This window comes from uncultured Mailhella sp. (assembly GCF_947631555.1).
Lineage (GTDB): Bacteria > Desulfobacterota > Desulfovibrionia > Desulfovibrionales > Desulfovibrionaceae > Mailhella.
Map to the genome: position 1 here is coordinate 1 of NZ_CANRLT010000005.1, position 54,535 is coordinate 54,535.

The 54,535-nt window shown below is 60.3% G+C and carries 46 protein-coding genes, 1 tRNA gene, 2 pseudogenes and 1 riboswitch; of the genes and pseudogenes, 23 read left to right on the top strand and 26 right to left on the bottom strand.

All coding sequences use genetic code 11. The annotated features are described in order from the left end of the window. The 7 genes from rseP to Q0Z94_RS01405 form a co-directional block, all read left to right on the top strand. The coding region (rseP, locus tag Q0Z94_RS01375; protein WP_298066693.1) for an RIP metalloprotease RseP at window positions 1–1,056 on the top strand (1,056 nt) is incomplete at its 5' end. Between the two features lie 5 nt (window positions 1,057–1,061). Continuing rightward, window positions 1,062–1,832, top strand: coding sequence for a tRNA (adenosine(37)-N6)-threonylcarbamoyltransferase complex dimerization subunit type 1 TsaB (gene tsaB / locus Q0Z94_RS01380; RefSeq protein WP_298066707.1), 771 nt, complete (start codon window positions 1,062–1,064; stop codon window positions 1,830–1,832). 153 nt (window positions 1,833–1,985) lie between these two features. Continuing rightward, complete coding sequence (locus tag Q0Z94_RS01385; RefSeq protein WP_298066712.1) at window positions 1,986–3,194, top strand: efflux RND transporter periplasmic adaptor subunit; 1,209 nt, start codon at window positions 1,986–1,988, stop codon at window positions 3,192–3,194. 52 nt (window positions 3,195–3,246) lie between these two features. Further along, window positions 3,247–5,190, top strand: coding sequence for a MacB family efflux pump subunit (locus tag Q0Z94_RS01390; RefSeq protein WP_298066719.1), 1,944 nt, complete (start codon window positions 3,247–3,249; stop codon window positions 5,188–5,190). Window positions 5,191–5,196: 6 nt separating this feature from the next. Next, window positions 5,197–6,549, top strand: a complete 1,353-nt coding sequence (locus Q0Z94_RS01395; protein WP_298066724.1) for a TolC family protein — start codon at window positions 5,197–5,199, stop codon at window positions 6,547–6,549. Window positions 6,550–6,646: 97 nt separating this feature from the next. Further along, the gene (locus Q0Z94_RS01400; RefSeq protein WP_298066734.1) at window positions 6,647–7,417 is read left to right on the top strand and encodes a hypothetical protein; all 771 of its coding nucleotides are present in this window, start codon (window positions 6,647–6,649) and stop codon (window positions 7,415–7,417) included. A gap of 144 nt (window positions 7,418–7,561) precedes the next feature. Next, window positions 7,562–8,005 (top strand): hypothetical protein, encoded by a 444-nt coding sequence (locus tag Q0Z94_RS01405; RefSeq protein WP_298066740.1) that lies wholly within the window; start codon window positions 7,562–7,564, stop codon window positions 8,003–8,005. Window positions 8,006–8,157: 152 nt separating this feature from the next. On the opposite strand, the gene Q0Z94_RS01410 is transcribed toward Q0Z94_RS01405, so the two are convergent. Together Q0Z94_RS01410 and Q0Z94_RS01415 are read right to left on the bottom strand one after the other, a co-directional pair. Further along, on the bottom strand, window positions 8,158–8,394 hold the full coding sequence (locus Q0Z94_RS01410) for a hypothetical protein (RefSeq protein ID WP_298066744.1): 237 nt from the start codon (window positions 8,392–8,394) through the stop codon (window positions 8,158–8,160). A 429-nt stretch (window positions 8,395–8,823) separates the two neighbouring features. Continuing rightward, window positions 8,824–9,114 carry a hypothetical protein gene (locus tag Q0Z94_RS01415; RefSeq protein WP_298066748.1) on the bottom strand — a complete coding sequence of 97 codons (291 nt, stop codon included), beginning with the start codon at window positions 9,112–9,114 and terminating at the stop codon, window positions 8,824–8,826. Window positions 9,115–9,446: 332 nt separating this feature from the next. Beyond that, a riboswitch (FMN riboswitch) is annotated at window positions 9,447–9,593 on the top strand. Between the two features lie 72 nt (window positions 9,594–9,665). Between Q0Z94_RS01415 and ribA the strand changes: the two genes are divergently transcribed. Continuing rightward, complete coding sequence (gene ribA / locus Q0Z94_RS01420; protein ID WP_298066756.1) at window positions 9,666–10,892, top strand: GTP cyclohydrolase II; 1,227 nt, start codon at window positions 9,666–9,668, stop codon at window positions 10,890–10,892. A 186-nt stretch (window positions 10,893–11,078) separates the two neighbouring features. On the opposite strand, the gene bamA is transcribed toward ribA, so the two are convergent. From bamA to lysS, 4 genes are read right to left on the bottom strand one after another with little or no spacing between them, the layout of a single operon-like run. Next, window positions 11,079–13,784, bottom strand: a complete 2,706-nt coding sequence (gene bamA, locus Q0Z94_RS01425) for an outer membrane protein assembly factor BamA (RefSeq protein WP_298066763.1) — start codon at window positions 13,782–13,784, stop codon at window positions 11,079–11,081. Beyond that, window positions 13,765–14,475 (bottom strand): ABC transporter ATP-binding protein, encoded by a 711-nt coding sequence (locus Q0Z94_RS01430; protein ID WP_298066774.1) that lies wholly within the window; start codon window positions 14,473–14,475, stop codon window positions 13,765–13,767. Before Q0Z94_RS01430 ends, bamA begins: the two co-directional genes overlap by 20 nt. 4 nt (window positions 14,476–14,479) lie before the next feature. Then, window positions 14,480–15,724: a lipoprotein-releasing ABC transporter permease subunit gene (locus Q0Z94_RS01435; RefSeq protein ID WP_298066789.1), complete on the bottom strand. Its 1,245-nt coding sequence runs from the start codon at window positions 15,722–15,724 to the stop codon at window positions 14,480–14,482. A 22-nt stretch (window positions 15,725–15,746) separates the two neighbouring features. After that, window positions 15,747–17,252, bottom strand: coding sequence for a lysine--tRNA ligase (gene lysS, locus Q0Z94_RS01440; protein WP_298066995.1), 1,506 nt, complete (start codon window positions 17,250–17,252; stop codon window positions 15,747–15,749). A 279-nt stretch (window positions 17,253–17,531) separates the two neighbouring features. Between lysS and Q0Z94_RS01445 the strand changes: the two genes are divergently transcribed. Together Q0Z94_RS01445 and Q0Z94_RS01450 are read left to right on the top strand one after the other, a co-directional pair. Then, window positions 17,532–18,398 carry a phosphodiester glycosidase family protein gene (locus Q0Z94_RS01445; protein ID WP_298066791.1) on the top strand — a complete coding sequence of 289 codons (867 nt, stop codon included), beginning with the start codon at window positions 17,532–17,534 and terminating at the stop codon, window positions 18,396–18,398. 221 nt (window positions 18,399–18,619) lie between these two features. Continuing rightward, a complete protein-coding gene (locus Q0Z94_RS01450) occupies window positions 18,620–19,597 on the top strand; it encodes a DMT family transporter (protein WP_298066794.1) in 978 nt (325 codons plus the stop codon). A gap of 60 nt (window positions 19,598–19,657) precedes the next feature. Here Q0Z94_RS01450 and Q0Z94_RS01455 read toward each other — a convergent pair whose 3' ends face one another. Together Q0Z94_RS01455 and Q0Z94_RS01460 are read right to left on the bottom strand one after the other, a co-directional pair. After that, the gene (locus Q0Z94_RS01455; protein ID WP_298066800.1) at window positions 19,658–20,944 is read right to left on the bottom strand and encodes an outer membrane homotrimeric porin; all 1,287 of its coding nucleotides are present in this window, start codon (window positions 20,942–20,944) and stop codon (window positions 19,658–19,660) included. A gap of 826 nt (window positions 20,945–21,770) precedes the next feature. Then, a complete protein-coding gene (locus Q0Z94_RS01460; protein WP_298066807.1) occupies window positions 21,771–23,102 on the bottom strand; it encodes an outer membrane homotrimeric porin in 1,332 nt (443 codons plus the stop codon). A gap of 12 nt (window positions 23,103–23,114) precedes the next feature. Here Q0Z94_RS01460 and Q0Z94_RS01465 point away from each other — a divergent pair, with 12 nt between their 5' ends. From Q0Z94_RS01465 to Q0Z94_RS01475, 3 genes are all read left to right on the top strand, one after another. After that, the gene (locus Q0Z94_RS01465) at window positions 23,115–23,327 is read left to right on the top strand and encodes a hypothetical protein (protein WP_298066810.1); all 213 of its coding nucleotides are present in this window, start codon (window positions 23,115–23,117) and stop codon (window positions 23,325–23,327) included. Window positions 23,328–24,332: 1,005 nt separating this feature from the next. Next, window positions 24,333–25,739: a Na+/H+ antiporter NhaC family protein gene (locus Q0Z94_RS01470; protein WP_298066840.1), complete on the top strand. Its 1,407-nt coding sequence runs from the start codon at window positions 24,333–24,335 to the stop codon at window positions 25,737–25,739. A 285-nt stretch (window positions 25,740–26,024) separates the two neighbouring features. Next, complete coding sequence (locus Q0Z94_RS01475) at window positions 26,025–26,651, top strand: hypothetical protein (RefSeq protein ID WP_298066848.1); 627 nt, start codon at window positions 26,025–26,027, stop codon at window positions 26,649–26,651. 325 nt (window positions 26,652–26,976) lie between these two features. Here the strand turns inward: Q0Z94_RS01475 and Q0Z94_RS01480 are convergent. From Q0Z94_RS01480 to Q0Z94_RS01510, 7 genes are all read right to left on the bottom strand, one after another. Next, window positions 26,977–27,052: transfer RNA gene (locus Q0Z94_RS01480), tRNA-Lys, on the bottom strand. Between the two features lie 57 nt (window positions 27,053–27,109). Next, complete coding sequence (locus Q0Z94_RS01485; RefSeq protein WP_298066852.1) at window positions 27,110–27,499, bottom strand: pancreas/duodenum homeobox protein 1; 390 nt, start codon at window positions 27,497–27,499, stop codon at window positions 27,110–27,112. Window positions 27,500–27,740: 241 nt separating this feature from the next. After that, on the bottom strand, window positions 27,741–28,250 hold the full coding sequence (locus tag Q0Z94_RS01490; protein ID WP_298066862.1) for an ATPase P: 510 nt from the start codon (window positions 28,248–28,250) through the stop codon (window positions 27,741–27,743). Further along, window positions 28,235–29,032 carry a phosphate ABC transporter ATP-binding protein gene (locus tag Q0Z94_RS01495; RefSeq protein WP_298066868.1) on the bottom strand — a complete coding sequence of 266 codons (798 nt, stop codon included), beginning with the start codon at window positions 29,030–29,032 and terminating at the stop codon, window positions 28,235–28,237. The genes Q0Z94_RS01490 and Q0Z94_RS01495 overlap by 16 nt, the downstream gene beginning before the upstream one ends. Before the next feature lie 3 nt (window positions 29,033–29,035). Next, window positions 29,036–29,917 carry an ABC transporter permease subunit gene (locus Q0Z94_RS01500; protein WP_298066876.1) on the bottom strand — a complete coding sequence of 294 codons (882 nt, stop codon included), beginning with the start codon at window positions 29,915–29,917 and terminating at the stop codon, window positions 29,036–29,038. Beyond that, the gene (locus Q0Z94_RS01505; RefSeq protein ID WP_298066890.1) at window positions 29,914–30,786 is read right to left on the bottom strand and encodes an ABC transporter permease subunit; all 873 of its coding nucleotides are present in this window, start codon (window positions 30,784–30,786) and stop codon (window positions 29,914–29,916) included. The genes Q0Z94_RS01500 and Q0Z94_RS01505 overlap by 4 nt, the downstream gene beginning before the upstream one ends. A gap of 15 nt (window positions 30,787–30,801) precedes the next feature. Beyond that, window positions 30,802–31,626, bottom strand: coding sequence for a phosphate ABC transporter substrate-binding protein (locus Q0Z94_RS01510; protein WP_298066898.1), 825 nt, complete (start codon window positions 31,624–31,626; stop codon window positions 30,802–30,804). Window positions 31,627–31,867: 241 nt separating this feature from the next. Between Q0Z94_RS01510 and hemW the strand changes: the two genes are divergently transcribed. The 3 genes and pseudogenes from hemW to Q0Z94_RS11815 form a co-directional block, all read left to right on the top strand. Beyond that, window positions 31,868–33,184: a radical SAM family heme chaperone HemW gene (hemW, locus tag Q0Z94_RS01515; RefSeq protein WP_298066904.1), complete on the top strand. Its 1,317-nt coding sequence runs from the start codon at window positions 31,868–31,870 to the stop codon at window positions 33,182–33,184. Continuing rightward, complete coding sequence (locus Q0Z94_RS11810) at window positions 33,172–33,621, top strand: glutamate--tRNA ligase family protein (RefSeq protein WP_366517553.1); 450 nt, start codon at window positions 33,172–33,174, stop codon at window positions 33,619–33,621. Before hemW ends, Q0Z94_RS11810 begins: the two co-directional genes overlap by 13 nt. 22 nt (window positions 33,622–33,643) lie before the next feature. Continuing rightward, a pseudogene (locus Q0Z94_RS11815) lies at window positions 33,644–34,195 on the top strand (glutamate--tRNA ligase family protein); the annotation flags it as partial. 155 nt (window positions 34,196–34,350) lie between these two features. On the opposite strand, the gene nadD reads toward Q0Z94_RS11815, so the two are convergent. Both nadD and Q0Z94_RS01530 read right to left on the bottom strand, forming a co-directional pair. Continuing rightward, window positions 34,351–35,031 carry a nicotinate (nicotinamide) nucleotide adenylyltransferase gene (gene nadD, locus Q0Z94_RS01525; protein WP_298066911.1) on the bottom strand — a complete coding sequence of 227 codons (681 nt, stop codon included), beginning with the start codon at window positions 35,029–35,031 and terminating at the stop codon, window positions 34,351–34,353. Between the two features lie 7 nt (window positions 35,032–35,038). Next, the gene (locus Q0Z94_RS01530) at window positions 35,039–36,304 is read right to left on the bottom strand and encodes a glutamate-5-semialdehyde dehydrogenase (protein ID WP_298066915.1); all 1,266 of its coding nucleotides are present in this window, start codon (window positions 36,302–36,304) and stop codon (window positions 35,039–35,041) included. A gap of 296 nt (window positions 36,305–36,600) precedes the next feature. Between Q0Z94_RS01530 and Q0Z94_RS01535 the strand changes: the two genes are divergently transcribed. The 3 genes from Q0Z94_RS01535 to Q0Z94_RS01545 all read left to right on the top strand — a co-directional run bounded on the left by Q0Z94_RS01535 (window position 36,601) and on the right by Q0Z94_RS01545 (window position 40,886). Next, window positions 36,601–37,338, top strand: coding sequence for a tetratricopeptide repeat protein (locus Q0Z94_RS01535; RefSeq protein WP_298066921.1), 738 nt, complete (start codon window positions 36,601–36,603; stop codon window positions 37,336–37,338). Between the two features lie 25 nt (window positions 37,339–37,363). Further along, window positions 37,364–38,944 (top strand): sigma-54-dependent Fis family transcriptional regulator, encoded by a 1,581-nt coding sequence (locus tag Q0Z94_RS01540; RefSeq protein WP_298066926.1) that lies wholly within the window; start codon window positions 37,364–37,366, stop codon window positions 38,942–38,944. 1,081 nt (window positions 38,945–40,025) lie between these two features. Further along, window positions 40,026–40,886 carry a hypothetical protein gene (locus tag Q0Z94_RS01545; RefSeq protein WP_298066931.1) on the top strand — a complete coding sequence of 287 codons (861 nt, stop codon included), beginning with the start codon at window positions 40,026–40,028 and terminating at the stop codon, window positions 40,884–40,886. 193 nt (window positions 40,887–41,079) lie between these two features. Here Q0Z94_RS01545 and miaB read toward each other — a convergent pair whose 3' ends face one another. The 5 genes from miaB to hypD form a co-directional block, all read right to left on the bottom strand. Continuing rightward, window positions 41,080–42,423 carry a tRNA (N6-isopentenyl adenosine(37)-C2)-methylthiotransferase MiaB gene (gene miaB / locus Q0Z94_RS01550; RefSeq protein ID WP_298066932.1) on the bottom strand — a complete coding sequence of 448 codons (1,344 nt, stop codon included), beginning with the start codon at window positions 42,421–42,423 and terminating at the stop codon, window positions 41,080–41,082. 27 nt (window positions 42,424–42,450) lie between these two features. Continuing rightward, the gene (locus tag Q0Z94_RS01555) at window positions 42,451–43,296 is read right to left on the bottom strand and encodes a TatD family hydrolase (protein WP_298066934.1); all 846 of its coding nucleotides are present in this window, start codon (window positions 43,294–43,296) and stop codon (window positions 42,451–42,453) included. A 1-nt stretch (window position 43,297) separates the two neighbouring features. Beyond that, entirely contained in the window at window positions 43,298–44,350 is a 1,053-nt protein-coding gene (locus Q0Z94_RS01560; RefSeq protein ID WP_298066937.1) for a glycosyltransferase family 9 protein, read from the bottom strand. 9 nt (window positions 44,351–44,359) lie between these two features. Then, window positions 44,360–45,358, bottom strand: coding sequence for a hydrogenase expression/formation protein HypE (gene hypE, locus Q0Z94_RS01565; protein WP_298066944.1), 999 nt, complete (start codon window positions 45,356–45,358; stop codon window positions 44,360–44,362). A 135-nt stretch (window positions 45,359–45,493) separates the two neighbouring features. After that, window positions 45,494–46,612, bottom strand: a complete 1,119-nt coding sequence (gene hypD, locus Q0Z94_RS01570; RefSeq protein ID WP_298066950.1) for a hydrogenase formation protein HypD — start codon at window positions 46,610–46,612, stop codon at window positions 45,494–45,496. Window positions 46,613–47,349: 737 nt separating this feature from the next. Here hypD and rpsL point away from each other — a divergent pair. The 4 genes from rpsL (at window position 47,350) to Q0Z94_RS01590 (ending at window position 51,129) form a co-directional block, all read left to right on the top strand. Next, complete coding sequence (gene rpsL, locus Q0Z94_RS01575; protein WP_077073592.1) at window positions 47,350–47,724, top strand: 30S ribosomal protein S12; 375 nt, start codon at window positions 47,350–47,352, stop codon at window positions 47,722–47,724. 74 nt (window positions 47,725–47,798) lie between these two features. Beyond that, window positions 47,799–48,269: a 30S ribosomal protein S7 gene (rpsG, locus tag Q0Z94_RS01580; protein ID WP_298066955.1), complete on the top strand. Its 471-nt coding sequence runs from the start codon at window positions 47,799–47,801 to the stop codon at window positions 48,267–48,269. A gap of 6 nt (window positions 48,270–48,275) precedes the next feature. After that, window positions 48,276–50,354 (top strand): elongation factor G, encoded by a 2,079-nt coding sequence (gene fusA, locus Q0Z94_RS01585; protein ID WP_298066970.1) that lies wholly within the window; start codon window positions 48,276–48,278, stop codon window positions 50,352–50,354. Between the two features lie 214 nt (window positions 50,355–50,568). Next, window positions 50,569–51,129 carry a sugar O-acetyltransferase gene (locus Q0Z94_RS01590; protein ID WP_298066976.1) on the top strand — a complete coding sequence of 187 codons (561 nt, stop codon included), beginning with the start codon at window positions 50,569–50,571 and terminating at the stop codon, window positions 51,127–51,129. Between the two features lie 204 nt (window positions 51,130–51,333). Here the strand turns inward: Q0Z94_RS01590 and Q0Z94_RS01595 are convergent, their stop codons facing one another. The 4 genes and pseudogenes from Q0Z94_RS01595 to Q0Z94_RS01610 form a co-directional block, all read right to left on the bottom strand. Further along, a complete protein-coding gene (locus Q0Z94_RS01595) occupies window positions 51,334–52,092 on the bottom strand; it encodes an SDR family oxidoreductase (RefSeq protein WP_298066980.1) in 759 nt (252 codons plus the stop codon). 166 nt (window positions 52,093–52,258) lie between these two features. Beyond that, on the bottom strand, window positions 52,259–52,804 hold the full coding sequence (locus Q0Z94_RS01600; RefSeq protein ID WP_298066984.1) for a hypothetical protein: 546 nt from the start codon (window positions 52,802–52,804) through the stop codon (window positions 52,259–52,261). A 156-nt stretch (window positions 52,805–52,960) separates the two neighbouring features. Then, window positions 52,961–54,133 (bottom strand): peptidoglycan DD-metalloendopeptidase family protein, encoded by a 1,173-nt coding sequence (locus Q0Z94_RS01605; protein ID WP_298066989.1) that lies wholly within the window; start codon window positions 54,131–54,133, stop codon window positions 52,961–52,963. A 69-nt stretch (window positions 54,134–54,202) separates the two neighbouring features. Continuing rightward, window positions 54,203–54,535: pseudogene (locus Q0Z94_RS01610) on the bottom strand (ribonuclease II); the annotation flags it as partial.

Below are 54,535 nucleotides of genomic sequence, written 5' to 3' on the forward strand. Positions count from 1 at the left end.
GCGCTCGCCGTGGTGCTGGTCTTCGGCGGCCTGATTTTCTTTCATGAACTCGGACACTTCCTTGCCTTCCGCTGCTTCGGGGTGGGCGTCATCACCTTTTCCATCGGCATGGGGCCCAAACTCTGGGGCATCAAGCGCGGCAAGACCGAGTACCGCATCGCCTGGCTGCCCTTCGGCGGCTACGTTTCAGGCGTCGGTGAATACAGCGATGAGGTGGAAACTCTGGGCTTCACCCAGGAAGAGGCCGTGAACAACCGCCCGGCGTGGCAGCGCCTGCTTATCGCCTTCGCCGGGCCTTTCATGAACCTACTCATCGCCTGGCTCATCTACTGGGGGCTGACCGCCGTCATGGGCATGGCCGTGCCCCTGCCGCAGGTGGGCGCGGTGCTTCAGGACAGCGCCGCCATGCAGACGGGCATACGCCCGGGCGACCTCATCACCGCCATCGACGGAATTGCCGTCAACCGCTGGGCACAGGTTCCGGAAATCGTGGGCGCGTCCGGCGGCAGAACGCTCGCCGTGGAGGTGGAGCGCAACGGAGAGGTCATGAGTTTTTCCATAACGCCCATACGCAGTGAACGGACAAACCTTTTCGGCGAGACGGAGACTGCGTGGCTCCTCGGCGTACAGGCCTCCGGTGCGGTTCGGTATGAAAAGACGGGCTTTTTCGAGTCCGCCCGCCTGGGTCTCGTCCAGACCTGGAACATCATTGACCTCACCTGCACCGGCCTGAAAAAGATGATTACCGGCGCCGTGGCCGCCGATACCGTGGGCGGGCCCATCCTCATCGCCGAAATGATCGGCAGGCAGGCGCAGGCCGGTGTTGTGCCCCTGCTGCTCCTCGCTGCGCTCATCAGCGTGAACCTGGGGCTGCTCAATCTCCTGCCCATCCCCGTTCTGGACGGCGGGGCCATCCTCTTCTGCCTCGTGGAGACCGTCATCCGCCGGCCCGTACCGGAAAAGGTCCAGGAATGGGCCATGCGCGGCGGTGCCGCCCTGCTCATCGCACTCATGGTTTTCGCCACCTTCAACGACATTCTGCGCTGGTTCAGGTAAGGCTTATGGACGAACTCACACTCATCCTGAATACTGCGGAAAAACGCATCCAGTTTCTGCTCTGCCAGGGGGGAATCCCGCTCTGTGCTGAAGACTGGCTGGCCCGGCGCGGCGGAACAGAACTTCTAACAGCCGCTCTCGGCGATGCCTGCGCACGGCTCGGTCTGCGCCCCTGCGGCATCCGCCGCATTGCCTGCGCTGCCGGCCCGGGCAATTTCACGGGTCTGCGCATCGGGCTGGCCACAACTTCAGGGCTGGCGCGCGCCAACAAAGGAAAACAGGCTGGATTCGATTACCTGCACTGCCTTGCCCGGAACGCCCAGCCTCGTCCCGGCGAAGAAGTGCTGGTCATGACCAACGCCCGCCGCGACCTGGCCTACTGCGCTCGTTTTCTGACGGAAGACAACGGCGCGCTCCGCCCGCTCTGCAAGACCTTTGTCACGCCTCTGCCCGCCCTGAGCGGCAAGGAGGCCCTTGGTCAGCCGCAGCTCATGCTGGGTAGTGCCGTGACCAGCAACCGTGCCCTGCTCAGCAAAGCCTTCCCTTCCGCGCTGCTGCTTCCGCCGGACTTCGACCATCCTGCCCCCGCGGCGCTCCTGGCCATGGAACGGCTCATCAACTGGGAGACGGCAGACGGGACGGACATCGCGCCTCTCTATCTCCGCGACTGCGATGCCGTGGAGAACTTTACAGCCATCGCCATAGCCCAGGGCCGGACGCCGGAACTGGCCCGTGAGGAACTTGAACGGCTGACGCACTCGGGACTCGGAAGCTGAATCCGGAAGCTGAATGCTGCCGCCGCTTCGTTCCGAACCTTCCGAGTCTTTAAGGGGAAGCAAGACTTTGCAAGAAAGAAACACTTCCCTCCGGCGTAACCTGGTGTATAAAAAAGGAAAGTGCACGGAACGAAACGCATCCGAGGGAGCATCATGAACAGAAAGATACTGCTTTCCCTTTGCGCCGCAGCCGTGGGCGTGGCTGCGTATCTGTGGTACGCCCATGTGCAGTCGGGAAACGAAATCCACTACCTGACCGAAACCGTCACGCGGGGCGACATCTACAAGACCGTCAACGCCACAGGCAAAATCGATGCCGTGGGACTGGTCACGGTAGGCTCGCAGGCTTCCGGAAAAATTCTGACCCTGAACGCCGTCATCGGCCAGAAGGTGAAAAAGGGCGACCTCATCGCCCAGATCGACCCCACCACACGGCAGAACGACTTAGATATTGCCCGTGCTCTGCTCGACACCTACAGGACGCAGCTTGAATCCCGCCAGGTGGCGCTCAAGATAGCCCAAACCAAATACGACCGGGAACGTCAGCTCCAGAAGACGGACGCAACCTCCCGCGCGGCTCTGGAAGACGCCGAAAATGCCCTCGCCGCGGCAAAGGCCAGCGTCAAGGAGATGGAGTCCCAGATCGTCCAGCAGCAGATTGCGGTAAACACCGCGGAGACCAATCTTGGCTACACCCGCATCGCTGCGCCTCTGGACGGCACCGTCATTTCCGTGCCCGTCAAGGAAGGCCAGACGGTGAACGCCAACCAGACCACACCCACTATCGCGCAGATCGCCGATCTTGGCACGGTGGAAATCAAGATCGAAATCTCGGAAGGCGACATCCCCTTTGTCAAAGAAGGCATGAACGTCCGCTATTCCCTGCTCTCTGCTCCGGATACGGTATACCGCGCCCGGATTTCCTCCATTGATCCGGGGGACACCACGCTGAGCGATGCCACCTCGAACGGGCTGTCGTCCTCGTCCGGCGCACAGTCCTCATCGTCCCTGTCCTCCGCCAGTGCCGTGTACTACTATGCCAAGGCCCGCGTGGACAATCCCGATTCCCTGCTGCTCCTGAACATGACCACGCAGAACGTCATCGAGATCGCCCACGCTTCGGGCGTACTCATGCTTCCCTCGCTGGTCATCCAGAACGCAGGCAAGGGCAGGCATATCGTGCGGGTACTCAGGGACAACGGCCGCATTGAAGAACGCGACGTGGAAACGGGACTCACCAACAACGTCATGACCGAGATACGCTCGGGCGTTAACGAGGGCGAAAAAGTCATTGCCGCGCAGATGTCGGCCTCCGAGCTTGCGGAAAGCATCGCCGCCCGCGGCCGCGGCAGGCTCCGCTGAGATTCCCCCTGACCTTTGCGCGGAGGCGCGGCCTGCGCCCCGGAACACAGCCATGATCACCCTCGAAGTCAAAAATATCCAGAAATATTACGGCGAAGGCGAAAGCCGTGTGCAGGTGCTCAAAAACGTCACTCTGAGCATCGAAAAGGGCGATTTCGTCGCCATCATCGGCCAATCCGGTTCAGGCAAGTCCACACTGATGAACATTCTGGGCTGCCTGGACACGCCCTCGGACGGTTCCTACCTTGTGGACGGCATACCCGCCGGCGGCATGGACAGCGACGCTCTTGCCCGCCTGCGCGGAGAGAAGTTCGGCTTCATCTTTCAGCGCTACAACCTGCTGGCCAGCCTCAGCGCACTGGAAAACGTGGCCCTGCCTGCCGTCTACGCAGGCACGGCGAAGCGTGACCGGGATGCACGGGCGCGGGAGCTGCTCACGGAACTTGGCCTGGGAGCCAAGACGCAGAACACACCCAGCGAACTTTCCGGCGGCCAGCAGCAGCGCGTGTCCATAGCCCGCGCCATGATGAACGGCGGAGAAATCATTCTGGCCGACGAACCCACGGGCGCGCTGGACTCCCATAGCGGTGAAAACGTCATGAAGCTGCTCATGCAGCTCAACGCCGAAGGCCACACGCTCATCGTCGTCACCCACGACCGGCACATCGCCGGATACGCCTCCCGCATCATTGAAATCAAGGACGGCGAAGTCATCAGCGACCAGCGCAAAGCTCCGCTGCGGGAACGGCAGGAAAACACAACGTCTCCGCTCTTCCGCAGTTCCTGGCGCTACATGCGCGACCAGTTCGGCGAAGCCTTCCACATGTCCGTTCAGGCCATCCTCGCCCACAAAATGCGCTCGCTGCTCACCATGCTGGGCATCATCATCGGCATCGCCTCGGTGGTGTCCGTGGTGGCTCTGGGGCTGGGTTCTCAGGAAAAGATTCTGGCCAACATCAACGCCATGGGCACAAACACCATCGACATTATGCCCGGCAAAAGCTTCGGCGACCGCAACTCGGCCCGCTACAAGACGCTCACGGTCTACGATTCCGATGCTCTCGCCGAACAGAGCTATATCGACAGCGCCACGCCCTCGGCCAGTGCCAGCGGCAGCTTCGTCTACCGCAGCGTTTCCGCCACAGGCTCGCTCACGGGCGTGGGTGAACAGTATTTCACCGTGCGCGGACTGGAACTCGCCAAAGGCCGCCTGCTCACACCAGAAGACGTGGCCCAGGCCAGAGCCGTGGCCGTACTCGACGACAACACTGCACGGGAGCTTTTCCCCAACGGTGAAAACCCCGTGGGCGCGGTTATCCTGTTCAACCGCCATCCCCTTGAGGTGGTCGGCGTGACCAAAGCGCCCAACGCCTCCTTCGGGCCTCGCAGTACGCTTACCGTCTGGATGCCCTACACGGCGCACATGGCGCGTATCACGGGCAGCCAGACCATTTCCTCCATCACTGTAAAAATTGCGGACGGCGTAAGCGCCCAGATCGCGGAAAAGGAACTCACCCGCCTGCTCACCTCGCGGCACCGCGGCGTGACGGATTTCTTCACCATGAACACGGACAGCATACGCCAGACCATCGAAAGCACCACGAATACCATGCGTCTGCTCATCTCGTGCATCGCCTTCATCTCACTCCTCGTGGGCGGCATCGGCGTCATGAACATCATGCTTGTGTCCGTCACCGAACGCACCCGTGAAATCGGCGTACGCATGGCCATCGGAGCGCGGCAGTTCAACGTACTCCAACAGTTCCTCATTGAGGCCGTGCTTATCTGCCTCATCGGAGGCGTTGTGGGCGTGCTGGCCTCCGCCCTTATCGGCGCACTGTTCAACCGCTTTGTCAGCGACTTCCCCATGTCCTTCTCCACGGCCTCCATTGTCCTTGCATTGGCCTGCTCCACGGTGATCGGCGTCATCTTCGGCTATATGCCCGCGCGCAGGGCTTCACAACTCAACCCCGTCGAGGCTCTGGCCCAGGAGTGAACCCTCATGAAGATCTTCCTTCTCCTCCTCTGCCTGCTTCCGCTCTCCGCCTGCTCCACCCGTGATTACGACACCGCCGGTCAGGGCATACTGAGCGAAAGCGAAATACGGGAGCAGTACGCCATCGATCGGGAATGGTGGAAGCTGTACCGAAACGAAACTCTCGACCACCTCGTGGCTCTTGCTCTGGAACGCAATACCGACCTCGCCCGCAGCGCCGTGCGTGTGAATCAGGCACTCTATCGGGCGCGTCAGCTCAAGGCCGACCTCGTGCCATCATTCTCCGGCAGCGGAGAGGCGAGTTCCAGTCTTCAGACCGACAGCGGCGACTCGACCCGACGCTTCGATGCCTCCCTTGGTCTGAACTACGAACTCGACCTCTGGGGCCGCCTGCGCAGTTCCGCTTCAGCGCAGGCCTGGGAATACCGGGCCACGGAAGAGGACAGGGAAGCCACGCGTCTCGCCCTCGTGAACAGTGTGGTCAACACCTATTTCAGCATGGCACGCACACGGCAGGAACTCACCCTGAGCCGTGAGAACCTGAATTTTTACAAAAGACTCTACGCCCTGACCAGTGCCAAGTTCCGGGCGGGCAAGATCGATGGTCTGGATCCCGCACAGGCTGAACAGCGTTTGCAGCAACAGCACTCTTCTCTGCTGGCCCTGGAAGACCAGCTTCGGGAAGAGGAACAGACCTTGCGCGACCTTCTGGATCTGCGGCCGGAAGACGGGCTGGACACCTCCGCGCCCGACCTTCTGAGCGTCTCCGTTCCGCCCGTGGATCTCAACGTGCCCCTTGCCGCGCTTGGCGCAAGGCCGGACGTGAAGGCGGCGGAATTTCGGGTAAAATCGGGCTGGAAGGATTATCGGGCCGCACGGGAATCCCTGTTCCCTACGCTCACGGTGGGCGGGGCGCTGGGCGTCTCCTCCCCGTCCAGCGGCACCCTGTTCACAACGCCGTTTCTGAACGGATTCATCAATCTCTCCCTGCCCTTCCTCGACTGGAACCGTGTGAAATGTGACGTGCGCATCTCCGAAGAGGCGTTCAACGACAGCCTGCTGGCCTTTCGGCAGGCCCTGACCAAGGCCCTGAACGAGGTAGCCCTGTACCGCGGCCTGCTGGGCACGGCCTTTCAGCAGCTGACAACGGCGGAAAAGACCTATGCCGCCGGGCAGCGAGTCGAGGCCTACCGCAAGGCCCGCTACGAGCTTGGCGCAGACGAACTGAAAGACTGGCTGGACGCGCTTCAGGTACGCAACAGCGCCCGTCTGTCCGTGCTGGACGCGAAATACGCGCTCATCGCCGATACCAACGCCGTGTTTCAGGCCATGGGCGGCAGGATACACGCCGGGAATTAACATTGACCTTTTTCCTTTTTGGGAAGAAACTCGCCTTCACTTATCCCGAACGCTGGACGCTCCCGGCTTCAGCCTCACCCTACAAGGATTCTTTTCCATGCGCATGTACCGCAATCTTGCACTGGCGCTGCTCTCTCTGTCACTGTTCTCCCTGCTGCTGCTCATCCCCTTCACCCAGGCCACGCTTGCCATGGCCTCGATCACCTGGATGGGCATCTTCATCGCCGTGTTCGCCGTGAGCCTGGTGGCCTTTCTGGCCTCGCTGACCATGTACTTCTCTTCCAAAAACGCCGGCATCACCGTGCTGAAACGCCGCGCCGGCCGCGTCTACGGCGAACTTCTGCACCACAAGATACTGCTCATCAGCGCCATGGACGGAGACAAGCACCTTTCGGACTGGGATCATTACCTCTACGACCGCGATGAATTTCCCCGCCTCAAAAAATTCCTCGGCGAAGAATACTTCCTGCTGCTCTCCTGCGATTCCTTCTTCCCCCGGTCGGCGGCGGCCCGAGCCTACAACGACTTCAAAAGTCTGCACAACGACCTTGCCGCGTTCATGCGCTCCGTGTCCTACGACCGCATCGAATATGTAAAATTCAAGAAGCTCTTTGCGCTCACGACCGGCAGGGAAATGACCTCCAAAACTCCCGAAGAAAAGTTTACCTGCGAACCGTTCAGCGAAGCCTACGAAGCGCTTCAGGCGGCGAACGAACAATCCCTGCGCACCATCGAGGCATTGCTTGCGCGTATCGAGAAATACGAAATCGAACTGGATCGCTATTATTCCGCGGGTACCGCATGGAAGACCACGAAAAAGGGGCTTGACGCACGCTATCAGCTCTGGCTGCACGCCACAGAAGTCTGAAGGCAATGGTCTCCGCACCAGGAAGCCGGTCGGGGACAGTCCTTCGTCTCACAGCGCTTCGGGCAACGCCTTTTTTTCTCTGCTTCCCCTTGCGCTCCACACGTTCTCTGTGATAGGTACTTGACATACCTTTGAGGGAACGCCATGCCGCGCACCACAACAGAACACTTCAGCCTGCCCGTCGGGATGCTCCTGACGGTCATCTGCTGTTTTCTGCTGATGACGCCGGCCTCTCAGGTCACGAAAAAGACCGTCATGGACGCGAGTGTGCACATCACCACCATGACTCTGGCCGTGACCGGCATTTCCAACCCTCTTTCTCCGCTCAGCCATATCCTCGGCGGCGAGCGTACCCCGTTCCGTACGGACAAGCGCTCCCACACTGCTGCCCCCGAAACCGGTAACGGCGGATCGCCTCACGCGCTTCCGGCCTCCTGCCCCGATCTGTTCTTACCGCTCCCCTGCGCCGTGTTCCCCCATACCGGCGTTCTTTACTTCACTGTCCTTGCCAACTACGTTCCGTGGTTCGCCCTGGCGCCCCCCCGCAAAACAGCTGACCCGACAACGTCTCGCCGTCCTTTATACTGAAGAACAGCGACTCTCCATCCGCCCGCCGTTTTGTGAGGTCTTTCATGCGCACTCCGTGTACCTGCGACTGCACGAAAAGTCCCTCCTCCGAACGCCTTCCGGCGTCAGCCCTGCTGCAGACCGTCCTCTGCCCCCGCTTTGGATGAAAAGCGTCATGCACCCCAGGACTTCTTTCGGCATTGCGGCTCTGGAAAGGCCTCATCTTTGTTCTCCCATCGCGGAGACTCATTATCCATCCCGATGCTCATCTTGCGGCCACAAGGAACCGCATCCGCCATCATGCCGATGGCCGGGCAACGGGATTCGTGCCGCTCAACTTCGAGGGAATCGAACACCTCTCCAACCTGCTGCGCGACCGGTTTAGGACAGATGGCGGAAGGTTCTGCCATTCTGTCCCTTTCCGGGGTATGCCCTGCTGCCTGAAAAAACACCCCCGCGGCAAAAAACCACATCAGGCACCGGCATGGCTCAAGCACTCTGATGCTAGTAGACAAACGAAAGCCGCCCAAGCGGCAGCCCCCTGCCCGCACACGAGGCATAAAAAAGGATCGCCTCACGCCCTGTGAGACAATCCTTGACCGATAGCTGAAACCTTGAAAAACGAAAAAACAGGCGGCACGGGGCGTGTCACAGAACACTGAAACGCCTGCTTCAAACGGGCTTCCCATGAACATAAAGGATTTCAAAAGAAAAAATCCTTAAAAAGTTTCGAAGCGTCTGCGGCAATCACACGTCTGAAAACCATGAAAGAGCCTTCGATTCAGGCGTTTCCCAGGCCGTGAAAAAAGCCCTGAATGAGGCGATGGGAAACGTGCGTCTCAGCGGGCGTCCGGGCTCTGGAGGGAGGGAAGAGTTTCGCCGAGCGGTTCCGGCATTTCCGAGCCAAAGACTTGAGTAACGGGCTGCCCGGCATGGCGGCGGCGCATTTCCATGACGATCGCCTGTTCGTAGAAGCGCGCCATGCGTGCGTCTCCCCCGTGTTCCTCGATGGCAAAGACGGCAAGCTGCGTCTGTTCCCACAGGGAGAGCAGTTCTCCATCGGCAAGGAGCTGAATATCGGCAAGAGGAGAGGGACTCTCCTTGCCGGAAGCGGAAAAAACAGGATCCATGAATATCCTTCTTCGGCATCGCCGCAGAGAGGCGGCAGGACGTGGAAAAACAAGGACACGCCGTCTTTTTAAAGACTGTACAGATGTCAACAGGGCTGTCCTTGCGGTCAGAATTTTTGCTTTCTACTGGAAAGTCCCGCAAAAGGCAAGCCCATGCGCCCTGACCGTTTCTTCTCCCGCTGCCCGTCCCGAGCAGAGTCATTTCCTTTTTTCATAATTTTTGAAAAAATAAGTTTACTTTCAGACAGTTAAGCCATACCTCCCATGGAAAGCGCAAAGATCTTCCCCTGCGGTGCCTCTTGACAGCACCGCCTTCATCATTAAAAACATAGAGCAAGTCTCAGGGCGGGGTGCAAGTCCCCACCGGCGGTGACTCTGAAAAGTACAGGGAAGCCCGCGGGCGCCACTTCACGGGAAGAAGCGCAGATCCGGTGCGAATCCGGGGCCGACGGTAACAGTCCGGAAGAAAGAGAACCGGCTTTCAGCTTCTGAAGCATCTCTCCCCCATGCCTTACGCAGCCCTGATGTCGGACAACTCCAGGGAGTCTGTCATGCGTCAGCCTTTTTCTCTATCCAGTATCGAAGATGCCGTCGACGATCTTCGCGGCGGCAGAATGATTGTCCTCGTTGATGACGATGACCGCGAATGCAGCGGCCATCTGGTCATGGCCGCCGAATTCGTTCAGCCCGAGTCCGTCAACTTCATGTCCCGCTGCGCCTGCGGCATGATCGCTCTGGCTCTTTCCCCGGACATTGCTGACAGGCTGCGGCTCGCTCCCATGCCAGACAGGAGCGGCCAGGGCCCGGCTTTCACCGTCTCCATCGATGCCCGCGAGGGCATAGGTTCCGGCGTTTCCGCCGCGGATCGCGCCGCCACCATCCGCGCCGCCGCTGCTGAGAATGCCCAGCCTGCGCATTTCGTCACGCCGGGGCACGTCTTCCCCATCCGCGCTCAGAACGGCGGCGTCCTGACCCGCGTAGGCATCGCTGAGGGCGGCGTCGATCTTGCCGTGTTCGCCGGTCTGCATCCAGCGGCCGTAGTCTGCGAAATTCTGAAGGAAGACGGCTCTGTGGCGCATAGAGACGACCTGGAAGCCTTCGCCGCCGCCCACGGCCTGCGCATCGCCTCTCTGAAAGACATCATCCGCTACCACATCCGCTTCGGAAAACTTGCCGTGCGCCGCGTCGCCGAGGCCCGTATGCCCACGAAATACGGCGTGTTCCGCATCATTGCCTACGAAAGCGACGCCTCCGCGGATACGCATATTGCGCTGGTCAAGGGCGAGGTGGATGAAAAGTTCGACAGCTCGCCGGTTCTCGTCCGAGTCCACAGCGAATGTCTCACGGGCGACACCTTCGGTTCCCTGCGCTGCGACTGCGGCAACCAGCTCGCCGCTGCCATGATGCAGATTGAAAAGGAGGGCCGCGGCGCGCTGCTCTATATGCGGCAGGAGGGGCGGGGCATCGGCCTGGCCAACAAGATCCGCGCCTACGCTCTTCAGGAACAGGGCTACGATACTGTGGAAGCCAACATCAAGCTCGGCTTCGCCCCTGACCTGCGGGATTACGGCGTGGGCGCACAGATGCTCCGCGACCTTGGCATCAGCCGTCTGCGCCTCATGACCAACAATCCCCGCAAAATCGTGGGACTGGAAGGCTACGGTATCGAAATCACCGAACGCGTCCCCATCGAAACGGGGCTCTGCGCCGTCAACGAAAACTACATGCGCACCAAGCAGGTCAAGATGGGGCATATCCTCCACTTTGGCAAAAAATAAGGCGTGACCACGCCCCTGACTGAAACAGTGCCAGGATCGCACGTCCGTTTTTCCAGTCAGCGCGTTGCTGCCGTGCTTTTCGTTCGTGTATTTTTTGGCATCTTCAGAAAACTTCGCTTTTAAACGCTGAGAGGAGAGAAAACGTTTGTTTTCCCTCCCCTCATCGGTTGTTGTCAGAACGTGCCTTTAGAATGCCTGTCCCATGGAGAACTCGAAGCGGCCGCTGTGGCGCTTCTCGCCCGACGAGTTCTTGGAGAGCGGATAGCCGTAGGCAAGACGCAGGTCGCCCATAGGCGAACGCCAGCGCAGTTCCAAACCGGCCGAAGAATACACCTTGTTGAACACATCGGAAGTCTGCTCGCTGTCGGCGTTGAAGCCAATGTCGTAGAACGGCACAAAGGCCAGACCGAGTTCAGGTTTCACGACCCAGATGTATTCCAGGTTGGCGTAGCCCATGCGGTCAGAACCGATGGTTTCGCCCGTGACCGGATCCCGCGGCGAGATGTCATCGTAGGAATAGCCGCGGATGCTGCGTATGCCGCCGATCCAGAAACGCTCGAACACAGGGATCATCTTGTCGTGTTCGGTCTTGTACGCCCCGCCGATGAGTCCGCGGGCGTGCAGGATGTTCGTGTCGTTCAGGCCATAGTAGAAGCCGGCTTCCAGCATAGGCTTGAAGAATCTGTCATCGCCGCCGGTCCACGGACCTGCGTACTCTGCAGACAGTGTGACCTTGGTGCCGCGGGTGGCGAAGGTGGCCTTGTTGGTCGTGTCACGGGTGACGCTCATGGACACAGCGCTGGCCCAGTGCTTGCCCCTGTATGCCTGAATAATGCGGGATGCGTGGGAAGACATGTGGTAGAGATCATATTTCTCTATCCTGTAGCCCAGGCCGATGCTCGTGTATTCGCCAATGGGATGGAAGACACGCAGGCGTGTGCCAACGGAACGCTTATAGAAATACGACCACTCTTCGTCCATGGCGTAGGGAGTCACCGAGAAGCCCCAATAGGTATCGAAGACACGGGGGTTGATAAACTGTGCTTCCAGATACTGCTCCCTGTCCGAGGTGTAGCCGGTAAGACCGAGGATGTAGCCACGGCCAAAGAGGTTGTTCTCCGTGATGGCGGCGGAAACGCCGAACTTGTCATAGGTCGAATAGCCGAAGCCCACGCTGACGATACCGGTTTCAGTCTCCTTCACGCCCATCTTGAGATCCACTTCTCCGGGCACACCCGTGGGCACGACCTTGGGGTTGACCTCACTGAAGTAGCGTGTCTTTTCAAGACGCTGCGCGGAACGGCGCATTCTGGCTCCGCTGAACTGCTGGCCGTCTGCAAGGCGCATCTCGCGCAGAATGACATTGTCGCGGGTACGGCCGTTGCCTTCCACTTCCACGCGGCGGATGTACTGCTTTTCACCGGGCTTGACCACATAGGCCACATCCACGACTCCTTCTTCAGGACGGGGTTCGGGGCGCATTTCAATGTCGGCAAAGGCGTAGCCGTAATCCCCGTAGAACTCGGTCAGCGCCTTGACATCATCCTGAAGCACTTCTGTGTCGAAGTACTCGTCGGCCTTCTGCCGTTCGTCCATGGCGATCACATCCATGAGGCGTTCTTCCGTGTCGATGAGATCGCCTTCTATGGCCACACGGCCGACCTTGTAGCGCTGCCCTTCACGGACGCGGAAGATCACGCGGATGCCATCGTCTTCATAGATGACTTCAGGAGCGGCCACCTGACCGTCCACATAGCCGTTCTTCATGAAGTAGGATTTGATGGTCTGCGTGTCGCGCTCCAGAAGATCGTCCTTGAGTACACCTGAACCCGTAAACCAGGAAAACATGCCGCGTTCCTTGAGGGACATATAGTCCTTCACATCGTCGGGGTCGATCTCCTGAAGTCCCTCAAGAGCCACTTCCTTGATATAGAGCTTATTGCCTTCCTTGACGTGCAGAATAAGTGCCGCGGCCGAGCCGTCCGAGCGGCCTTCCACGGTGTAGGTGACTTCCGCAAGGTAGAAGCCTTTCTTGTGGTAAAGATCCGTCACCTTCTGCAGGTCATCGGCAAGTACCTTCTGGTTCAGCACGGATCCCTTGTGTGTGGACATGGCCTCGGTGATGTCGCCCATGCTGACGGCGTCAGAACCTTCCACGCGCACATCGTCGATGCGCGGCTTCTCCACAACGTGGAACACGAGGATCTGACCGCCCACTCCGGGGAGAACTTCCGCGCTGACGTCATTGAAATAGCCCATGTCCCAGATCGTGCGCACGTCCTCATCCACCCGTTCGGCGTCAAGAGGTTCGCCCTTGCGCGAATTCACCTGCATGAGTACGCGATCGGGATCGCTGAACTTCAGGCCCTTAACCTGGATGTCAGAGACGATGTTCGCGCCTCTCAGAGCTGGGCGGGAAGATCCACCGGAAACGGTTGCGGTTCTGGAGGCTATCTCGTTCGCCGTCTCCGCAGACAGCGCATTCACCACAGGCTGAAGCTCGAGCAGACTGCTGCCGTTCATCTGGAAGCTCCGGGAAGCCTTTGTGGACGCCTGCACAAGCTGCATGTTCAGGCTGAAGCCTTCGCCGAGCTGGTCAAGGCTGCCGTACACGGCATACTGGGCCTTCGCCCTGCGAGCCTTGGCCGCAGCGCTGTCCGCATTTTCGGGCTGCCCGCTGCGGGAGGCCGAAGTGGGGATAGTCTTGAGTTCGAACTTCTCCAGGCTCTGGCTCACAAGGGCGGGAATATCGGCGGCAAGCTGTGCGGAGGCCGCCGGAGCGTGAACCGCAAAGGGCAGAACCAGCACGCGGGTTGCGGCGGCATGCGCTGCGCTGGTCCACGCCAGCAGACACAGGCCCACACAGGCCAGACTAGAAAGAATTCTGCGCATAAAGCTCTCCCGATCTCATTTCAAGGCTGCGATCCATACAGGATGCAAGCTCCCGGTTATGCGTCACGATAATAAGCGTCATGCCCATGTCGCGGTTCAGTTCCCGAAGGATCTCTGCCACGCGGGCTCCTGTTTTTTCATCGAGGTTGCCGGTAGGTTCGTCCGCCAGCAATACTTTTGGGCAGAGCAGCGTGGCCCGCGCTATGGCTGCCCGCTGACGCTCGCCGCCGGAAAGTGTGGTCACCCGGTAATCCCGCCGCGCGGAAAGCCCTACTCTGTCCAGTGCCTCTTCCGCCAGAGACAGCGCCCGGCGTCTGGACATGCCGGAGATGATGGCCTGCATCGCCACGTTTTCAACGGTGCTGAATTCCGGCAGCAGATGGTGAAACTGGAACACAAAGCCCAGTTCCCGGCTGCGGAAATGCGCGGCCTGCGCGGGACTCAGGGCGGAAAGGTCACGCCCTTCGAAAAATACACTCCCGCTCGTGGCCCGATCCAGCGTGCCGAGTATGTGCAAAAGTGTGGACTTGCCCGAACCGGATTCTCCCACAACGGCCAGAGCCTCTCCCCTGCGCACCGTGAAATCCACATCGCGGAGTATGGTCAGTTCTCCGGCAGGGCTTTCCACCTTCTTTTCCGCATGGACGACGCGGTAAAGCTCCTGTCCGGCGATGTCAGAACGGTCTTCCATAGGCTCACTCATAGCGGAGGGCTTCGGCGGGGATCAGGCGGGACGCCTGTCTGGCGGGATAGAGCGTGGCCACAAAGCACAAAAACATGGCGACCACGCCGATGACGGCCAGATCCAGAGGTTCAATAATGACGGGCAGAGTGTCCATCATGTACACGCCCGGGGGCAGTTCGATAACCTGATACTTCTTGAGAAGCAGTGCCAGGACAATACCTAACACATATCCCAGAGAAGTGCCAACCGCGCCGATAATGGCCCCCTGAAGCATGAAGATACGGCGCACGGCACCGGCTGTGGCCCCCATGGACATCAGGATGGCTATATCCCGCGTCTTTTCCATGACCAGCATGATGAGCGAGGTGATAATGGAGAAGGAGCCTACAAGGATGACCATGAGCAGAACGATGAACATGCCAAAGCGCTCCATCTGGAGTGCGGCGAACAGGTTGGCGTTCATGTCGATCCAGTTGCGCGTATAGAACGGTGCGCCGAGGCTTTCGGCGATGTCGCGGGCGATGTCCACGGCGTCGTAAGGATTCCTGACAAAGGCTTCAACCCCGGAGACGCGCCCCGCGGGAAAACCCATGAGTTCCTGCGCCGCCGTAAGGGAGACGTACGCGAGGCGGCTGTCGAACTCCGACATGCCGGACTTGAAAATACCCGCCACGCGAAAACTTTTGAGCTTGGGAACGAAGCCCACGGTCGTCCTCTGACCCGCGGGCGACATAAGGTTCACGCGGCTGCCCGGGCGAAGGTGGAAGCGCCGGGCGAGGTCGTGGCCAACGAGGATTCCGGCGGGGCCGCCGCTTTTCCCAAGGCTCTCCGCGTCACCGTCCTCCAGACGGTTCAGCAGGGGCATGGTTTCCGCCTGCGCGGGATCCACGCCGCGCACGACAAGCCCCGTGGCGCCGCCGGGCGTGGAGAGCAAAACTTCCGCATACAGAAACGGCGCGGCGGAGACCACGCCCGGGACGCTGCGTATGCGTTCCAGCGGCGATGCGCCCTCCCCGTTCGCCGAAACCGCGTCAAAGGCCCCGGCCCGTGTGGACATGACCATGATGTGCGGGTTGGCGCCAAGTATCTTTTCCCGCATTTCGTCCGTCACACCGTTGTAGACGCTCATCACAATCACGAGCGCAGCGACGCCTATGGCCACTCCCAGGACGGACATCACGGAAATGACGGAAATGAACGTGCGCTTGCTCCGCGAAACGAGGTAGCGGGACGCGATGAACAGAGGAAACGACATGGAGCCTCCCGAAGTCTGCGGATCACGCTTCCGGACGCAGGAGAGGGAAGAGGATGACTTCGCGGATGGCGGGTTCGTCCGTGAGCAGCATGGTCAGGCGGTCAATGCCGATGCCTTCTCCCGCGGTGGGGGGCATTCCGTATTCCAAGGCGCGCAGATAGTCGTTGTCCAGAGGACAGGCTTCGTCGTCTCCGGCAGCTTTTGCGGCCACCTGCGCCTCGAAGCGCAGGCGCTGGTCCACGGGATCGTTCAGCTCTGAGAAGGCGTTGCCGTACTCACAGCCGCAGATGAAGATTTCAAAGCGATCCGTGAGCGAAGGATCCGCATCATTGCGCCGGGCGAGGGGGGATATTTCCTCAGGATAGGCGTAGATGAACGTGGGCTGAACGAGCTTGTCCTCCACATCCAGATCGAAGAGCCGTGACTGGAGCTTGCCGATACCCTCGCTTTCCAGAAACTTTTCCCCTCGGGAGCGGAGATAGGTACGGACGGATTCCATGTCGTTGTAGAACTCGGGCGCATGACCGCCCACCTTCTCCAGAGCCTCATGGTAGGTCATGCGCGTCCAGCGGCCCGGGGTCAGGTCTATCTCCTGCCCCTGATAGGTGATCACCGTGCTGCCGCAGACCTCATAGGCGATATGGGCGAAAAGCTGCTCGGTGAAATCCATGAGTTCCTTATAGGTGGCATAGGCCCAGTAGAACTCGCAGGAAGTGAATTCCGGGTTGTGCCGCGTGTCTATGCCCTCGTTGCGGAAGCAGCGGTTGATCTCGAAGACACGCTCCATGCCACCCACAATGAGCCGCTTCAGGTAGAGTTCGGGAGCGACGCGCAGATAAAGCTCAATGTCCAGCGCATTGTGATGGGTGACGAAGGGCCGGGCCGTCGCGCCGCCCGCCACGGCGTGCATCATGGGCGTTTCCACCTCGGTGAAGCCCTTCTGCTCCATGAAGCGGCGAAACTCGCGCACGATGCGGGAACGCTTGCGGAAAATCTCGCGGGCACGGGGATTCATGACGAGATCCACATAGCGCTGGCGGTAGCGTGCCTCCACATCGGTAAGACCGCTGTGCTTGTCCGGGAGGGCGCGGAAGGACTTGCTGAGCAGGCGCGCCGTGAAGCAGCGCAGGGTGAGTTCGCCGGTTTTAGTGCGGAACAGCTTCCCGGTAACACCCACAATATCGCCGACATCCAGCTTTTTAAACTGAGAAAACGCCGTATCGCCCATGACGCTCTTTTCGGCGTAGCACTGGAGGCGTCCGGTGCGATCCATGATATGGAAAAAAATGACCTTGCCGAAGGAACGGGAAGACATCATGCGGCCGGCCAGGGAAAATTCGGTATCCACCTCTTCCAGCTCGCTTTCACCAAGGGCCTCGTATTCGGCGTGAACGGAACCGGCGTCGTGGCGGCGGACAAAATCGTTCGGATAGAGCGGAACCCCTGCGTCCAGAAGTTCACAGGCCTTGCCCACGCAGTTCTTGACGACTTCGTTCAGTTCCCCGTGATCGGCAAAATTTTCCAGCATGGGCATGAAGTATGCCGCATGTTCTGACTTTGTGGCAAGTTTGATGGGCTTGCGGGTCTTGTTTTGCGTCTCCAAAAGAATCTCCATGTATATTTGCGGCCCCTCAGACCGCGTGGTTCCTGTTCGTGGCGTTTCGGAAAACATACGCTATTTCGGGGCGGGGCGCAACGGAAGACCGCCCCTGCCGGCAGCGAAAGTTGGACACTACGGCAAAAGTTCCCGGGATTCAAGAGCCTCTGCCACTTGCCTGTTTGCGCCCGCAGGCATAAAGAAAGAGCCATGGAAACGCTGAAGCACCTTGTCTGTCTTTTCTTCCTCGCCCTCCTGCTTCTCGCCCCCGTACCCTGCCGGGCCGTTCAGGAGCCGCTGCCCGTGCCCCCGGGCCACACGCCGGCCTGGCTGCCCGTGGAACGCGGACTGGAACTTGCCCTGCTCTCCTGCGGGCGGCAGCAGGACGGCGCTTCCGTGCAAAATTTCCTCATCCGCGTCCTGCGCATCGACACCACGCTTTACGACTTCGTCCTGTGCAGCGCCCGCTGGGAGTCTGGCCGGGTCCTCAGCATCCGCGAATGGGCCGCGGCAAAACAACTCAGCGCTGCCGTGAACGCCAGCATGTACCAGGCGGATGGACTCACCTCCACGGGATATATGCGAAGCGGCGAACAGACCAACAACAGCCGCGTTGTCCGGCGCTACGGCTCCTTCTTTGTGGCCGGGCCGCGCAGTCCCGGACTGCCCCGCGCCGCCGTGCTGGATCGGGAGCGGGACGACTGGGAAAGACTCCTGCCGCAGTACGATATCGTGGTGCAGAACTTCCGTCTCATGGGTTCAGACGGCAAGCAGCTCTGGCCGGAAAACGGGCCACGGCACGCGGTGGCCGCCGTTGCCGAAGACCTGAACGGGCGCATCCTCTTCCTGCACTGCGAAAACGCCGTGTCGGTACACGACTTTGTGGAGGCCCTCAAGTCCCACAGCGAACTTAACCTCAACTCCGCCATGTATGCGGAGGGCGGAAGTGAAGCCTCCCTGCTGCTACGCCGCGATGAGGGCGTCTTCGTCTGGACAGGTCTTTCCCCGGCGAACTACTTTTCCGGAACCGGCGACGGCCCGCCACTGCCCAGCGTTCTGGGCGCGGTTCCGCGCTGAACCGGCCAGCAGAGTTTCCCTGCCTCCTGCCCTGCAGCGGCACAACCTCGAAAGCCTCTTTCCGGACTCCTCTCTCCATGTTTCAATCCGCAGCCGGCAGAAAGCATACGGATTGCCGCTCCCTGCAGAGAGAAGGTGTGGAAAGGGATTTCATCGGTTTCAACGCCTTGTCCATCCCGCTTCTCCCCTTACCGGGAAAGCTGACCTCAAAGGAACGTTTGATGAATCGCGGATACCTGTTCATCCTTCTCGCCACACTCTTCTTCAGCTCCATGGAAACGGCCCTCAAGACCATCGCTCAGGACTTCCACCCGCTCCAGCTCAACTGCACGCGCTTTCTCGTGGGCGGACTCCTGCTCATCCCCTTTGCGCTGCGCGGCCTCAGGCAGCACGGCACCAGAGCGGATCTGCGCGCCTGGAAAGGCTTCGCGGCTCTGGGCTTCCTCGGTCTTTTCGTGAGCATGGTTCTATATCAGACGTCCATCCTCTACACTCCCGCTTCCGTGGTCAGCGTGCTGTTCAGCTGCAACCCCGTCATGGTACTTGTCTTCGCCTGTCTTTTCCTCAGAACCGCCATTCTGCCCCAGCACGTCGCCGCCCTCGCCCTGGAGGTTGCCGGTGCGCTCGTCATCATTGACCCGTTCCACACCCGGCTGGATCCCATGGGCGTCACGCTGGTACTGCTCTCAGCCGCGCTCTTTGCCCTGTACGCCGTACTTGGAAAGAAGCAGTGCGCCGAATATTCCGGCATCGCCGTGACCTGTTTCAGCTGCCTTGCCGCCAGCGCGGAAATGCTCGCCTTCATCACTCTGAGCCACGCGCCCTTCTTCGACGCCCTGCTCCGCAGCTGCGGGCTGGAAAGTTTCGCCGCCGTGCCCCTGCTTGACGGCTACACCTGGGACAACATCCTCATGGTCGTCTACGTCTGTGTCTTTGTCACCGGAGGCGGATACGCCGCCTACTTCATGGGCATGGAGGCGACCTCACCCATGCAGGCGTCCCTCGTCTTCTTCTTCAAGCCCGTCCTCGCCCCCATTCTGGCCATGTTCTTTCTGGGTGAGGCCATACCGTGGAACATGTGGGCCGGCATCGCGCTTATTCTCATCGCCTCCGCCGTATCCATGATCCCCACGCTGAAGACGCTCTCCGCCCTCGCGCCGCTCCTTACCGGGCGCTTCATCCGCCCGCCCCGGCACTGACTGAAGGAGGCCCGCATCCTTTGATGCAGGCCTCCGGTCAGAGTGAGAAAAAACGCGTTCTCAGAACAGATACTGGAAGTGCAGCGTCACGCGCCAGGCGTTCTCGTAGTGCTCTCCGCCGCGCCCGTGGGCGGTATCGGTATCGAAGTTTTCAACGACGTAGGCCAGTTCCAGACGGCTGGTCAGGTTCTTGTAGATCTCCCAGGTGTTCAGCAGATTGAATTCAACGAGGCTGTCTTCGCTGGTCAGGTAGGAAGAATAAGCGTTGGGCGCACCGCAGCCGCCGTTGTACCGAGAGTTCGTGCCGCCGATGTAGACGACGCCGAGGTCATGGGTCAGTCCGGAGAGGAAGGAAATCCCGTTCAGCTGGACGCCAAGGCCCCAGGTGCCGCCAATGACGGTGTTGTGTATGCCGTTCCCAGCCCCAGGCCCCCAGGTATTATCAAAAAAGGTGCTGGATGCGTTGAAATCTCCGAAGATGACCGGAAACTGGCCGCTGTTCTTCAGCGCTCCCCTGCCGTCGCCGGAAGCGTACCAGCCAAGGAGCGCAGGTTCGGCAAACTTCAGCGCATACGCTGCGCGGGCCACGGCGAACCAGCCTTGCTGATCGCTTCTGCCGCTGTAGGCCGCCCTTCCCCATCCGGCATCAAGAGCAAGGGTAACGGGATTAAAAGGCTGCCATTCCAGACCGCCGCCGAAAGTCAGAATATCGGCGTGCGGCCCGGCACTGATGTTTCCCTGCGCATCGGCTTCAAGCCCTGCCGCCTTGGAACCATACACGGCCCAGGGAGAGACGCTCCATGAGCCAAAAGTAGCCGTGCCGGTTAGTCCAAAGAGGTCATAGGTCCTGGCATGCGGCGAATCGTCCTCCGCACGGGCGGGACGCAGCCAGAAGGCGGACAGTGAAACGCCGTCCCCCAAGGGCGTGTGGACGGCCACGCCATCGGCCACAAGATCGCTGATATGCACACCCGTGCTGGCAAAGGAAGGCAGGGAAACGGACTGGCGTCCCATGCGAAGCTTCACGTCCGTTCCGGGCAGCCGCCAGTCAATATACGCCTGCCGCATGACGACATCGAGATCCGCGCCCTTATTGCGGTTCCTCGTGCCCCAGCCCCATCGGGTTTCGGTCTGAAAATAGCCGGAAAGATCTTCGCTGACAGAAAAGGTCAGGCCCAGACGGACGCGGGATTGCATATCATCGGCGTTGATTCCGGTGAAGTCCCCTTCTCCCGTCTGAAACACGAATTGATAGTTTCCACCGAGCTTCACCTCGACGGCGGAAGCGGGAGCTGAGGCCGCCAGCACGAGAGCTGAAGCCATGAACAAGGTAACGAGCTTTGCCATTGGGTCACCAACCTTTCCGGCCCGAAGGCCCATAAAAATCCATGCCGTTCCGCTGCGACTGCTCTCCGTTTTCAGCGCACGACGCCTTCGGAGCGAAGCCGCGGAACAGCTCTAAAGCCATTCTCCTATGCGGGAATGTATAGTATACGTCAAGTTTTTTAAATGTAATGAGACATCATTCCTTCTGCATCTATGGCATTTTTTCCTTTTTTCACATGGAAATTTATAGAATAATCACTTTATTTATATGAATAAATTTTTGATGAAAGCTCAAAAACAAGAAACTTTCGTTTGATAAAAAAGTTTTAACATTTTTTTGTTTTTATCTCTTGTTCCAATAAAAACTATCTGCCATAATTTTTCTCCACATTTTTTGCAATGACGAACATTTAGAATAATTTCACATGGTTCGCCTGTTCTTCATTGTGTTCAAATATAGTTCAGCTAAAGCAACGATAAGGGCGTATGTTCCCTTTTTCGTGGAATTTTTGTTTCTTTCCGCCGGAACTGCACAGGATAGCAAACTTTTTTAACAATCTTTTTGCTTCTTTTGATTTGGAAACAGATGCGATTTTCTGCCGGAAATGTGCGCCGTGCCCGGATTCCCCATGCAGGAAGCCCTCCGGCTGTAAGCAGCCTTATGACAGGCTTGGCAGTTTTTTCCCCGCACACACAGGAAGCCATCCAGAACATCTTGAGCGCCGGCATCGTTCTTCTGTGCCACCGTAGGAACGCGCCTGGCAGAATTTTTCCCTGCCGGAACGACAGTGAAACGGCGACCCGCCGTGAAGACAGGCCGCCGTTATGTCAAAAAATACTGGAAAAATCAGAACCGATACTGAAAATGCAGAGCCACGCGCCAGTCGTTGTTATAGCTCTCACCACTGCGTCCATGGGCGGTATCAGTATCGAAGTTTTCAATGATGTAGGCCAGTTCCAAAGCGGTCGTCAGATTCTTATAGATCTCATAGGTGTTCAGCAGATTGAACTCCACACAGGAATCCTCGGCGGTCAGGTAGTCGTACCCGTCGCCGTACCCGCCGTTATCCTTGCTGTTCGTGCCGCCGAACCAGGTCACACTGAAGTCATGGTTCAGTCCCTCGAGGAAGGAAAGCCCGTTCAACTGGGCGCTCACGCCCCACGTTCCGCCGATGGTATGGTGGTTGCCGCCGAAGATGCCGTATGCTGCGTTGAAGTAGGTGCTGGTGCCGTCGAAATCGCCGTAGATAGAGGGAACCTGGCCTGAATACTTCTCATCGTGACTGTCGTCACCGGAGGCGTACCAGGCAAGCAGGGCGGGTTCGGCAAAGCCGAGGTCATACGATGCCTTGCCTGCAAGGTACCAGCCTTCCTGATCGCGCAGGGACTGCTCGCTGTTGCTGTAACGGGTGTGGCCATAGGCGCCGTCCAGGGCCAGCGTCAGCGCGTCAAGCGGCTTCCACTCCAGCCCCAGACCGCCGAGGAAAATGTCGGCGCGTCCATCGCCCACGATATTCCCCTGTTCTTCCATGGGATTTTCGAAATCCTCCGCCGTCTGATCGCCTTCCGCATTCTTGCCCTTGGCGCCATAGAGCAGCCAGGGCGTCAGCGTCAGACTGTCAAAACCGGCGCTGCCGATCAGACCGAACAGGTCAAATTCCCTGCTGACCACCGGATCATCCGAACTGCGGTACAGGCGCGTCCAGAAGGCCGTCAGATTATAGCTGCCGGCAAAAGGAAGAGAAGCGACCACACCATCGCCAACCATATCGGCGATGATGGGCGAAACGCCGGCATAGGCCGGCATATCAAAGGCATGGCGGCCCATGCGGATCTTCATCTCAGTGCCCGGAACCTTCCAGTCAATATACGCCTGGCGCAGCTCCACAGTCAGTGCCTCACTGCCTCCGGACCCGCTGTCGTTGCTGGTGCTGCTGCCAAGTTCCCACTCGTTGTTTGTCTGGAAATAACCCGAAAGGTTTTCGTTGACGGAGAGAGACAGCCCCAGACGGACGCGCTGCTGATTACTGGCTTCATTGGCGCCGCGGAAGCCCACGGAGCCTGTCTGATACTGAAAGAGGTATTCGCCGTCGACGCTGACATCGACAGCCGAGGCGGGGGAGGAAGAGGAAGCGAGCACAAAGCCGGCCAGAAGGAAAAGTGTAGCGAGTTTTTTCATAAGAAGTCCTGCATGTTTTCCGCTCGAAGCGGGAATCTGAAGCGCCCCGGCTGCGATGTGCTCTCCGGCCCCCGCCTTTGCTCGCACGCATACCGTTTGCAGCCAGTACCTGACGCAAAACCGACCATCTCTCAAAATCGAAGGATTGTCAACATTATTGAAAATGAAATTCAATTTAAATTATTTTTTTATTTCCAAATTTCGCTCTCCGCCAAGGAAATTTGAAAATTTTCGAAAAATGTTCTGCGTTCTTCTTCCTCAAAAAGCAGGACAGGATACGGCAAAACTGATAGAAATCCCTCACTGTCAATAATTTTGAAAATGAAATTTATTTTTGATAACTAGCCGTTTTTTTTTCACTCTCCGGCGGATCCTCTGCCACTCGGAGCGAAGCCGTCTGATCCCGTTTCCTTCCATCCATGCTCCGTGAGTTCTGTCCGCGGCTTTTTTGTCTGCCACAAGCGCAAGAAAGCCGCAGGTTCAAGATGGTACGCCACTCTCCATGTGCCTCCGATTCCTTGCAGGAACCAGCGAACCGGACGAATGCGATTTTCCCAGTTGTCATGAACCTGCGACTTTGCACAGCAGAATAAGGAATTTTTTTTGCGGGAAGCGCACGTGGCAGCGGCAGCCGGAGTTTTGTTTACTTGCCTTTCCCTTCCCCACCCCCCGCGGAACAGCAATCGGAAGCAAGCAGATAATGCGGACGGCTTCTTCATCCGGTCAGAGCCTGCGAATATGGCCACGCAACTGAAGCGAGGAAAACCGGCGCGAGCGGGCAAGCGCACTCTGCCGAAACAAGGGAAAATGCCTGGGGATCAAACCATAACGGTGAAATGATGCACTCTGGCGCCAAGTCCTTCTTTGCAAACCATTCCATATGACACAAACGTTTTGACTTCTGACTGCATCCACAATCTTCGGCGGGGCACAATGTAAATTTTCTCTAAAAAAATGCCAGTAACAGGAAAAACTTCTTCCCCTGCAGCGCACTTGCAGAAACACGCTGGAATTGTTATTCAAGGAAACGAACTGTTGGCAATCTGGGAACGGCTGAAGGTTCGCTCTCCGGCCATAAACCGGAAGCATAAGAAACGCCGCTGACGGCAGGACGTTCTGAAGAGTCGGACTCCGTTTCCCCGTATTCCCGGCAGTTCGCTGAGCCACAGCGCATCAAGCGTCTGAAAAGGCCATGCACCTGCTCACTTTTAATCGGCAAGGGGAAAACACATGTCTGAACAGGAACACAAACTGGAAATGTATGGCGGCATCTTCGGGGGATTGATTCCCCTGCTGGTACTGATCATCGGACTCGTCTGGCTGTCCGTGGCACAAAGGGGCGGAACCAAGCCCTTCTGGGCCTGCGCATGGATCGCTCTGGCCGTAGGGCTGTTCTTCGCCAAAAACAAGCAGGACTACTGCCTTGCCGCCATGCGGGGCATCGGCGACAAAACGGGCATCGTTATCGTGACGGCATGGCTGTTTGCAGGTGTGTTCGGCAGTCTGATGGCCGCAGGTGGACTGGTCAAGGGCCTGCTCTGGATCGGCATGACCACAGGCGCGCAGGGCAGCATTTTTGTCTGTCTGGTCTTCCTTGCGGCCATGCTCTTTGCCCTTGGCACCGGGACCTCAACGGGGACGTGTATTGCGCTCTCTCCCGTTCTCTACCCGGCTGGTGTGTTCCTCGGAGCCGATCCCGCCATGTGCGCACTGGCCATACTCTCCGGCGCGGCCTTCGGTGACAACCTGGCCCCCATCTCCGACACCACCATCGTTTCCGCCTATACCCAGGGCGCGACCATGCGCGACGTGGTGAAGAGCCGCTTCCCGCTGTCCGTATCGGCGGCCGCCATCGCCATGGTCATCTTCTTCATCTTCGGCGGAAACGGCCATGCCGCCAGTCTTCCTGAAATTCAGGCCAACCTTGACCCGAAGGGTGCGGCCATGCTGCTGGCACTCGCAGTGGTGGTGATCTCCGCGCTCAGAGGCCGCCACATCATCGAATCACTCATCTACGGCAATGTGGCGGCAGCCGTCATTGGTATCGCCATCGGCAACCTCGTTCCCACGAGCATATTCGGCATTCCCGCCAAGAGCGGTGCGTCCACGGGCATTGTCCAGAACGGCATTGAAGGCGTCGTGGGAGCGATCATCTTCGCCATACTTATTCTTGCGGTGACCCAGATACTCGTTGAATGCGGCATCATGCGCCGTGTCCTTGAAATCGCTCACAAGAGCTTCGTATCCACGGTGCGGCAGGCCGAATTCTTCATCATCGGCGTGACCATCCTTGCATCCATCCCGATCTCGGCCAACGCCCCCGCAGAGCTCCTGGTCGGCCCATCGCTGGTAAAGCCCACAGGTGAAAAGTTCGGCCTTGCGGCTGCACGGCGTGCCAACCTGATGGACTGCGCGGTGTGTACGGTGTTCTTCATTCTGCCCTGGCATATCGCCGTAGCCGCATGGTACGGCGCGGTACACAGCGCGGCAGAAGCCTACGGCATCGCAGCGCCTTCCATCTCAGCGGCTCTGTACAATCCCTATTCCTGGGCGCTTCTGGCCGTCCTCACCTTTTCCGCCTTCACCGGTTGGAATCGCAAGTTTGCCAATGCCGGAGAAAAGGGCGAAGGCGCCTGATCCCGTCTCCCCTCCATCCACGCGCCGCGGATTCTGTTCCGCGGCGCTTTTTTCGTCTGCAAAAAAGCCGCGCTCCATCCTTTTTGAAGTTTTGCCGAAAACGAACTCACACGGCACTCGAAAGATATGCTGTCTGACGGCATAAAAAACGAAGCCTTCGCCGCGGGACACCATGCGCACCCGCTTCCGGATGGAACGCTTCTCCATCCCAATCTGCGGAGTTTTCTCTTCCCCTTCCGGCGATTTAACGCTAGGAAAATTGTTGGAAAAACGGAGGCTCAACGGATGAAAAAATTCGTATCGCTCTGCGTTATGTTCGCCCTGCTCTTCTGCGCTGTGCAGGCTTCCGCCGGAATCCTTGAAACAAAAAAGCACGGCAGCTGGCGCTCCTTCATCGTCGACAGCGAAGGCTACCAATTCGCAGGTATGTCCTGTTTGCACAAAGAAGTCTCCCTCGTCGTCTGTTTTTATCCAAAGCAGTTAACCTCTCCGAAACACTACATGATTCTTTTGATGTCTCCGCTCGATGGATATAACAAGCCGCACCGCAAGAACCTTCGTGTTCCAGGTCAGATGCGGGTCGACAGAATGCGGCTTTACGATATTGACTGTTCCTTCGAGGCGGACAAGAACGATCTGTTCTGCTATCTGAACGGCGACCTTGCGCCCGATTTCTTTCTCGAAGCCATGAAGGGGAGCACCGTCAGAATCAAGGTAAACTTTGAAGAGCCTGTCATTCTGAAATTCCCCCTTTCCGGCTTTACGGCAGCTATGGACAGATGTGCGTATCTCCTCGAACGGCTGGAAGCGGAGGGAGAAGCCGGAACGAATCCCGATGAGCAGTATTTTCGGGAAAGGCGCCGTCAGCCCCGCCCCAGACCCGACAGCAGGCGGGATCTCGAATATTTCTAGCCGGATTTCCCCGGCTTTTCCAAAGTCAACGCTGCACGGCGGCATTTCCTTCCGTACCAGCCCGGGCGCTCTCCCCACTCCCTGCGGCTTTTTTCTAACGCCTCTCTGCGAGAGCCAGGGCAGAACTAATACGGGAATATGCGGGAAAGCTACGGCTGACGATTCACTCTCCCCGCCCGTCAACACCACCAGTAAAAACGGCCTCGCCCTGCCGCCGGACATGCTTTGCAAAGGTTTTGCGCCCGTTGTGACTGCAGCAGCGTACGCGAGTCGGTTCGTGGATCAGACAAAAGAAAAAGGCCACGCAAAAGCATGGCCCGAAAAATGGTGGGACGTGCGCGATTCGAACGCGCGACTCTCTGCTTAAAAGGCAGGTACTCTACCGCCTGAGTTAACGTCCCCGCAACAGTCAGAAAGACATAGCGCCGAACGCCTGGAACGTCAAGAGAAAATGCGCACTATTTCTCGCGTGTCAGAACAAGCGGGATGACATGCAGAGCCGTTGAAACTTCCTCGGTGTCTCCCAGGCTCCACGTCCAGGTTCCATCCTCCCAGCCTACGCGCCGGGCTAGTTCAGCGGTGACTCCCCGGATGTTGATGACGGGATGCCGCAGAAACACCGCAGGCAGTCCGTGGGTTAGGTTGCAGGCAAGGCAGGCATGGCCGCGCTGATGCAGTTCGAAAAGGAACTTCAGCGTGTCCGCGTTTCCTGAAAGCAGCGAGAGCCGGATGTCATAGGCGCCGTCCTCGGCATCGCCGAAAAGCGCTTCAAAAAACTGATCCGTCCGTTCCGGGGGAAAGACCTCGTTCAGACAGGCCGGGGAAAAGATCTCTTCATGGCTGGACATGGTTGCCTCCTTGCAGCGCAAAGCCTCTGAAAGACACTATACGTTCCGCAGCCTCCTGCGGCAAGAAAAAAAGCGTGTGCTGCCGCAGCGGCTTTCCGGACTCCCTCCGCGCCCCCCGCAGGGCAGCACGAAAACCATCGCACACCACAAAAAACGTGACTGAAGCCTCCACAGTGAGACCGCCGTGAACCTCCATGAAACGACGCGTACCTCTGCAGGAAGGCAGAGGCGTTTTTCAGGCTCAATTCCGCAGTGTCGCCACGATGCCGCGGGGGTCAAGAAGAAGGTCGAGTGCGTCAAGAACGTCCGTCACCACGATGTCCGCACGTGCCAGAGCCGCGAACCAGGCACCTTCCCTGCCCAGGACGCCGAAGGAGAGCGCTGCTGCCTCCAGCATGAGCGTATCGTTACGGCCGTTGCCTATGGCGCAGCAGCGCTGCCGCCCAAGCCGCTCCACCACGGACAGTTTCGCCTGCCCTTCGTCCCTGTACGGACGTGCTTCACGGGGCGGCAGAATATCCACGACAAGCCCGTCCGTCCCCCATTCCTGCTCAAGTGCGGAACGCACCGTGCCGAAGGTGTCCGCCGTGAGTACATGGATTTCCATCTTCCTCGCCAGGCGGCGCAGGCGTTCGCTCACCCCGGGCAGGAGGACGCCGCCCCCGGCGATGGTGCCGTTGTAGTCGAGGACAAGAACGTCCAGCCTGAGGCGCCCCCTGCCGGGTATGTCCAGCGTCAGCGCGTCACGCACGGCGCATCCTCCTTCGTCTCCTGCAGCAGGGCTTCCAGGGTGCGTTCATCCAGTCCCTCCGGCGTGCAGGCGCGTGGGGATGTGCCGCCCGTGCCCATGATGAGCAGGGTTGAGGCCAGGCGCAGACTCTGGGAAAGACTGTGGGACACCATGACAATGGGATAGTGCTCCACCAGGCGCAGAAGCAGTTCCTCCACATGGCGCGCGGCGTGAACGTCCAGAGAGGCCGTGGGTTCGTCCAAAAGAAGCAGTTCCGGCTCGAGAGTCAGTGCGCGGGCCAGGCAGAGGCGCTGCTGCTGCCCTCCCGAAAGGCGCTCCGCCGGCGTCTGAAGCCTGTCATGCACCTCGCGCCAGAGATCCACCTGACGAAGCGCCGCCTCAATGCGTCCGTCAAGCTCAGTTCCAGGGCAGTCCGCCACCGTCTGAAGCGGCAGTGCCATGTTCCGATAGACGCTTGTCGGAAAGACCTGCGGGGTCTGGAAAACCATGCCCACGCGCCTTCTCAGCTCGCGCAGCTCCAGAGGCGGCTGATCCCCGCCTGGATAGACAACGTGCCGCCCGCCGCGCAGAAAAAGCTCCACCTGCCCCGTGGTACGGCAGCCGGGAAATTCCCCGTTCAGCCTGTTCAGGGCGCGCAAGAGCGTGGTTTTACCGCAGCCGGAACGCCCTACCAACACGGAGATTCCTCCGCCCGGCAGAGAAAGTTCCACGTCTCTGATCACGGCGCGCCCGAAAAAGGAGACGCTCAGTCTTCGGACGGCCACCGCCGGCATTTGCTCCATAGACTACCTCTTTCCCTGCCAGCGCCTGTGGAACGCACGCTCCAGAACACGGGCGGCAAGGAGCAGCACACAGGAGACCAGCAGCAGGAACACCGCCGCGCCAAAGCCGCGCAGAAGCTCTTCCTGATCCTGATACTGGGCGGAAATGTAAAAGATTTCAAAGGAGAGCGCCTCAAACTTGTCGAGCAGTCCCGCCGCAAGTCCGGCGTCGGCCACCACGCCCGTGAACAGGATGACCGCCGTGTCCTCTGCGGCCCGCCCCACCGCAAGCACCACGCCGCCGGAGATGCCGGGAGCTGCCGCGGGCAGACAAAGGCGAAGCAGTGTCTGCACACGGCTCATGCCCAGAGCGGCAGCCGCGAGCTTCAGCGTTTCAGGCACGGATTCCACCGCCTCCCGCGTGGAGACGATGAGCACGGGCAGCACCAGCAACGCCAGGCAGGACGCAGCCAGCAGCAGTCCGGTGTTCGCTCCCGGGAAAAAGGTGCGCCGCAGGAACAGGATGAGCATGAAGCCGAACAGTCCCATGACGATGGAGGGCATACCCGCGAGCATGTCCACGGCGGCCCCGAAGACGTGCTTCTGCCGCGGCGTGGCCAGCCCCGCAAGGTAAAGCCCGCAGCCCACGCCCGGAAACAGCGCCAGCGCCACGGTGAGCAAAACGAGGCGGAAGGTTCCGGCACAGGCTGGCCAAAGACCGTCCCACACGGGGACGCGCCCGGACACTGCGTCCAGAGGCGGAACCCCGGCGAACAGCAGTTTTGTGCCCAGCACCGGCAGGCCGCGCCAGAGGAGATAGCCCAGGAGGATGAAGACGAAGGCCGGAACCAGCACGGCGGAAAGCCTTGCCGCAGCCTGAAAGCAGCGGAAGCCGGCGTCCCTCATGAACGGCCTCCCAGGCGCCGCAGGCAGAGGCTGACCACAGCGTTGACGGTGAGCAGAATAAGCCCGGCCATGAACAGTGAATCATAGGCCGCGCTGCCCGCCTCGTTGGACGTGACCAGTGCCATGTGCGCGGTGAGTGTGCGCAGGGCAGCAAGGGGGGAAGCCGGAAGCTGCGGGGCGTTTCCGGCCAGCATGAGCGGAAGCATGGTATCCCCGACGGCCCGGCCAAAGCCCAGAATGGCGGAGGCCAGCAGCGTGTCCCTGGCGCGGGGCAGGACGACGTGCCACAGAACTTCCATGCGATCCATGCCCAGAGCAGCGCCGGACAAGGCCACGGACTCAAGCCGCGCCCCCAGTCCGGCCTGAAGCACCAGCACCACCGTGGGCAGGATGAGAACGCCGAGCATGACGGCGGCCGTCAGCCCGCTCATGCCCGTCCCGCCCAGCCAGCTGCGGATAAAGGGTGAGAGCAGGAACACCGCCGTGAAGCCGTAGACCACCGTGGGCACGGCGGTCATCAGGCGGACCAGTTCGCCCACCAGAGCGCGGGAGAGACGAGAGAAACGGCCGGAGGGCGGAGGCGCGATCAGCCAGCAGCACAGAGCCGCGGCCAGAGGCCAGCCCAGAGCGAGAGCGGATGTACCCAGGATAAGCGAACCCGCAATCATGGGCAGAATGCCGAACTTTCCCTGCGCCGGAGCCCAGACCCAGGAAAACGGGCCTCCGCTCTCCCCGGCGCTGAACACAGGCAGAGCGAAGGCCACGACCATAAGCACGAGCAGCGCGATGCCCGTCATGGACAGGAAGAGGGCCAAGCGAAGCGCCAGCCGCCCCGCTTCCCACCTGCGCGCACTACCGCCGCCGGACATCGCGCCGCACTCCTCTTACTTCTTGTCCACAGGGATGTAGCCGGAGCTGGAGATGAACTCCTTGCCGTCCGGCGAATAGATGTAATCCACGAACAGCCGCGTCAGGCCGGAAGGCTCGCCCTTGGTGTTCATGTAGAGCAGTCTGGTGATGGTGTAGGAACCGTTCGCGGCGTTCTCCTGAGAGGGAACCATGCCGTCTACGGTCACGCCGCAGATGGAATTGTCCAGATGGCCGATGCCCACATAGCCGATGGCGTTCTCGTCCTGAGCCACGGCGGTTTTCATGGCGCCGTTGGAATTCACCACGTTGGCGCCGCCGGCGGACGTGCCTTTGTCCAGAGCGCGTTCTTCAAAGGTCTCGCGGGTACCGCTGCCGTCCTCGCGCACATAGAGAGAAATGGGGGCGTCCTTGCCGCCGAGTTCCTTCCAGTTCTTCACCTTGCCCGCAAACACGTCCTTGAGCTGCGCCTTGCTCATGGCCTGCACACCGTTGGCGGGGTTGACCACAATGGCCACACCGTCAATGGCGAAGGGAAAGGACACCAGCCCGTAACGGTCGATTTCACCCTGCTTCAGAGCACGGCCGGTATTGCCGATCTGTACAAGCCCCTCGCCAACCTTCTGCACACCCACGCCGGAGCCGCCGCCGGCCACGGTGATGCGGATGTCGTGGTTAGCCGTCATGATGGCCTGAGCCGCCTTCTTCATGACCGGAATGTGCGCCGTGCCGCCCGCGATGTCGAGCGTGCCCTTCTGCCCGTTGAAGCTGTCCAGAGGCGCGGCCGCAGCCAGAGAAGCGCTGAGCAGAATAAGTGCCAGAGCCGAAAGAATGCGTTTCATGTCTACCTCGCTGGCGAGGCGGCACGTCAGGGAATACGCGAAAGGACGCAGGGAACAGCAGAAAGTCCCGGCTGGAACGCCCGACAAGACACACCGTGTCTCTGCGCGTGATTTCGTCAGGTATTCCTGAAGAACATGCCGGCCTCTGCTGTAAAAAGGATAAAAAAAGTTTGCCTTACCCTTTTTTGTATCAAAGCGGTTCCGGCGTCAAGCGTACGGGAGCCGCCCAAGGGATGATTTTATGAAAAAAGGCGCAATGCCCTCCTTCTGCTTTGTCCTTTCCTGCCAGGATGAAGGCGGCAGCGCCCCCCTTCAACTAGTTCCGCCCTGCCCCGGACTTCCCGCCCTTCTTCGCTGTGGAACGGTTGACCTTATGGGCGCTTTCCTCCATGCTGGGGACATGCTCCTCTATCTGCACGTCCCCTTCTGCCGCAGCAAATGCCGCTACTGCGCCTTCTTCTCCGAACCGCTCCCTTATGACGGCGGTGCGGCTGAGGAAACGCTCTCCCTGTGGGCAGCAACGCTCCTTGAAGACCTGCGCCGCTGGGGGGAACATCTTGGCCATCCCGCCGTGGAAACCGTGTATTTCGGCGGAGGCACGCCGAGTCTGGTTTCTCCGGCCTTGCTGGGAAAGCTGCTCGACGCTGCGGCCACGGCCTTTGCCCTTGAAGACGGCGCGGAAATCAGCATGGAGGCCAACCCCGAATCCATGACGCCGGAACGTGCGCCGGACTTCCGCCTGGCCGGGGTGAACCGCATTTCTCTGGGTGTGCAGGCTCTGGACGATGCACAGCTTTGCGCCGTGGGCCGCGTCCACGACAGGGCTGTGGCACTCCACGCCTACGCGGGCCTGCGCAGGGCCGGATTTCAAAACGTGGGGCTGGACTTCATCTGGGGACTCCCCGGCGAAAGTCTGGAAAGCTGGCGGCAGCAGCTCGAAGAGGCGGCAGCCCTGCGCCCGGAACACCTCTCCTGCTACGGGCTTACGCCGGAGGAAGGCACACCGCTCTTTCGTGAGCGCAGCGCTCTGCCCGGCGAAGACGTGCAGGCAGCCATGTACCTTTCCTGCGGAGAAATTCTGGACGGCGCGGGCTACGAGCAGTACGAGGTCTCGAACCACGCCCTGCCCGGCCACGCCTGCCGCCACAACCTGGGATACTGGCGCGGCGCAGATTATCTGGGCCTTGGCCCTGCCGCCGTGAGTACGGTGGGCGGGCGGCGCTGGACGCAGCCTGCCTCCCTGCGGGACTGGCGGGAAGCCGTGCACGAGGCCCGCTTTAACGCCGGGACTGAGGCTCTGTCCTTCACGGAGCAGGCAGAAGAACTGGTCATGCTCAGTCTGCGCACCAGCGAAGGGCTGGACGAGGGCCGCTACCGCGCCCTCACCGGACGGGACTTTGCCCGTGACAACGCAGCCTTTCTGCGCGAGCTTGCCGCTGCGGGCCTTGCGGAAAGGAAGTCCGGCCGCGTCCGCCTGACCCGCCGGGGTATGCTCCTTTCAAACAGCATTATTGAACGCTTCTTTGAAGCTCTGCCGGAGGCTCCATGCCTGCACTGACCGCGGCTTCTGCCGCCCCCGTGGGCAGACTTGCCCCAAGCCCGACGGGAGCGCTGCATCTGGGCAACGCCTGGGCCTTTCTTCTGGCCTGGCTTGCCGCACGCACGGAGGGCGGACGCGTTCTGCTGCGGCAGGAAGACATTGACCCGCAGCGCTGCCGCCGCGTCTGGATGGAAGGCATAGAGCGCGATCTGGCCTGGCTGGGGCTGGATTGGGACGAAGGCCCGGACAAGGGCGGCCCGGCCGCGCCCTATGTGCAAAGCAAGTGCGGCGAGTTCTACGCCGCGGCGCTGGAAGCTCTGGACAAGCGCGGACTGGTCTACCCCTGCTTCTGCACACGCCGGGAACTGCGCCGGAGCGCCCCACGGCGCTGCCGATGGTCTTGGCGACGCGGGCGCGGCCTATCCGGGAACCTGCCGCCGCCTCACCGCGAATGAGCGGGCAGCCAGACTCTCTGCAGGACGACACGCCGCCCTGCGCCTGCTCTGCCCGGACGGAGAAGCCGGGCGTACGAAATTTACTGACCTGGTACTCGGCCCGCAAAGCTTCACCCTCACGGAATGCGGGGGAGACTTCGCCCTGCGACGCTCGGATGGCGTTTGGGCCTATCAGCTCGCCGTGAGCGTGGACGACATGCGCATGGGCGTGACCCAGGTTGTGCGCGGGGAAGACATACTCCTCTCCACGCCGCGCCAGCTCCTTCTGTACCGGCTGTTCGGGCAAGGGCCGCCGCAGTTTGCCCACGTCCCCCTGCTGCACGACGCCCGTGGTGAACGCCTGGCCAAGAGGCATGCCAGCCTGAGTCTTGCCGCGCTGCGGGAACAGGGCTGCCGCCCGGAAGCCGTGGTCGCCTGGCTTATCAGAACGGCGGGGCTGGAAGGCTTCGGCCAGGCAGTGACACCCCGCATCATCGCCTCCAGGCTGCGCGCTGAAGGCACGGCGTTCCCCTGGCGGCGTCTGCCCAAAGAACGCCTCATCGTGCCCGATGGCGTGGAAGCGGACTGGCGCTGACGGACCGCCGAAAATTTCCGGAGTCTCTCATGCCGTCCCTTACTCTCTCGGAAGCAGACGGAACTTCCCCGCTCGACGGAAGTACTCTTTAAACAGATAAGGCGGATACGGAACGGCGGAAAAGCGCGCCTTTCCGTGGACGAAACGCGTTCCCCCTACGGCCAGATGCGGCGCACGGCTCCGGCATGGGCTTCGAGAACGCGCAAGGCGGCTTCCGGCACCAGGCCCGCGACGCTGCGCCCGGCACACCAGCGTTCACGGATGAAGGTGGAACTGATGTCCAGCCGCGGCGCCGGAAGAAAGGTACACGCGCCGCCTCCGGCAAGGGCCACGGTCTCCCGCGAGACGGGGAAGGGGCGGCCTTCTTCCAGACTTCCCGGCCAGAAGCGGCGTATGCTCTCATAAAAGCCGCGGCCGTCCTCACCGTCGCGGGGCAGCATGACGAGATGCGCGAAGCGGGGAAGTTCCAGCCCGCGCTTCCAGCGGCTGAGGGCGGCAAAGGATTCCGCACCCATCATGAAGTATGGGAGAGCCCCGCCCGGCTGGATGTGCCGCCGGTTCCACTCTTCCAGGGTGCGCCATGTGTAGGAAGGCCGCGCCAGTTCGCCTTCCAGCGGATCGACCTCCAGGAGCGGGATGTTCGACACGGCGGCCTGAAGCATGTCCACGCGCAGGGCGAAGGGCAGGACATTGCACACGCCTTTGTGCGGCGGTTCGGCGCAGGGCAGGAGCAGGACGCGGTCAAGCCCCAGCGCTTCGCCCGCTTCCAGCGCGTGGCGCAGATGCCCGTTGTGGACGGGATTGAACGTCCCGCCGAGTATGCCGATTCCGCTCATGACCCGCTCAGCTCCGCACCTGTCCCTGGCCGAAGACCACGAATTTAGTGGTCGTCAGTTCGTTCACGCCCATAGGCCCGTAGGCGTGGAGCTTGGACGTGCTGATGCCGATCTCGGCGCCCAGTCCGAGCTGGCCGCCGTCGTTGAAGCGCGTGGAGGCGTTCACCGCCACCATGGAAGCGTCCGCCTCGCGCAGGAAGCGCATGGCGCTGCGGTGGTTCTCCGTGCAGATGATCTCCGTGTGATGCGAACCGCAGGCGGCGATGTGCTCCAGCGCCTCGTCCATGTCCTTCACCACCCGCACGGCGAGGATGAGGTCGTGGAACTCATGGCCCAGATCTTCGGGCTGCTGCGGCACGGCGGAAGACCCGAGCAGCGGCAGAGAGCGCGCATCGGCTCTGAACTCCACGCCCGCTTCGCCCAGACGCCGGGCGACCATGGGCAGAAAGATTCCGGCCACGGCCTCGTGCACCAGCAGGCATTCCAGCGCATTGCATACGCCCGGGCGCTGCACCTTGCCGTTGTAGACAATTTCCACGGCCTTTTCGAGATCCGCACTCGCATCCACAAAGGCATGGCACACGCCCTTGTAGTGCTTGAGCACGGGCATGGCCGCCTGTTCGGTCACGGCGCGCACCAGCGCTTCGCCGCCGCGGGGGATGAGGACATCCACATATTCGTCAAGGCGGCACAGTGCCGAAACCGCGTCGTGGGAGGTGATGCCGATAATCTGCACGGCATCTTCGGGCAGACCGGCACTCCGGAGCGCTTCACTGAGCAGACCGCCGAGTGCGAGATTGGAACGCAGCGCTTCCGAGCCGCCGCGCAGGATGACGGCGTTCCCGGCCTTGAGGCAGAGGATGGAGGCGTCCACCGTGACGTTGGGACGAGCCTCGTAGATCATGGCCACCACGCCGAGGGGAATGCGCATACGCCCCACGAGCAGGCCGTTCGGCCTTTGCCACTGGGAATCCATGGCCCCCACGGGATCGGGCAGTCCGGCCACATAACGGCAGGCGGCGGCCATGTCACCGAGAATGGCCGGAGTGAGACGCAGCCTGTCCATGCGCGGAGCGTCCAGCCCGGCGGCACGGGCGGCTTCGAGATCCTGCGCGTTGGCGGAAATGAGTTCCGCCTGCCTGTCCTCAAGAAGCGCGGCCAGCGTTTCCAGAGCCTGAACCTTGGCCGCCGGACTTGCCGCCGCCATGAGGCGGGACGCGGCCCTGGCCTTCTCTCCTGCCAGACGCACTGCCGTCAGCGTATCTTGTTCCATCTCGCCCTCCTTGGAAAGGATGCCTCATCATACGAAGAGAAGCCCGGACTGGCAAGGCCGCCCTGCTCTGCAGTACGTTCAGAAAGATACCTGAGCGTGCCCATGGGCCGGGCGCTTGTCCCGCCCTGTACGGCTTATCCCATGCGTGGGGAGGGGAAGAAGGATGCCGTTTTCGCTTTTTTCAGGATTTTCTTTGACATTTATGTTAATCTTTACTAGCGTGCCCTTGTGCTTATCCTTCCGGCTTCGGCCGCGTTTCCTGTCGACCTTCTCCGCCCTTCAAAGGAGCGTTCGTCATGCCTCAGCGTCCCACCATCAGAAAGCCCGTCCCTCTCACCTCTCCCGATCCGGCGCAAAACGGCGCCGATCCCATCATGGGCGGGGTGAACCTGCCGAAATTCAGCGCCGACATGCAGGCGGAAATCAGCCCCGAGGCCGCTCCGCTCTGGAATTTCGTGCTCAGGAACGCCAAACGCATCACCGCCGCGGTGGTGGCCTGCGTTGTCCTCATTCTGGCCGTGGCCGGATGGCAGTGGTACGCTGAGACCCAGCTTGAAAAAAGCCGCAGTGCCTTGGGACAGGCCCTTTCCATTCAGGATCCCGCCCGCCGTGTGACGGCTCTGGAAAGCTATGTGAAGGACGCGCCCTCCGAACTCATCGTCGCCGCGGAACTTGAAATCGCTGCCGCCAGCGTTGCCGTGCAGAACTACGACCGCGCCGCCGAAGCCTACGCCAGCGTCGCCGCACGCGAGGGAGATTCGCCCCTCGGCTTCACCGCACGCATGAACCGCGCTCAGGTACTCATGCAGGGCGGCAAATACGCCGAGGCTCGAAGCGAATTTCAGGCTCTCGTGTCCAAGGCCCCGGCGCAGCTTGCCTCGGTCATGAACCAGCAGGCAGCCGAAGCCGCGGAAGCCGCTGGGGACAAGGCCGGTGCCATCGCCGCCTACGAAGCCGCCATGAACGCCCTGCCGCCCACCGACAGCGAAACGGCCCAGTTCTTCCGCGCCCGCATCGCCCAGCTCAAGAAATGACGCGGCAGAAAACCGGGGCAGCATCATGGCTATGACAGTATCCCGCGCCGCAGAACAGGATGTCAGCCCCTGGCTGGAATCCCTGCGGCTCATGGCCGGCGAGATGGGGCCGCGGCGCTCCTTCCAGACCAGCCTTACCTCTCTCCTGCGCACCCTTTCTTCACGGCACGACTTCCTGCGCCCGCACCTCGTGCTTTTCGACCCGGAAACCGGCACCCTGCGCCTCAGTATGGCCGAGGCTCAGCCCAGAGAACATCACGGGAACTACACCCCGGGCGTCGGCGTCACGGGACGGGTCTTTGCCACGGGGCGTCCCGTCATTGTGGAAAAGATGAAGGGTGACGGACTGTTCCTCAGCCTGCTCTTTGAGCGCAGCGAGGAAGAGATGGAACGCCTGGCCTTCATTTCCGTACCCGTCCTTGCCCCGGCGAACGGCAGTGCCGCGGCCCGCGAAGTCCTCGGCACACTCAATGCGGACACTCCCTCCGGATCCCGGCAGGAACTGGAACTGCGCTGCCTCTTCCTCCAGACTGTGGCCGCGCTCATCGCCAGCGAATCCGCCTACCTTCAGGACGAGCTTATCCGGCAGCGCTCCCTGACCGCGCAGCTCCCGGGAGAATACCGGGACGGCGGCAGCTCTGCCTCGCCGGTGGCCTTTATCGGCCCGTCCAAGGTCATGCGCCGCATTCTCGAACAGGCCTCGCAGTTTGCGCGGGGCCGTGCGCCGATACTGCTTACGGGAGAGGCGGGCGTGGGCCGGGAACGCCTGGCCACGCGCATCCACCAGCTCAGCGACCGAAGCGACCTGCCCATGGTGGTCTGCCACTGCGCCGCCATTGCGCCGGAACGCCTGCAAAGCGAACTCTGCGGCTATCAGAAAGGCGCCTTCCTCGGAGCCATGCAGACGCAGAAAGGGCTTTTCGAACAGGCCAATCTGGGGACGCTCTTCCTCGATTCCGTGGAAGCACTGCCCGCCCAGGCTCAGGAAAGCCTGCTCCGGCTCATCAAGGAACGGCAGGTGCTCAGGCAGGGCGCGAACGAACCCGTCACGGCGGACGTGCGGCTCATCGTCTCGAGCAGCGCACCGCTGGAAAAGCTGGCGGAGAGCGGCGCGTTCTCACAGGAGCTGTGCAGCCGCCTCAGTGTCTGCTCCCTGCGCATCCCTCCCCTGCGGGAACGGCGTGAAGACATTGTGCCGCTTGTGGAACACTTCCTCCAGCGCAGCGCCGAAACCAGCGAAGAAAACGTCAAGCGCATCTCCTATCCGGCACTCGAACTGCTCACGCGCTATTCCTGGCCGGGCAACGTGGCGGAACTCATGCGCTGCGTGGAAGAGGCCGCGAAAAACTGCGAAAACTTCGTCATCCGCGCAGCCGATCTGCCCCCTGCGCTTCAGACCGCGGAAAGCTCGGCCACGGAATCCGATCTGTCTCTGGGGGATGCGGTGGCCCGCTTCGAGAAGGAACTGCTCGTCGATGCGCTCATCAAGGCCGGAGGCAACATGCTCAAGGCAGCGCGGAATCTGAAGACAAGCTACCGCATTGTCAACTACAAGGTGAAGAAGTACGGCATTGACCCGCATCAGTTCGTCTGCCGCGTCAGATAGCCGCGGCTACTGACCGGGCCGGAAAGACGCCCGCCCTTTGCCCAAACATCCATGCCATGTATCCCGGAAGCTTCGTGCTTCCGTCTTTGCGCTTTCTGTCCCTGAAAGGACGCTTCCCTCAAATGCGGGTCTCGGCGAGATTCCAAGGGGGCGTTTGTGTACCCCTCTCATGAGAGGAGCAAGGAAGGAGCGGCGCTCTGCCCTTTTCTCCCAGACGAACATCGACTCTCTTCACAACTCTTAAGAAAGCAACCTCTCCGAAACGTCTTCCAGGCGGGAAGGATCCTGCCACTCCATAAATAAAGGGGAGAGGAAAAAAGGCATTCCACCGAAGGCAACAGCACCGCACTGCCCTTTCCCAGAAAAAATCAAACAAAAAAACAGTATTCCGTACAGCTCCTTTCCAGACGGAAAGCTATCACTCAACCCATAGCTAAGGGAGCACGGGGAAGCGGTAACCATGTCACTTCTCCGAAAAAAATCAAACAAAAAAAATATCAGTACAATGCCACTCCAGGCAGAAAAGCTCCTCATTCACCCGCCAAATAAGAGGGTGCTGGGGGAATTATTCCCCCCCCCCGAAGCTGTCAGACGCAGCTGCGCCTTACTGATGGTGCCAGCAGAGCTGTTCTTTCCCCCGCAGGCTACCGTTCTCCTGTTCCTGATCCTGCTGTCGTGCTCTAACATCCCCTTTGCATTCGCAGGGAAGCACGGAAAAAAATAGATATTCTGCCCTTTCGGTCTGCAGGAACCGGCAGTATCACAGCGAGCGCGAAATCGGCGCAGGGTCTCTGCCCTCAATATTGACGGAGGCCGCCGTTTCATTGACAGATATACTGTCAACGAAGCTTTTTTTTATAATACGCCAACGGCCGCGTATTGGCAAGAATATTTCCGAGAGTGTTTTCTCTGCTGTGTCTATTAAATTTTTTTCATGTTATTTCAATATATTATTTTTATACCTTTCCTGAAAATCGACAGTATATCTGTCAACGAGTCTCCTGTTTACACCTTTCGCCCATGCCGCGTTGGTGTGCGGGCTTTTACGCCATACATCAATATCCCACAGGGAGACCAGAACATGTGGAACATCACAAAAGCAAAAACTTCACGATTTGACAATTTTTTATTAAAGGCCAAAGCTCTCATACATTGTCCGTTTAACTCAAAAAACCGTAAAGCTTTAAGAAAAGAACTGAAAACCAAAAAATATCTATTAAAATTTCCATTTCATTGTGATGAAAACTTTGACGCGGCACAGATACCAATCTATATCATTTCCTTCAATCAGCTTAGTTATTTAAAACAAATGATTGCTCAATTAGAGCGTCACGGCCTGAAAAATATTCACATTATCAATAACAAGTCCACCTACGAGCCGCTGCTTCAATACCTGGAAGATTGCCCCTACACTGTTCATCACATGGACAAAAACTACGGCCATACGGTATTCTGGACTTCCGGAAAATTTGACGATGTTATCGAAAATTCCCTTTATGTCGTGACGGATCCCGATATTGAATTTAACGATAGTTTGCCCTTAGGATTTATGAAGGACTTATACCGGCTCCTGGGCGAGCATCCTTTCGTATCAAAAGCAGGCTTTGCGCTTAAAATCAGCGACCTGCCGGATACTGAATTCGGCAATACAACAAAAAAATGGGAAAAGCAATTTTGGGAAGTTTGTCTGCCCGACCCTCTGGAAGCCTATCTCGCCGCTATCGACACGACCTTTGCCCTGTACCGGCCGGGAAACATCATGTCCGATTTTTATTCGGGAATCCGGGTTGCAGGCGTTTTTACCTCAAGACACCTTCCCTTTTACCATTTTCTGGACCAGGATGCTGAAAGTCTGTTTTATCTGAACACCGCAAACGCCTCGGGAAGTATGGCGAGGTATCAACGTACCTTGCTGGCGGGCTCTTCCGGCAAGGACGTCTGACGGCTTGAAGAGTCTTCAAGGCGGGGATACTCCTGCCACCCAACAAGTAAGGAATGAGGAGAAAAGCTTTCCACAGGAGCCAACAGCGGAAGTCTGGTCTTTCTCTATTAAAAATTAAACAAAAACAGAATACAGTACACGCCCTTCCAAGTGAAAAGCTCCTCATTCACCCGCCAAATAAGGGGGGGGGGAATTATTCCTCCCGCAGGCTGGCCATGAGGGAATGCTTTTTTGCGGCATCAAGGGTGACGTTGACGAAGAGGCCCGGGCGGCCCCGGCCTTCGGGCATACGCACGTTCACAGGATCGCCCCAGGGATCGCGGCCCTGCCACAGAGGTTCGCCGCCGTCCTGTTTGGGGCTGAGGGCTTCCAGAAGCACGTCGGTCGTGCGTCCGGCGCGGCTGCGCAGCCAGGCTTCGGCTCTGTCGTTCTGGAGGTTTTGCAGACGTTCCAGGCGTTCAAGCTGCACTTCGCGGGGAATCTTGAAGGGCATGGCCGAAGCGCGGGTTCCCGGCCTGTCGGAGTAGCAGAAGGAGAAGCTGGACATGAAGCCGCAGGTATCCACGGCCTTCAGGGTGTCCTCAAATTCCGCCTCGGTTTCGGAGGGGAAGCCGACAATGAGGTCGGTAGACAGGGCGAAGTCCGGCCGCGCCCGGCGCAGGGCCTCCACCACCTGGAGATAGCGTTCCATGGTATAGCCGCGGCCCATTTTCTGAAGCATGGAATCCGATCCGGACTGAAGCGGCAGGTGCAGGCGCGGGCAGAGCTGGGGCAGTTCGGCGAAGAGGTCGATGGTCTCCTGAGAGAGGTCCCGCGGGTGGGCGGAGACAAAGCGCAGGCGGCGCAGGCCGGGGATGGCGGCCACCTGACGCAGAAGCTGGGGAAAGGACGTCCCGTCGCCGCCGGCATCCATGCCGAAGACGTTGACGTTCTGCCCCAGCAGGGTGATGTCGCCCGCGCCGCGGCGCACCCAGGCGCGGCACTCGTCCAGCACGGCCTGTGTGGAGCGGGACTTGCGCGGCCCGCGGGTGTAGGGAACGATGCAGTAGGCGCAGAAATTGTCGCAGCCCTGCATGATGTTCACATAGGCCACGGGGGTAACGCCGCCGGAAGCGTCCGGGGCAAGACAGGGATCGCGGTCGGGAAAGGTTTCGGTAAAGGCGAGGAAGGAGAGGCGCAGTTCCGGCTCCTGAAGCAGCCGGACAAAGGCGTCAGGCACTGAGGCCACGCCGTCGCTCCCGGCCACAAGGCGCACCTGGGGACTGCGCTGCATGAGCTCTTCGCCAAGCTGCTGAGCCACGCATCCTGCCACACCCACCACGGCGCGGGGATTGAGCCGGCGTATGCGGCCAAGGGCGCTGTACACCTTCTGTTCCGGCTTTTCCCGAACCGAGCAGGTGTTGAGAAAGATGACGTCGGCACGTTCCAATGGGCGTTCAATGAAGCCGCGGGCTGCAAGGGCACGGGCCACCCACTGCGAGTCATTGACGTTCATCTGGCAGCCGAAGGTGAGGCAGTGAAAACCGAATCCGTCCATGCGTTCTCCTCAAAAGAACTGAGAGCGTCACATTCCGAAAAAGCGCCGTGCGTTCTGCCCGGCCGCGGTCCAGAGTTCGGCGGGGTCCATGCCCCTCTCCCCGGCAATGCAGGCCGCGGTGAACACGGTGAACGCCGGTTCGTTGAGCTTGCCGCGCCAGGGCATGGGCGCGAGGTAGGGGCAGTCCGTCTCAAACATCAGTCTATCAAGGGGGATGATCCGCGCGGCCTCGCGGAGAGCGGCATTGGCCTTGAAGGTTGCCGCGCCGCCGAGGGCGATGTGCCAGCCGTTGTCCAGAATGCGGGCGGCCTGCTCCGCATCGCCGCCAAAGCAGTGCCAGAGCAGCGGGCGGCCGCTCATGCCCTCTTCATCGAGAATCTGGAACGTCCTTTCCCAGGCGTCCCGCGAATGGATGACTACGGGCTTGTCCAGTTCCCTTGCCAGGCGGAGCTGACGGCGGAACCACGGCTCCTGAAGGGCGGACGGCGAAAAGCCCTCTTCGTAGTGTGCGTCCAGCCCGATCTCGCCGATGGCGCGGATGAGCGGATCGCTGCGCACGGCCTCGACGAGGTGTTCCCACTCCTCTTCATCGGCGCGGGGCACGTCTTCGGGGTGCAGTCCGCGGATGAAGCAGATGTCCGGCGCTGGGCAGGATGCGGCGGCGGTGTCCAGAATAAAGCGGGCGTTCGCCGCGTAGCGCTCGTGCGTAAGAAAGACGTGGACGATGAGCGAAACGCCGGAGAGAGCGGCACGGCTGAGCACGTCCGCAAGCTGCGGCAGAAGGCGCTCATCGTCGAGATGGGCATGGCTGTCAGCCCCGGCAAAGGGCAAGGCGAGGCTTTGGGGCAAGGCTCTGGGTGCGGAAGACGGCATGTCAGTTTCCTCTTTTCTCCAGCTTGCGCCGCACGTCCTGCCACACGGCTTCGGGATCGATGTCCTTCATGCAGCGGAAATGTCCCTGCGGGCAGGCTTTGTGCCCGTGCAGTCCGCAGGGGCGGCACGGGGTATCCGCCTCGATGACCGTGCTGTCCGCGCCGCGGGGGGCAAAGCCGAGACTGCGCACCGTAGGCCCGAAAATGGCGGTCACAGGCACGCGCTGCGCCCAGGCGAGGTGCATGGGACCGGAATCGTTGGTCACATAGCCGCCAAGACGGGCGATCACGGCAGCGAGGGAGAGCAGCGAGGTCTTGCCGGAAAGGTCGAGAAATCCGTCACGCCCGGCGGCGGAGGCGAGGTCACGCACCTCGCGGGCCGTACCCTCTTCGCCCGGGCCGGCCAGCAGCACGACGCCCACGCCGGCTTCCAGCGCGCGCCTGAGGACGTGGGCAAAGCCTTCGGGCGTCCAGCGTTTGGTCGGCCAGACCGAGCCGGGGTGCAGACCGATGGCACGGCGTCCGCCAAGAGGAGCGAGGAGCTGCGCCGCCTCTTCATGGGCGCGGGCCGGCAGGACGAGTTCCGGCCAGTGCAGGGCGGGATCATCGAGAAGGGCGCGGGGCAGGTTCAGAGCCTCGCCAAGGCGGAAGAGGCGCTCGATTTCCTGAAAATCATGAAAGCCGCGGCTGATACGGCGGGTGAAGACCAGACGCGAAAGTGCGGCTTCGGCATAGCCCACGCGATCCCGGGCGCGGCTCTTCCAGGCCATGAAGGAACTGCGCAGGCTCAGGTGGGCGTCCACCCAGAGGTCGTAGCCGCGGGCGCGGATCTCGCGTCCCTGGGCAGGAATGGCGGCAAGACCTTTTCCTGCGCCGCGCTTATCGCAGGTGTAGACGCGGGCGAGTTCGGGCTGGGCTTCAAAGAGCGGGGCCAGTCCGCCACGGACGTAGAAGTCGATGCCGGCCTCCGGCCAGGCGGCCTTGAGCAGGCGGATGAGGGGCAGCGTGAGCACGGCGTCCCCGAGAAAGGCGGTGTTCCAGACGGCGATACGCATGGAGGCCCCTCAGCAGATACGGGGCAGGGGCGCCCCTTCCAGCATGGAGAGCAGACGGCTGCCGCCCATGAAGGTGCAAAGTTCCACGCGAGGGCGTTCCGCGGCCTCGATGCGCCCCACAAGCGCGGCCTCCCTGCCGTAGGAACTGCGGCTCATGGCCGCGAGCGCGGCTTCCGCCCTGTCCTCCGGAACCATGCAGATGAGCTTGCCCTCGTTGGCCAGGTACAGGGGATCCAGGCCCAGAAGGTCGCAGCCGGCGCGCACGCTGTCGTGGACGGGGATGGCCGCCTCCTCCAGCACACAGGCCACGCCGGACTGTTCGGCGATCTCGTTCAGCGTGGTGGCCAGCCCGCCGCGCGTGGGGTCACGCAGGACGTGGACCTCCCCCGCCGAGCGCACGATGTCTTCCACCATGTCCGCGAGAGGGGCGCTGTCGCTCCGCACGTCCGTGGAAAAGGACAGACCGTCGCGCTGCACCATGACGGTAAGCCCGTGGTCGCCCACGGCGCCGCTCACAAGGATGACGTCTCCGGGCCGGGCAGAATGGCCGGAGGGCGCGGGATCGGCAAAGACGCGCCCCACGCCGGTGGTGGTGATGAAGAGCTTGTCGCAGGCCCCGCGGGGAACGACCTTGGTGTCTCCGGTGACTATGTCCACGCCCGCCCGACGTGCCGCTTCCGCCATGTCCGAAACCACGCGTTCAAGAATGCCCGAGTCCAGACCTTCCTCGAGGATGAAGGCGCAGCTCAGGAAGCGCGGCCGGGCGCCCATCATGGCCACATCGTTCACCGTGCCGTGTACGGCCAGCGTGCCGATGCTGCCGCCGGGGAAGAACAGAGGCGTCACGGTGTAGCCGTCCGTGCTCATGGCCAGAGGTCCGTCCAGCGCAAGCACGGCGGCATCGTCCATGCGGCGCAGGGCGGGGTTGTCGAAGTGCCGGACGAAGACGTCCGAGATGAGCCGGTGCGACGCTCTGCCGCCGCTGCCGCTGTCGAGCAGGATTTTCATGAACAGCCTCTGTTGACGTGGTGGGACAGCCCAAGGCGGAACCAAACCGTGACCGCGGCGGGAAACGCCGGAAGCGCGGGCCGCCGGGAAAACGGGAGACAGTATAGGTGAAGTCGGGAAAAAACGGAAGAGTCCCTAGCGCCCCCCGTAACGGTACCAGGCGGCGCAGCTCCCCTCTGTGGAAACCATGCACGGGCCGGTGGGATTCTGCGGAGTGCAGACCGTGCCGAAGAGCGGACAGCGATCCGGCGTGAGGCGGCCGCGCAGGATGTCTCCGCAGCGGCAGCCGGGCACGGGCTTTGTCTCCTTCCGTTCAACGCCGAGGCACCGGAAACCGTCGAAGTCAGCCCACTCTCCGCGCAGGACAAGACCGCTTTGCGGGATGCGCCCAAGGCCGCGCCAGAAGGCGTCCGCAGGACGGAACACCGCGTCCATGACCTGCCGAGCCGCAGGACTGCCCTCCTCACTCACGGCGCGGACGTAGGTATTGCCCACTGCGGGTCTGCCCTCGCGCAGCATACGCACCATGAGGCACAGCGCCGAGAGTATGTCCGCCGGCTGGAAGCCGCCCACCACGGCGGGCCTCCCGAACTCTTCCGCGACAAAGCGGAAGGGGGCAAGCCCCAGCACCACGGCCACATGGCCGGGCAGCAGGAAGGCGTCAATACGCTCCTGGCGATCCGGCACGGACTCGTCCGGCGCTTCCAGAAGCGCACGCAGAGCCGGGGGCACGAGCTTGCAGCAGGGCAGGATGCAGAAATTCCTCACCCCCTGGCGGCGCGCCGTCAGGAGCGCTCCGGCGATGGCCGGAGCCGTGGTCTCGAAGCCCACCGCGGGAAAGACCACGGTCTCACCAGGACAGGAGGCGGCGAGCTTGACGGCGTCCAGAGGAGAATACACCACCTGGACGCGGGCGCCCTCCGCCAGGACGCTGCGCAGGGTACGTCCGTCCGGCCCGGGAACGCGCAGAAGGTCGCCGAAGGCGGCCACGATGACACCAGGCCTGCCCGCGGCTTCGAGGATGGCGGCGATTTCGGAATCATGGGTCACGCAGACCGGGCAGCCCGGCCCGGAAAGATGGGTCAGGTTCGCGGGCAGAAGCGGACGCAGGCCGCTCTGGAAGATGGAAACCGTGTGCGTGCCGCAGACCTCCATGAAGCGCACCGGCCGCCCGAAGGCGTCCAGTTCGCGGGAGAGCGCGTCCAGGAGAGAACGGCAGAGCGCCGGGTCACGAAAGGGCAACGAAAGATCCATGAAGACTCCTCCACGGCTCTGTTTTTCGGTCAAAGCGGCCCGCATGTCAACGGCGGTGCGTCCGAGAGAACGGGCAAGCCCCGCACCCGAAAGACAACACCAGTCAACGGAAGGAACGTTCTTGCCAAGAAAAAACCGTGCAGTAAAAGCCACAGCAGGACTTTTCAGCAAATTTGGGAAGGGAATGCCCCGCACCCCGCAGCGGCATGAGGGGAGGCGTAAGGACCGCCTCACGCCGGCATCAATTCCTAAAGTTTTACTTGAACTTTTACAAGAAACACTCTTTTTCATAGCAAGAACACAAAATATTCCTTATGGTTCTAGGCAGGCGCACACACTCTCAAGTAAAACACGGATGCCAGGAGAGAACCAAGAGGAATCTCTCCTCAAGGCTCCAGTTCTTCCCCCATGCTCTACCCCTCCTCTCCGCCTCTCTCCCTTCTCCCTAGCAGGAACGCCTCGCGGTTTTGGGTACGGCTTCCACCGTCCCCCAATCTTCCCCGTCCTCTTCCCTTTTTCGCCTTCGCTGCTCCTCCCGCTGCTTCTCTGCCCACTCCCCTTCTCCGCATAGCCGGAAAAGCCCTGCGGACGCATGTTCGGGATTTTGCCCCTCACACTGCCGAAAAATGCCCGGCAGCACACGGAAAACAGGCCGATTTCGCTTGACAATCCATAAAGAGAAGGATATTCAACGGTGTTCTTTGGCCCAACTTGTGTTTGATTTCTGGAGGAAACACATGCCTACTATTCAGCAGCTTATCCGTATCGAACGGAAAAAGGTGGTGAAGAGAAAGAAGACCCCGGCACTGCAGGAATGCCCTCAGCGCCGCGGCGTGTGCACCCGCGTGTACACCACCACCCCCAAGAAGCCCAACTCCGCTCTGCGTAAGGTCGCCCGTGTGCGTCTGACTAACGGCATCGAAGTTTCGGCTTACATCCCCGGTGAAGGCCACAACCTTCAGGAACACTCCGTCGTGATGATCCGCGGCGGCCGTGTGAAGGACCTTCCCGGCGTGCGTTATCACATCGTCCGCGGCACTCTGGATACCTCCGGTGTGCAGGATCGCCGTCAGCGCCGTTCCAAGTACGGCGCCAAACGTCCGAAGAACTGATCGTGAACCGCGCTCATTTCACGGCCTCTCAGTGGTTCTGAAGGCCGGCATCCCTTTTTCATGGAGGAATCACCATGCCCCGCAAAGGTCCCATTTCCAAACGGGAAATTTTGCCTGATCCGATCTACAACAGCCGCCTTGTGGCCCGCTTCGTGAACCGTCTCATGTACAACGGCAAGAAGGGCCCGGCGGAAGCCATTTTTTACCGCTCTCTTGAGATTCTCGGCGAAAAGACCGGCGAAGACGCCCTGCACGCCTTTGAAAAGGCCGTGGAAAACGTCAAGCCCCATGTGGAAGTCAAGTCCCGCCGTGTGGGCGGCGCGAACTACCAGGTGCCCGTGGACGTGCGTCCCGAACGGCAGATCTCTCTGGCTCTGCGCTGGCTCATCACCTATTCCCGCGCCCGCGGCGAAAAGGGCATGATCGCCAAGCTGTCCGCCGAACTCATCGATGCCTTCAACAACCGCGGCGGTTCCGTCAAAAAGAAGGAAGACACCCATCGCATGGCCGAAGCCAACAAGGCCTTCGCTCACTTCCGCTGGTAGGCCGCCATGTCGAATCGTACCTTTGAACTCAAGGACCTGCGCAATATCGGTATCATGGCCCATATCGACGCCGGCAAAACGACGACCACGGAACGCATCCTGTTCTACACCGGCATCAACCACAAAATCGGCGAGACTCACGAAGGCGAGTCCACGATGGACTGGATGGAACAGGAAAAGGAACGCGGCATCACCATCACTTCCGCCGCCACGCATTGCCAGTGGAAAGGCCGCACCATCAACATCATCGACACGCCCGGCCATGTGGACTTCACCATCGAGGTAGAGCGCTCCCTGCGCGTGCTCGACGGCGCTGTCGCGGTGTTCGACGGCGTGAACGGCGTGGAGCCGCAGTCCGAAACGGTGTGGCGTCAGGCCAACCGCTACAATGTGCCGCGCATCTGCTTCATCAACAAGATGGATCGCATCGGCGCGGACTTCTTCCATTCCGTGCAGACCATCCACGACCGCCTGAAGGCCAATCCCGTCATCCTTCAGCTGCCCATCGGCCATGAAGACGAGTTCCGCGGCGTGGTGGATCTCATCAAGGGCCGCGCCATCTACTTCGACAAGGAGAGCAAGGGTTCCAACTTCTGGGAAGAGGACATCCCCGCCGATCTCATGGATCTGTACGAAGAGAAGCGCACTGAAATGATGGAAGCCGTGGCCGAGGAAGACGAGGCCATGATGGAAAAGTACCTGGAGGAAGGGACGCTCTCCGAAGAGGAGATCCGCATCTGCATCCGCAAGGCCACCATCGCGCAGACCATCGTTCCCGTGCTCTGCGGCACGGCCTTCCGCAACGTGGGTGTTCAGCTCCTGCTCGACGCCATCGTGGACTACCTGCCCTCGCCCCTCGACATCGAACAGATGAAGGGCAGGAACCCCGACACCGACGAAGAAGTCATCTGCCATGCCGATGACAAGGCTCCCCTCGCGGGCCTGGTCTTCAAGCTGGCCGCCGACCCCTTCATCGGTCACCTGTCCTTCTTCCGCGTGTACTCCGGCTACATCGAACCCGGCATGTCCGTGCTGAACTCCACCACGGGCAAGCCTGAACGCATCGGACGCATCGTGCGCATGCACGCCAACAAGCGCGAAGAAATCAAGTGGGCCGGCGCCGGCGACATCGTGGCTCTCGTGGGCCTGAAGAACGTCTCCACCGGCGATACTCTCTGCCACTCCGACGCTCCTGTGGTGCTGGAATCCCTCGACATTCCGGAACCCGTCATCCAGGTAGCCATTGAGCCGAAGACCAAGGCTGACCGCGACGCCCTGTCCGCCGCTCTGAACAAGCTCTCCAAGGAAGATCCCTCCTTCCGCGTGACGGGCGATGAAGAGACCGGACAGACCCTCATCGCCGGCATGGGCGAACTCCACCTTGACATCATCGTGGATCGCCTCACCCGCGAATTCAACGTCAACGCCAACGTCGGCAAGCCCCAGGTGGCCTACCGCGAAACCATTACCAAATCCTCCAAATCCGACACCAAGTATGCCAAGCAGTCGGGCGGCCGCGGCCAGTACGGTCACGCCGTCATCGAGGTCGAACCCAATCCCGGCAACGGTTACGAGTTCGTCAACTCGATCACCGGCGGCGTCATTCCCAAGGAGTACATCCCGGCCATTGACAAGGGTATTCAGGATGCCCTGAAGTCCGGCGTCCTCGCCGGCTATCCCGCCGTGGACGTGAAGGTCAATCTGGTCTTCGGCTCCTATCATGAAGTGGACTCCTCGGAACAGGCCTTCTACGTCACCGGCTCCATGGCCATCAAGGACGCCATGCGCAAGGCCAGCCCCGTGCTCCTCGAACCCATCATGAGCGTGGAAGTCGTCACCCCCGAAGACTACCTTGGCGATGTCATGGGCGACCTCAACGGACGCCGCGGCAAGGTGCAGGCCATGGAAGCCCGCGCCGGTGCTCAGGTCATCAGCTGCTTCGTTCCGCTCTCGGAAATGTTCGGCTACGCCACCGACCTGCGCTCCCGTACTCAGGGCCGCGCCACGTTCACCATGCAGTTCGACCATTACGAGAGAGTCCCGGCCAGCATCTCTGAAGCGCTGGTCGCCAGCAAGAAGAACTGACCATTCTCAGGCCAAAGAACACCCGGGCCGGAGTACGCTCCGGCCCTTTTTCGTCCCTGACGGCGGCTTGGAAAAAGCTCCCTTTCCTTGCTGCCAAACTCTTTTTCAGGCATTGAAAAGCCTGCGGGAGAAGAAAAAACGAGAGTTTGCTGACGGGACGCTCTTCCCGAAGCGATCTTCTTTTTGAGAACATGCCATGACTGAAAGAGAAAAAATGCTCCGTGGCCTCCCCTACCTGGCCACGGATCCCTCCCTGAGCCAGGAGCGCCTGCGCTGCAAGGAAGTCTGCGCCCGCTTCAACAGCCTGCCCCCGGCGCAGACGGAAGAACGGCGTGCGCTCCTGCGTTCCCTTCTGGGACACACGGGCCGGGACTTCTGGATCGAGCCGGATTTCTGGTGTGATTACGGCTCTCAGATCTCGCTGGGAGAAGGCTTTTACGCCAACCACGGGCTAATCGTTCTGGACTGCGCCCCTGTGACCTTCGGCGATGACTGTCTCATCGGCCCACAGTGCGGCATCTACACCGCCGCGCATCCCCTGCTTCCCGAACAGCGAAAAACCGGACTGGAATACGCACGCCCCGTAACGCTGGGACACGGAGTATGGCTGGGCGGACACGTCACCGTCCTGGGCGGCGTGAGTATCGGAGACAACAGCGTCATCGGCGCGGGCAGCGTGGTCACCCGCTCCATCCCGTCCGGCGTTGTGGCCGCTGGCGTGCCCTGCCGTGTGCTCCGCGAAATCACCGAAGCCGACCGCCTCGCCCTGCCCTGAAAACACCGACTGAGGGCCGCATCTGCTGCCGTACCACAAGGTCATTTCGCCCGCAGTTCGTACTTGCCCTCACTTTTCCGCCCGCTTCCCGTGCCGCAGCGCCTTGCCATGCACAAAAAAAGAAAGGCGAAGCCCGCGAAGGAATTCCGCCTTTCCCGAAAGATTCCCGGCGGTTTCAACGCAAAGGATTTCCTGCCGCTGCCTTCAGCAGGCCGCTCCGCCGTTGAACGGCAAGCTGGTTCCCGTAAGATAGCGCGCGGCATCGCTCAAAAGCCAGGCGGCCATGCCCGCAATATCCTTCGGAGGGATTATCCCCAGGGGCTGGTAGCCGTTTTTTTTGATTTCTGCATCAAGACCGCCCGTTAACTCATCCAAACCACGCAGTCGTTCCACATCGACCACGGCGGGCCGGATACTGTTAATCGTAACACGGTTTGAGGCCAGCTCCCGTGAAAGGCAACGCACTGCGGCATCCATGGCCGCCTTGGACGCCGAATACGCCGTTTTATACTTGTCGCTGGAAATGCTCGCCAGGGAAGACAGCGCTACAATGCGCAAATCCTGCTCTTTCCGCTTTTTTCTGGCCAGAGCACGGACAAACTCGACAAAGGCATAAAAATTAACCCGCATGACTGCGTGCAGTTTCTCCGGCAGCAGACCGCGCAGCCGCATGGCGGCACCCACGCCGGCGCAGTAGACGCAGCCGTCGATCGCTCCCCGTTCCGCATCTATCTTCTCCACCAGGGCAAAAATTTCGGAGAGACGGCTGACGTCAAAGCCGTAGCAGGCATGGCTCCCCGGCGCCATGCGCTGCCACAGTTCCAGCATCTTTTCGGTGCGTCTGGCCACCATGGTGATATTGGCCTCCAGAGAGGCCAGCTCGAGAGCGATGCTCGCCCCTATGCCGGATGACGCTCCGACAACAAGATAATGTCTGCCTTCATGTCCGCTTGAACTCTTCACACTGCGCTCCTTCTCATCTATGCCATGATTACCTGAAAATCAACAGATGCACTGTTGATGAATGCTTGGAAATCATGGGAATGCGCGGACGGACTTTCCGCTTTTTCTGAAGAGCGTCAGCGTTTAGATTTTTTAGTTGTTGCCTGTTGAAATTATTGATTTTCACTCACGGAAAACGTTGAACGGCTCTATTTTTTTGATGAGAACGCTGCAAGAGTGTTTTGTAACCATATAAAAAGACAAATAATTTTATACAAAAACGAATTTTCCCAAGCAACTTGGTATTGCTCATAATCATGATTTCAAGTATGCTGTTTTCCAGGTATTCATCAACAGTGCATCTGGCAATGATACCCGAAGCCCAAAATTCCAGTTCATGCCCCCGGGCCACATTCTTTTCCAGATATCTGCCTGTACGTGTGATGAGCCAGAACCTTACCTCAGCGAGCAGCATATAAATTCCGACAGTTTGACCGAAAGAGGTCGAGCATTCTGCTGACGTGCTACCTTCCACGCAGCCATGATTTTTCTGCACGTCCGGCATCCGCCTTTCCAAGCGCAAAAAGCGAAGCCCGCGAAGGAGTTCCGCCTCTGCTCGTCCGCCGCCCTTGACTGTTCGTGCCGCTCCGCCAGGCGTAGATTTACCGCCGTTTCCCAAGGAGTCTGCGCCGCTTTTTTTTGCACCTCTCCTTCCGGCATCCGTCCCCCCCATCCTGCGCGCCGTGCGCCTTCTGCGTGGGCAAGGCGGCGGTTTCCGCAAGCGTCTCCCCTTTCCCTTTTTGCCGTGCGCAAAAAAAAGGCGTAGCCCGCGAAGGAGTTCCGCCTTTCCCATTTCACCCTTGCCGCAGGACTCTTTAAGAAGTTCTGCCTATGATGTTTTCTTCTGCACTTTTGCGGAGGTGCCGCCGTTCGTCTTTTTGACCGCGCTTCCAGCAGCATTGGTCTTCGAAGCCGCCTTTTTAACCGTGCTGTTGTTTTTCGCCGTGGTCTTTTTCGGCGCAGCGTTCGTCTTTTTCACGGTCTTTTGCACCGTACCCTTTTTGGCTGCCGGCGCCTTGGACGCAGAGGATGCTGCCGAAGTTTTTTTAACGTTCGTTTTAGCCGAGGTCTTCTGTACAGATGCTTTTTTCGCCGATGTTTTTTTTGCCGAGGCTTTTCTGCCCGTTTTTTTTACGGCTTTTTTGGAAATCTTCTTGCGGGCGCTCATGGCCTTGCGAGCCTCGGCCATATCCGCAGGCGTGGCCTTGGTAACAACCTGTTTCGGCGAAGGCAGAACCGCCATGGGATTCATCTGCCGGTTGTCGCGCAGTAGTTCAAAATGCAGGTGCGGGCCGGTGGAACGCCCCGTGGAACCCACGCGGCCGATCATCAGCCCCGGCTGGACATGCGCACCACGGCTGACCAGAATCTGGCTCATGTGCGCGTAGCGCGCCAGCAGGCCGTCGCTCTGCTGGATCTCGACCATGTAGCCGTAGGAGTGATGGTATTCCGCCCTGACCACGACGCCGCTGCGAAAAGCCATGATGGGCGACCCCATGGGGGCGCGGATGTCGATCCCCTTGTGGGAGCGCCGCGAAGAACGCTTGACCCCATACGGGGACGTGATGCACAGGGTGTCCGACCCCGTACACAGATTCTGCCTTGTGTGCATGGAGGCAAGGCGCCGTTCCTCGCTGCTGCCGGGCTTAGGCAGGGAAAGAAAGCTGGGAGCGGCAATTTGGGCTTCTTCATGTCCCAAAAGTTCGGAGGGAACTTCGGAAAGCGCCAGAGGATCATTTTGGGCCTCAATGTCTTCGGAAAGCTCGGAAACCCCCATGGAATTTTCACCCACCAGCGCTTCGGGCCTGCTGGAGGCAAGGGAAATTTCGCGGTCGATGTCGCCCATGTCCCCGGAGAGGCTGACGGGCGGTTCGGCGTTCAGCGCAGGATCTTCTTCGTGTGTCCCGGACCAGAAGGGCAGGTGACCGCAGGCCGTGAGCGTGAAACATAGGCAGCCCGCCGCTACCAGCCCGATCACGAAAGATTTACCTGCTTCGCCCATGCACACTCCTGTCTTGTCTGATACGACACCATATTCATGATATCCCGAAACGGGACTCAAGGCAAGCGCTCAGCTCTCCCTGACGGCGAGGATGACGGCTTCGGCCCGCAGCGGGCTTATTTTGCCCAGACGCACCATGAGTTCCTGCCCGGGAAAGACCTTTTCTCCAAAAAGACTGCGTTTGCCGCGCAGATTGATCTGCACCTCGGGCAGGCTGACGTTCACCCACATGTCGTTTTCTTCTGCAACCTCGGCCTTCCAGCGGCATTCCTCACCGTGCCGTCTGGCCTGCTGCTGGATGTACAGGTATTTCCAGTAGCGCGGGCGCAGTTTCTGCACCTGGCCCACCAGCTCAAGGCGTACGTTCAGGGAAAGCAGCAAGGCGGAGAGCTGTGCTTCGTC

Excerpts from the sequence above, each read along its gene's own strand:
- Q0Z94_RS01465 (WP_298066810.1), top strand. The coding sequence starts at position 23,115 with ATGTTTTCCGCTCGAAGCGGGAATCTGAAGCGCCCCGGCTGCGATGTG.
- Q0Z94_RS01410 (WP_298066744.1), bottom strand. The coding sequence starts at position 8,394 with ATGGCAGAACCTTCCGCCATCTGTCCTAAACCGGTCGCGCAGCAGGTT.
- Q0Z94_RS01555 (WP_298066934.1), bottom strand. The coding sequence starts at position 43,296 with ATGCCGTCTTCCGCACCCAGAGCCTTGCCCCAAAGCCTCGCCTTGCCC.
- Q0Z94_RS01415 (WP_298066748.1), bottom strand. The coding sequence starts at position 9,114 with ATGGATCCTGTTTTTTCCGCTTCCGGCAAGGAGAGTCCCTCTCCTCTT.
- Q0Z94_RS01390 (WP_298066719.1), top strand. The coding sequence starts at position 3,247 with ATGATCACCCTCGAAGTCAAAAATATCCAGAAATATTACGGCGAAGGC.
- Q0Z94_RS01400 (WP_298066734.1), top strand. The coding sequence starts at position 6,647 with ATGCGCATGTACCGCAATCTTGCACTGGCGCTGCTCTCTCTGTCACTG.
- rpsL (WP_077073592.1), top strand. The coding sequence starts at position 47,350 with ATGCCTACTATTCAGCAGCTTATCCGTATCGAACGGAAAAAGGTGGTG.
- hemW (WP_298066904.1), top strand. The coding sequence starts at position 31,868 with ATGAAAAAAGGCGCAATGCCCTCCTTCTGCTTTGTCCTTTCCTGCCAG.
- Q0Z94_RS01470 (WP_298066840.1), top strand. The coding sequence starts at position 24,333 with ATGTCTGAACAGGAACACAAACTGGAAATGTATGGCGGCATCTTCGGG.
- tsaB (WP_298066707.1), top strand. The coding sequence starts at position 1,062 with ATGGACGAACTCACACTCATCCTGAATACTGCGGAAAAACGCATCCAG.
- Q0Z94_RS01560 (WP_298066937.1), bottom strand. The coding sequence starts at position 44,350 with ATGCGTATCGCCGTCTGGAACACCGCCTTTCTCGGGGACGCCGTGCTC.
- Q0Z94_RS01445 (WP_298066791.1), top strand. The coding sequence starts at position 17,532 with ATGGAAACGCTGAAGCACCTTGTCTGTCTTTTCTTCCTCGCCCTCCTG.
- Q0Z94_RS11810 (WP_366517553.1), top strand. The coding sequence starts at position 33,172 with ATGCCTGCACTGACCGCGGCTTCTGCCGCCCCCGTGGGCAGACTTGCC.
- Q0Z94_RS01535 (WP_298066921.1), top strand. The coding sequence starts at position 36,601 with ATGCCTCAGCGTCCCACCATCAGAAAGCCCGTCCCTCTCACCTCTCCC.
- rpsG (WP_298066955.1), top strand. The coding sequence starts at position 47,799 with ATGCCCCGCAAAGGTCCCATTTCCAAACGGGAAATTTTGCCTGATCCG.
- Q0Z94_RS01540 (WP_298066926.1), top strand. The coding sequence starts at position 37,364 with ATGGCTATGACAGTATCCCGCGCCGCAGAACAGGATGTCAGCCCCTGG.
- Q0Z94_RS01460 (WP_298066807.1), bottom strand. The coding sequence starts at position 23,102 with ATGAAAAAACTCGCTACACTTTTCCTTCTGGCCGGCTTTGTGCTCGCT.
- Q0Z94_RS01500 (WP_298066876.1), bottom strand. The coding sequence starts at position 29,917 with ATGAGGGACGCCGGCTTCCGCTGCTTTCAGGCTGCGGCAAGGCTTTCC.
- nadD (WP_298066911.1), bottom strand. The coding sequence starts at position 35,031 with ATGAGCGGAATCGGCATACTCGGCGGGACGTTCAATCCCGTCCACAAC.
- Q0Z94_RS01590 (WP_298066976.1), top strand. The coding sequence starts at position 50,569 with ATGCTCCGTGGCCTCCCCTACCTGGCCACGGATCCCTCCCTGAGCCAG.
- ribA (WP_298066756.1), top strand. The coding sequence starts at position 9,666 with ATGCGTCAGCCTTTTTCTCTATCCAGTATCGAAGATGCCGTCGACGAT.
- Q0Z94_RS01475 (WP_298066848.1), top strand. The coding sequence starts at position 26,025 with ATGAAAAAATTCGTATCGCTCTGCGTTATGTTCGCCCTGCTCTTCTGC.
- Q0Z94_RS01405 (WP_298066740.1), top strand. The coding sequence starts at position 7,562 with ATGCCGCGCACCACAACAGAACACTTCAGCCTGCCCGTCGGGATGCTC.
- Q0Z94_RS01395 (WP_298066724.1), top strand. The coding sequence starts at position 5,197 with ATGAAGATCTTCCTTCTCCTCCTCTGCCTGCTTCCGCTCTCCGCCTGC.
- Q0Z94_RS01455 (WP_298066800.1), bottom strand. The coding sequence starts at position 20,944 with ATGGCAAAGCTCGTTACCTTGTTCATGGCTTCAGCTCTCGTGCTGGCG.
- Q0Z94_RS01430 (WP_298066774.1), bottom strand. The coding sequence starts at position 14,475 with ATGGAAGACCGTTCTGACATCGCCGGACAGGAGCTTTACCGCGTCGTC.
- Q0Z94_RS01530 (WP_298066915.1), bottom strand. The coding sequence starts at position 36,304 with ATGGAACAAGATACGCTGACGGCAGTGCGTCTGGCAGGAGAGAAGGCC.
- Q0Z94_RS01450 (WP_298066794.1), top strand. The coding sequence starts at position 18,620 with ATGAATCGCGGATACCTGTTCATCCTTCTCGCCACACTCTTCTTCAGC.
- Q0Z94_RS01485 (WP_298066852.1), bottom strand. The coding sequence starts at position 27,499 with ATGTCCAGCCATGAAGAGATCTTTTCCCCGGCCTGTCTGAACGAGGTC.
- Q0Z94_RS01510 (WP_298066898.1), bottom strand. The coding sequence starts at position 31,626 with ATGAAACGCATTCTTTCGGCTCTGGCACTTATTCTGCTCAGCGCTTCT.
- bamA (WP_298066763.1), bottom strand. The coding sequence starts at position 13,784 with ATGCGCAGAATTCTTTCTAGTCTGGCCTGTGTGGGCCTGTGTCTGCTG.
- lysS (WP_298066995.1), bottom strand. The coding sequence starts at position 17,252 with ATGCTGGAAAATTTTGCCGATCACGGGGAACTGAACGAAGTCGTCAAG.
- Q0Z94_RS01605 (WP_298066989.1), bottom strand. The coding sequence starts at position 54,133 with ATGGGCGAAGCAGGTAAATCTTTCGTGATCGGGCTGGTAGCGGCGGGC.
- Q0Z94_RS01505 (WP_298066890.1), bottom strand. The coding sequence starts at position 30,786 with ATGTCCGGCGGCGGTAGTGCGCGCAGGTGGGAAGCGGGGCGGCTGGCG.
- fusA (WP_298066970.1), top strand. The coding sequence starts at position 48,276 with ATGTCGAATCGTACCTTTGAACTCAAGGACCTGCGCAATATCGGTATC.
- Q0Z94_RS01435 (WP_298066789.1), bottom strand. The coding sequence starts at position 15,724 with ATGTCGTTTCCTCTGTTCATCGCGTCCCGCTACCTCGTTTCGCGGAGC.
- Q0Z94_RS01600 (WP_298066984.1), bottom strand. The coding sequence starts at position 52,804 with ATGGGGGGGACGGATGCCGGAAGGAGAGGTGCAAAAAAAAGCGGCGCA.
- Q0Z94_RS01545 (WP_298066931.1), top strand. The coding sequence starts at position 40,026 with ATGTGGAACATCACAAAAGCAAAAACTTCACGATTTGACAATTTTTTA.
- hypD (WP_298066950.1), bottom strand. The coding sequence starts at position 46,612 with ATGGATCTTTCGTTGCCCTTTCGTGACCCGGCGCTCTGCCGTTCTCTC.
- Q0Z94_RS01495 (WP_298066868.1), bottom strand. The coding sequence starts at position 29,032 with ATGGAGCAAATGCCGGCGGTGGCCGTCCGAAGACTGAGCGTCTCCTTT.
- hypE (WP_298066944.1), bottom strand. The coding sequence starts at position 45,358 with ATGAAAATCCTGCTCGACAGCGGCAGCGGCGGCAGAGCGTCGCACCGG.
- miaB (WP_298066932.1), bottom strand. The coding sequence starts at position 42,423 with ATGGACGGATTCGGTTTTCACTGCCTCACCTTCGGCTGCCAGATGAAC.
- Q0Z94_RS01385 (WP_298066712.1), top strand. The coding sequence starts at position 1,986 with ATGAACAGAAAGATACTGCTTTCCCTTTGCGCCGCAGCCGTGGGCGTG.